Below are 40,498 nucleotides of genomic sequence, written 5' to 3' on the forward strand. Positions count from 1 at the left end.
AGCACGGCCGCACTTCGGGTGCACGCACCTCAGACTACGGCAACCAGCTGCGCGAAAAGCAGACGGTCAAGCGCATGTACGGCGTCCTCGAGCGCCAGTTCCGCCGCTACTTCGCTGAAGCCGACCGCCGCAAGGGCAACACCGGTGAAAACCTGCTGAAGCTGCTGGAATCGCGCCTGGACAACGTCGTCTACCGCATGGGCTTCGGCTCGACCCGCGCTGAAGCGCGTCAGCTGGTGTCCCACAAGGCCCTGACCGTGAACGGTCAAGTCGTGAACATCGCTTCCTACTCGGTCAAGGCTGGTGACGTGGTCGCCATCCGTGAAAAGGCCAAGAAGCAAGTGCGTATCGCCGAAGCGCTGTCGCTGGCCGAATCGAGCGGCTTCCCGTCGTGGGTTGCCGTGGATGCGAAGAAGCTGGAAGCTACCTTCAAGTCGGCTCCGGACCGTAGCGAAATCGCCAACGACGTCAACGAATCGCTGATCGTCGAACTGTATTCGCGTTAATCCGTCGTACAGCTTTACCCCTGTGCCCACCTCATGGTGGGCATTTTTCCGAACTGCCATCAGCCTTATCGGTGTAACGAGCCGAGGGTATTGAAAAGGACAATTCATGCAAAACAGTTTGTTGAAGCCCCGTATCATCGAAGTGGAAGCCCTGGCTCCCGGTCACGCCAAAGTCGTGATGGAGCCGTTCGAGCGCGGCTATGGTCACACCCTGGGCAACGCCCTGCGTCGCGTTCTGCTCTCGACGATGACCGGCTATGCGCCCACCGAAGTCACCATCGCTGGCGTCGTTCACGAGTACTCCTCGCTGGATGGCGTGCAGGAAGACGTCGTGGACATTCTGCTGAACCTGAAGGGTGTGGTCTTCAAGCTGCACAACCGTGACGAAGTCACCCTGACCCTGAAGAAGGAAGGCGAAGGCGCCGTCCTGGCTTCCGACATCGACCTGCCCCACGACGTGGAACTGATCAACCCGGATCACGTCATCGCCAACCTGACCGGTGGCGGCAAGCTGGACATGCAGATCAAGGTCGAAAAGGGCCGTGGCTACGTGCCGGGTAACGTGCGTCGTCTGTCCGAAGACACCAACAAGACCATCGGTCGCATCATCCTGGACGCTTCCTTCTCGCCGGTGCGTCGCGTTTCCTACGCCGTGGAATCGGCGCGTGTGGAACAGCGTACCGACCTGGACAAACTGGTCATGAACATCGAGACCAACGGCGTCATCACTCCGGAAGAAGCGATCCGTCAATCGGCCCGCGTGCTGGTCGATCAACTGAACGTGTTCGCTGCCCTGGAAGGCACCGAAGCGACTGCAGAAGCACCGTCGCGCGCACCGCAGGTCGATCCTATCCTGCTGCGTCCGGTCGACGACCTGGAGCTGACCGTGCGTTCGGCAAACTGCCTGAAGGCCGAGAACATCTACTACATCGGCGACCTGATCCAGCGCAGCGAAAACGAACTGCTGAAGACCCCGAACCTGGGTCGCAAGTCGCTCAACGAAATCAAGGAAGTCCTGGCTTCGCGTGGCCTGACCCTGGGCATGAAGCTGGAAAACTGGCCGCCTGCTGGCCTGGAGAAGTAATTCCTGTCGCCTGGCGGGCGTGGATGAAAATCCCGCCGGCCAGGCCGGCAAGACACCGTATCTGTAGTACCTGTAGCAACACTTTTATCCGACATTTACCGGTCCGCGGTCCGGACAGCCAAGCTGGCCTGCCGATAGAAGAACTGGATCAAAACTGTAACCTGAAAGGAAATTACCATGCGTCACCGTCACGGTCTCCGCAAACTGAATCGTACTTCGTCCCACCGTCTGGCCATGCTGCGCAACATGACTGTTTCGCTGCTGCGTCATGAAGCCATCAAGACCACCCTGCCGAAGGCCAAGGAACTGCGCCGCGTTGTCGAGCCCATCCTGACCCTGGGCAAGGTCGACACCCTGGCCAACAAGCGTCTGGCCTTCAACCGCCTGCGCGATCGCGAAATCGTCGGCAAGCTGTTCTCCGAACTGGGCCCGCGTTACGCTGCCCGTAACGGCGGCTACCTGCGCATCCTGAAGATGGGCTTCCGCCAAGGCGACAACGCCCCGATGGCCTTCGTCGAGCTGGTTGACCGTCCGGAAGTCACCGACGCTGCCGACGCACCGACCGCCGAGTAATCGAACGGTTGTGGGCAATATCAGAAAAGCCAGGCTTAGCCTGGCTTTTTTGTTTTCTGGCGCGACGCACGATGTGGACATGGTGGCCAGGCAGCATTGTCTTGCGATTGTCCGGCGGCGCGTTGGGCCAGGATGTGATTGAATACGGCATGCGCAAGGAGCCCGTCTGATGACCTCTTCACTGTTGAACCAGCCGCTGCTGGTGTTGACCAATGTACCGCAGCAGGCGCTGGCTGATGCCATGGCCAGGCAGCTCGTGGAACAAGGGCTGGCGGCTTGCGTCAATATCCTGCCGCCGGTCGCGTCCATCTATCGCTGGCAGGGCCAGGTGGAACAGGCCAGCGAGATCCCGCTGCTGATCAAGACCACGCAGGCGCGTTACCAGGAGCTGGAGCAGGCCATCCTGCAGGCCCATCCCTACGAGGTGCCGGAGATCGTCGCGCTGCCATTGGCAGCGGGCTTGCCAGCCTACCTCGCCTGGATGCAGCACGAGACCGCCAGGCCCTTGCAGGCATGACGGTGTTACCGCACGCATACCGGCCCACCGAGCAACCAGGAAGAACATCGTAGAACCGCATGAAGAAGAGCCTTGACCGTTTCCCCCGCCTGTTTGCGCTGCTGCTGCAGCTACTGACCCTGCTGCTGGTGTCCGGCGTGACGCCGGCGCGCGCAGCCGATGATTACCTGCCGCCCGAACAGGCCTTCCAGCTCAGCGCCCGCATGATCGATGCCGGCACGCTGGAATTGAGCTATCGCATCGCCGATGGCTACTATATGTACCGTGATCGCTTCCACTTCAGCGCCCAGGGCGCGACGCTGGGCGAGCCGCAATTCCCGGCCGGCAAGCGCAAGTACGACGATAACTTCCAGAAGGAAGTCGAGACCTACCACCAGGCGATGACGGCACGCCTGAGCGTCACCGGGGCCACCGGCACCTTCACGGTCAGTGCCGTCTCGCAGGGGTGCGCGGACAAGGGGCTATGTTATCCACCGATGACGCTGACCGTGACGATGTCACCGCAGGCCATCGGCCAGACGGTCGCAGCCGGTGACGGCAAGCAAGCCGTCCAGGGCGGCGCCGGCAGCGATGTCGATGGCATTGCCGCCGTGCTCAAGAGCGGCCGCCTGTGGAGCATCCTGTCGTTGTTCTTCGTGCTGGGCATCGGGCTGTCGTTCACGCCTTGCGTGCTGCCGATGCTGCCCATCCTCTCCTCCATCATCGTCGGCCAGCAGGCCGCTGCAGGTGGTGCCGGGGGCCGGGGCCGCAGCTTCCTGCTGTCGGTCGATTACGCGCTGGGCATGGCACTGGTCTATACCGCGTTGGGCGTGGCGGCCGGGATGCTGGGCGAGGGTCTGTCGGCCTATCTGCAGAATCCCTGGGTGCTGGGCGGCTTCGCGCTGCTGATGGCGGGACTGGCCTTGTCCATGTTCGATCTCTATACGCTGCAGGTACCGGCGGCGCTGCAGTCGCGCCTTTCCAGCGCTTCCGGTGGCGGTAGCGGCAAGTGGCTGGGCGTGTTCCTGATGGGCGCCATCTCGGCCCTGATCGTCGGTCCTTGCGTGGCCGCGCCGCTGGCGGGTGCCCTGCTCTACATCAGCCAGACCGGCAACGTCGTGCTGGGTGGCTCCGCCCTGTTCGCCATGGCCGCCGGCATGAGCGTACCGCTGTTGCTCATTGGCGCTTCTGCCGGAGCCTTGCTGCCGCGTGCCGGTGCCTGGATGGATGCGGTCAAGCGCTTCTTTGGCGTGTTGATGCTGGGCACGGCGCTGTGGATGGTGTCACCGGTGATCCCGGCCTGGCTGCAGGTGGCCGGCTGGGCCGTGCTGGGCATCGCTTACGGCGCCTATCTGCTGTGGGCGCGTCCGGCCGGCTGGGTGGCGCGTGCGCTGGGTCTGGCGGTGGTCACGCTGGGCCTGCTGCAGCTGGTCAGTGTGGTCACCGGCGGACGTGATCCGCTCACGCCGCTGTCCCATCTGCGTGGGCAGGCCAGCGCCGCGGCGGCCACAGACTTCGTGCGCGTGCGCTCCAGCGCCGAGCTCGATGCCGCCCTGAAGCAGAACGCCGCCGGCGAGCGCCGGCCGGTGATGCTGGACTTCTATGCCGACTGGTGCGTCTCCTGCAAGGAGATGGAACGCTTTACCTTCACCGATGCGCGCGTCAGGGAACGCTTCGGGCAGATGCTGTTGTTGCAGATCGATGTGACCGCCAACAACGCCGATGACCGCGCCATGCTCAAGCGCTTCGATCTCTTCGGCCCGCCAGGCATCATGTTCTTCGATGCCGACGGGCAAGAGCTGCCGCAGCGCCGCGTCATCGGCTATCAGGATGCCGACCATTTCATGACCACGCTGCAGAGCCTGTGATTGGCCTCGCCACATTGCGCTGCGTTATTTGAAAAACACTTTATAGTCGTTGGCCTGGGGCTGGCCTCGCGTTATAGTCAGCCTTTCCGTTTTCCCCCCTTCAACCAAGGAGACCACCATGACGTTGCGCCTGGGCGATACCGCACCGGATTTCGAACAAGAATCCTCCATCGGCAAGATCAAATTCCACGACTGGGCAGGTGACTCCTGGGTCGTGCTGTTCTCGCACCCGGCCGACTTCACACCGGTCTGCACCACCGAGCTGGGCCTGACCGCCAAGCTCAAGCCCGAGTTCGACAAGCGCAACGTCAAGGCCATCGCCCTGTCGGTGGATGGCGCCGAAGCCCACAACCAGTGGATCAAGGACATCGAGGAAACCCAGCAGACCGTGGTCGGTTTCCCCATCGTGGCCGACGTCGACAAGAAGGTCGCCGGCCTCTACGACATGATCCACCCGAACCAGTCCGAGACGGCCACGGTGCGTTCGCTGTTCATCATCGACCCGAAGAAGAAGGTGCGCCTCATCATCACCTACCCGATGAGCACCGGTCGCAACTTCGATGAAGTCCTGCGCGTGCTGGACGCCCTGCAGCTGACCGATGGCTACACCGTGGCCACCCCGGGCAACTGGAAGGATGGCGACGACGTCATCATCCCGCTGTCGGTCAAGGACGAGGAAGTCATCAAGCAGAAGTATCCCAAGGGCTACAAGTCGCCGCGCCCCTACCTGCGCATCACGCCGCAGCCGAACAAGTAAGTGGCTGGCAGCACTTGCTGATCCGAAAAGCGCTCCTCCGGGGGCGCTTTTTCTTTGTCTGCCTCCGGCTCAGAGCTGGGGCGCCACGCTCTTCGCAAAGCCGTCGATGAACAAGCGCGCCACCGGCGAGAGCTGGGTGCCATGGCGCGTGACCAGCTGGTAGGGTTCGCTGCGGGTATGCAGTTGCAGCGGCAGGATGCAGGTCATGCCGAAGCGCGTGCAGAACTGCGCCACATCCACCGACAGCAGTGCCACGAAGTGCGGATTCTTTTGCAGCAGCGACAGCGTGGTGAAGGCCGAGGTGGTTTCCATCAACTGCAGCGGGAAGCGCAGGTCGGCATCGTGGAATTCGCGCTCCAGCGTCAGGCGCATGGGCATGTTGGCTGAATAGACCACCCAGCGCGAATCGGCCAGGTCGGCCAGCTGCAGCGTCTGCGCCTGCGCCAGCGGATGCTGGACGCTGGCCACCACGGCGAGCTGCTCGTCGTGGATGCTGAAAGCATCGTAGAGGTCCGGACGCTGGCTGATGCTGGTACGGCAGATGGCCAGGTCCAGCCGGCCCTGATCGAGCAGGCGCAACAGGCGCGCGCTGGTGTCCTCGACGATGTCTACCGACAGCGAGGGATGGTCTTCCAGCAGGCGCGTGAGTGCGTCGGTGAGCAGGGGGACAGCCCCCATGATGGTCCCCACCGCCAGCCGGCCGCCATGGCCTTGCATGATGGCCAGCATTTCTTCGCGCAGATGGGTCAGGTCGGTCTGGATCAGGCGTGCATAGCGGATCACGCAATGCCCCAGCTCGGTGGCCTCCAGGCCACGGTTGGTGCGGGTGAACAGCTGCGCACCCAGGGTGCTTTCGATTTCCTGCAGGGCCTTGCTGGCGCCGGGCTGGGTCAGGGCGACCTGCTCGGCCGCCTTGAGTAGCGAGCCGTGGTCCGACAGGGCAATCAGGAGCCGCAACTGCCGCAGGTGCAGGCGCGAGGTGATGGAGGCAAGAGACGGCAGCGTGGTGTTCATGGGCTCGATCCTGGAAAGGTCTCTAGTATGAGCGTTGGTTATACCCATATCAACAGCTCTCATTAGCCAAGGGCCTTGCGATGCCTTAGAGTCTGGCTTTCAAAAGCAGGACACCAGAGGCAAGAGCGCGCCTCGGCGGGATCCGGGCAGGGTCCCGTCGACAGCCGCCACTCTGGCGACATCTATAAACCCAGGCTATGTAATGGCCGCAATGGCCCCAATGGCCGGCTAAGCAGCTTATGGCACTCATCAACTACATCACCCAGGTCCAGTTCGACTACGGCGCATTGGCGCTCTTGCAGCAGGAATGCGACCGCATCGGCATCACGAAGCCGCTGGTGGTCACCGACATGGGCATCCGCAATGCCGGCCTGCTGGACAAGGTGCTGGCGCAACTGAAAGACGGCGCGACCGCGGTCGTGTACGACCAGACCCCGCCCAACCCCAACGAAGGCGCGGTGCGCGCTGCCGCTGCGCTGTTCCGCGAGCACGGCTGCGACGGTATCGTGGCCGTGGGTGGCGGTTCTTCCATCGACCTGGCCAAGGGAGTGGCCGTCTGCGGCACCCACGAGGGTCCGCTGAAGTCCTTCGCACTGATCGAGGGCGGCCTCACCAACATTACCGCGAAGACCGCGCCGGTGATCGCCATCCCGACCACCGCCGGAACCGGCAGCGAAGTCGGCCGTGGTGCCATCCTGATCCTGGACGATGGCCGCAAGGTCGGTGTGCTCTCGCCCTACCTGGTCCCCCGCCTGGCCATCTGCGACCCCGAGCTGACCCTGGGCCTGCCGCCGCTGATGACCGCCGCCACCGGCATGGACGCCATCGCCCACTGCCTGGAAACCTTCATGGCGCCCTCCTTCAACCCACCCGCCGACGGCATTGCGCTCGACGGCCTGTGGCGCGCCTGGGGCCATATCGAACGCGCTACCCGCGAGCCCGGTGACCGCGACGCCCGCCTGAACATGATGAGCGCCTCCATGCAGGGCGCGATGGCTTTCCAGAAGGGCCTGGGCTGTGTGCACAGCCTCTCGCACTCGCTGGGCGGCATCAATCCCAGGCTGCATCACGGCACCCTGAACGCCATCTTCCTGCCGGCCATCATCGCCTTCAACGAAAGCGCCGAGACCATGGTCAAGGACAACAAGATGGCCCGCATGGCCCACGCCATGGGCCTGGGTAGCGGCGCCGAGATCGGTCCGGCCATCAAGGCGATGAGTGCGCGCCTGGGCTTGCCGGCGGGCCTGGCTGAGCTGGGTGTGAGCGAGGCGATGTTCCCGCAGATCATCAAGGGCGCATTGGCCGACCACAGCCACAAGACCAATCCGCGCGTGGCCTCGGAACAGGACTACCGGGACATGCTGCAGCAATCGATGTGATGTCCGACAATGACAGCGCAGGGCGCATGCAGCACAGTGCTGCGTGGTCCTGAAGCAATCACCAGCGGCCGTTCCCGCCATTGCGGGCGCGGCCTTTGCGCCTGACCCGTCGCGGGCGGCGCCAACGAAACCAGCAGGAGCATAACGTGAGCTTCACCATCCTTGGACACAACTACATCGGCGGCCAGCGCAGCGGTCAGGGCGACGTCGCCCTGCATAGCGTGGACGCCACCTCCGGCGCCCTGTTCGAGACGCCTTTCCTGACCGCCACCGACAAGGAAGTGGCGGCTGCCGTGCATGCGGCCGAGCAAGCCTATCCGCGTTTCCGCACCACCACCTCGGAAGAACGCGCGCGCTTCCTGGACGCCATCGCCGACGAGATCGACGCCCTCGGCGATGACTTCCTCGCCGCCGTGGCCCGTGAAACCGCTCTGCCGGCCACCCCGCGCCTGGCTGGCGAACGCGCCCGTACCAGCGGCCAGATGCGCCTGTTCGCCAAGGTCCTGCGCCGTGGCGATTTCTACGGCGCCCGTATCGACACCGCGCTGCCGCAACGCCAGCCGCTGCCGCGCCCGGATATCCGTCAGTACAAGATCGGCGTGGGCCCGGTGGCCGTCTTCGGCGCCAGCAACTTCCCGCTGGCCTTCTCGGTGGCCGGTGGCGATACTGCCGCCGCGCTGGCCGCAGGCTGCCCGGTGGTGTTCAAGGCCCATAGCGGTCACCTGGTGACCTCCGAACTGGTGGCCGACGCCATCGAGCGCGCCGTCAAGAAGACCGGCATGCCGGCTGGCACCTTCAACATGATCTACGGCGACCGCGTGGGCGCCCAGCTGGTCAAGAGCGCCGGCATCCAGGCAGTCGGCTTCACCGGTTCGCTGCGCGGTGGCCGTGCCCTGTGCGACATGGCGGCAGCCCGTCCGCAACCGATCCCGGTGTTTGCCGAGATGTCCAGCATCAACCCCATCATCCTCATGCCGGAAGCCCTGAAGCTGCGTGGCGATGCCATCGCCAAGGACCTGGCCGGCTCGGTCACCGTCGGCGTGGGCCAGCTGTGCACCAGCCCGGGTCTGCTGCTGGGCGTGCGCTCGCCGGAACTGACGGCCTTCATCGAGAAGCTGTCGGCGGCCTTCGGCGGTACCAACCCGGCCACCATGCTCAACAGCGGTGGCCTGACCCACTACAACGGCGGCGTCGCACGTCTGAGCCAGTTGCCCGGCGTGCAGGTGATCGCCACCGGCGGCAGCAGCTACACCCAGGCCGTGCCGCACCTGTTCAAGGCCGACGCGGCCCAGCTGTTCTCCAAGGAAGCCCCGCTGGAAGAAGAAGTCTTCGGTCCGGCCACCGTCATCGTCGAACTGGAAAGCCGCGAGCAGCTGCTGGACTTCGCCGCCAACATGCACGGCCAGCTGACCGCCACCCTGCAGGCCGAAATCGGCGATCTGCAAGGCAACCAGGACCTGATCGCGCTGCTGGAACAGAAGGCCGGTCGCCTGCTGTTGAACGGTTATCCCACCGGCGTGGAAGTGTGCGATGCGATGGTGCATGGCGGCCCGTATCCGGCCACTTCGGATGCCCGTGGCACCTCGGTCGGTACGCTGGCCATCGAGCGCTTCCTGCGCCCGGTGTGCTACCAGAACTACCCGGACGCGATGCTGCCGGTGGCGCTGCAGAACGCCAATCCGCTGGGCCTGATGCGCCTGGTCGATGGCGAACAGACCCGCGCCATCATCGCCTGAGCCTGAGCTGTAGACCTTCGGACCGGTGCCTGGCGCCGGTCCTGCACTGCCTTCCCCGCACTCGATTGCGGGGTCGTAACAAGACGATCCAACGACAATAAAGACACCCCGAGGAGGAGACCTTGAGACCATTCATCCGGCGCGCCGCGCTGTCGGCCGCCGTCTGCGCGCTGTGGGGCGCGGCCACCCTTCCCGCTGCACACGCTGCCGGCGACACCATCAAGATCGGTTTCATCACCGACATGTCCGGCACCTATGCCGACTTCGACGGCCAGGGCGGCGTCGAGGCGATCCGCATGGCCATTGCCGATGCCGGTGGCACCATCAATGGCAAGAAGGTGGAGCTGGTCTTCGCCGACCACCAGAACAAGGCCGACATCGCCGCCAACAAGGCCCGCGAATGGTTCGACCGCGATGGCGTGGACATGCTGGTCGGTGGCGTGAACTCGGCCGCCAGCCTGGCCATGGGCAAGGTCGCCGGCGAGAAGAAGAAGGTCTTCATCTCGGTCGGCGCCGGCACTACCCGCCAGACCAACGAAGAGTGCAACGCCTACACCATCCAGTACGCCTACGACACCACGGCCCTGGCACGCGGCACGGGTGCGGCCATCACGCGCCAGGGCGGCAAGTCCTGGTACTTCCTGACGGCCGACTATGCCTTCGGCACCTCGCTGGAGAAGGACACCAGCGACGTCGTCAAGAGCGCCGGCGGCACCGTCGTGGGCACCACCCGGGTGCCGCTGTCGACCTCGGATTTCTCGTCCTTCCTGCTGCAGGCGCAATCCTCCAAGGCCCAGATCCTCGGCCTGGCCGTGGCCGGTGGCGACGTCATCAATGCCATCAAGGCAGCCAACGAATTCGGCGTGAACAAGACGATGAAGCTGGCGGGCCTGCTGATCTTCATCAACGATACCCACTCGCTGGGTCTGCAGCTGACCCAGGGCATGTATCTCACCGATGGCTGGTACTGGGATCTCAACGAGCAGTCGCGTACCTGGGCCAATCGCTACTTCCTGAAGATGAAGAAGATGCCTTCGATGTTCCAGGCCGGCGATGCCTCGGCGGTGGGGCAGTATCTGAAGGCGGTGAAGGCGGTCGGCAGCACCGATGCCGATCAGGTCATGGCCTACCTGCGCAAGAACCGCATCAACGACTTCTTTACCGCCAATGGCGTGGTGCGTCCTGACGGTCGCATGGTGCACGACATGTACCTGATGGAAGTGAAGAAGCCCGCCGAATCCAAGCGTCCCTGGGACTACTACAAGCTGGTGCAGACCATCCCCGGCGAGCAAGCCTATATGACCAAGGCCGAATCCAAGTGCGCATTGTGGAAGTGAGCGGCTAGAAACAGGACAAGCCGGACGGCACCAGGAGGGGCCGCCGGACCGTTTTTTGAGCAGCAAGTCTGATGTGGATCGGACCATGTTCAACGCATCCCGGGTGACCGGGGTGCGTTTTTTTTGTTTCCGCGGCGCCACCGGCGGTGGCGAGCGGATCAGGCGCGGCGTGCTACCTGCGGGCGCATGGCCACGCCCAGGCGGTTCCAGGCATTGATGATGGCGACCGCAAACGTCAGGTTGGCAATTTCGGCCTCGCTGAAATGCTGCTGCAGCAGGGCGAAGGCGGCGTCGTCCTTGTCGCCATCGGGTTGGTGCAGGTGGGTGAAGCGTTCGGCCCAGTTCAGCGCCGCGCGCTCCTGTTCGGTGAAGAAGGGGATCTCGCGCCAGGCCGCCAGGGTATTGAGGCGTTGCTGGTCTTCGCCATTCTTGAGCAGGTCGTGCGAATGCATGTCGGCGCAATAGGCGCAGCCATTGAGTTGCGAGACCCGCAGGAACACCAGCTCCAGCAGCTTGGGATCGACACCGCTCTGGTGGACGGCTTCGCTGGCCTTGAGCAGGGCATTGAAGGCGGGAGCGGCAAGTTTGGTATGGGACAGGCGTTGCTTGAAGTCGGACATGAGGATTCTCCATGGAAAGGTGAGGGTGACAGCGACACGCATGGCCGCTGTTCCTACACTAGACGCAGGGGGATGTCCGCTTGTGACAGATTTCTTGAAAAGAATGGAGCAGAGCCTGAAAAAACTCAGGCGCCATCCCCCATCGACTGCGCGATGGCCTTGAGCTTGTCGGGGTTGCGCACGACGTAGATCTCGCGGATGCGCCCATCCTCGGTCTCCAGTACCTGGGCCGATTCCAGCATGTCATCGATGTAGCGCAGCAGTCCCGGGCTGCCATTGATCCAGGCCGCGCGATAGCGGATGCGTTCGCCGAAACGGCGGCGGTTGGCATAGTACAGCCAGGAGATGCGCTCGCCGCCGGCCAGCGGATGCGGGAAGGACGACACCTTGCCACCGCCGTCGCCGATCAGGCGGGCATCTTCGGCCAACAGGCCCACCATGGCCTCGCGCTGGCCACTCTGGACGGCCTGCATGAATTTCTCCAGCAGCAGGGCATGGGTCTCACGTGTGACCGTACTGGAGGCTGCGCGCAGAGGCTTGCGCGGTGCTGCACTGGCGGGGGTGGCCGGGGTGGCGGCATCGTGGCTGGCCAGCCGTTCGCGGGCGCGATGCACCAGCTGGCGGCAACCGGCTTCGGATTTCTGCAGGATGGCCGCGATGTCGGGATAGTCGTTGTCGAAGACTTCGCGCAGCAGGAAGGCGGCGCGCTCTTCGGGCTTGAGGCGTTCCAGCAGCAACAGGTAGGCGAAGGAGACATCGCTGTGCTGCTCCAGCAATGCCTCGGGCGATGGCGCCAGGCGGGCCTGGCCGAACAGGTCGATCTCGGGGCTGCTGTCGGAGAGATCCACCAGCGGCTCCGGCAGCCAGTGGCCGACGTAGTGCTGGCGCTCCTGCTGCAGCTGGCGCAGGCGGTCAATGCACAGGCGGGTGACCACCGTCACCAGCCAGGCTTCGGCCGAGGCCAGCGCCTGCTGGTCCTGGGCATGCCAGCGCAGCCAGGCGTCCTGCAGCACATCCTCGGCATCGCTGCGCGTGCCGAGCATGCGATAGGCCACACCGAAGAGCCGCGCGCGGTGGCGGGCAAAGAGATCGCTGTCGGCGGCCATCGGTGCAGGGGCTGATCAGCCCTGCTTGAGCTTGCGCGCGATATCCAGCGCGAAGTAGGTCAGCACGCCATCGGCGCCGGCGCGCTTGAAGGCCATCATGGCTTCCATCATGGTCTTGTCGTGGTCCAGCCAGCCGTTCTGGGCGGCGGCCTTGATCATCGCGTACTCGCCGCTGACCTGGTAGGCGAAGGTCGGTACCCGGAACTCGTCCTTGACGCGGCGCACGATGTCCAGATAGGGCATGCCGGGCTTGACCATGACCATGTCGGCGCCTTCCTGCAGGTCCAGTGCCACTTCGCGCAGGGCTTCGTCGCTGTTGGCCGGATCCATCTGGTAGCTGAACTTGTTGCCCTTGCCCAGGTTGGCGGCCGAGCCGACCGCATCACGGAAGGGGCCGTAGAAGGCCGAGGCGTACTTGGCCGAGTAAGCCATGATGCGGGTGTAGATGTGGCCCTGGGCTTCCAGCATGGTACGGATGGCGGCGATGCGGCCATCCATCATGTCCGAGGGCGCCACGACATCCACGCCGGCATCGGCCTGGGTCTTGGCTTGCGCCACCAGCAGGGCCACGGTCTGGTCGTTGAGGATGTAGCCGGACTCATCCATCACGCCATCCTGGCCGTGGCTGGTGTAGGGGTCCAGGGCGACGTCGCACAGGATGCCCAGCTCGGGGAAGCGGTCCTTCAACGCGCGCACCACGCGCGGGATCAGGCCGTCGGGGTTGGTGGCTTCGATGCCGTCGGGGGTCTTCAGGGCCGGGTCGATCACCGGGAACAGCGCCAGCACCGGTACGCCCAGCTTCACGCATTCCTCGGCCACCGGCAGCAGCGTATCGAGCGAGAGGCGATCCACGCCCGGCAGCGAAGGCACCGGGGTGCGCAGGTTCTGGCCTTCCTGGACGAATACCGGATAGATCAGGTCGGCGCTGGTGATGACGTTCTCGGCCATCAGGGCGCGCGAGAAGGCGTCGCGGCGCATGCGGCGCATGCGCAGGGCAGGGTAGGCGGCGGTGCTGCTGAAATCGGTCAAAGACATGTGTCGGCTTTCAAAAAAATTGATGTTGTTTGACGTTATCTTGGAATATTTTCTAGGCAAATATCGCTATCTTCGGAAAATTGCTTTCTTTCTATTGAGGCTTCAACAACTTTCCATCGGGATACTTTACCTTAGATGCGGGTGATTCATTTGCCCCCCGCTTCCCCTTCCCTCCCTGAGCGGGGCCGATCGTGCAAGCGAAAGGCGTTTAGCCCCGGAGAATTTTTCTGTTCTCCGGGGCTTTTTTTGGTTCGTCCGTTTTACTCCTGTTTGAAGGATCTCGCCTTGTCGGCGATCATGCCTGCGGCTGCTCGCCCGGTTGGGCGTCGTCATTGCCCTGGTCAGCATTACCGCTATCGGCCGCGGGTGCGCCTGGGGCGTCGCCGGTCAGGCCGGCCAGTTCCAGGATCTTGTCATTGGCCTCGTCCAGGCCGGTGCGCTTGAGCGCCGAAAACAGCTGGACCGTGAACGGGAAGGGCTGGCCGCTTTCGTCCACATAGCTTTCCAGGTAGGTGCGGGCCTGGCGCAGGGCATTGGTGGATTCGTTGCGGTTGAGCTTGTCGGCCTTGCTCAGGATGCAATGGATGGGTTTGCCGGTAGGGGCGAACCACTCGATCATCTGGATATCGAGGTCGGTGAAGGGACGGCGCGAATCGACGATCATCACCAGCGCCGCCAGCTGTTCACGCTGGCGCACGTAGTCACCCAGCAGGGCTTGCCAGTGGTACTTGGCCGAGCCCGATACCTCGGCATAACCGTAGCCGGGCAAGTCCACCAGCATGGCGCGGATCTGATCGGGACGCGCCTCGTCGTTGCGGTGCTGGCCCACGTGGGCGCCGCCGATGGAGAAGTAGTTGATGTGCTGGGTGCGTCCCGGTGTCTTGGAGGCAAAGGCCAGGCGTTTCTGGTTGCACAGCACGTTGATGGCGCTGGACTTGCCGGCGTTGGAACGTCCGGCGAAAGCGATCTCCGGCACACTGGTCTTGGGCAGGTCCCGCAGGTGATTGACGGTGGTGAAGAAACGGGCTTGCCAAAGTTGCGACATGGTGGGGGGAAATCCGAAAGAGGAGGGAAAAACGCGGAGAAGCTATTGTACAATGGCCCGATACCCAGTGCCGTGTTGATGCCAGGCAACTCAAAAATATGGCGACCATTGGAGACAGGTCAAACAACAGGCATTTGGTATGGGGGCAGCCAGCCACCGAACGGGCAAAATCTCGAAATTCCACAATAAGTATTAGGGTGACGAATGAACCGTGCCAACCGTGCCTTTTCCCCTTTGTTGTATTCCGTTTTTGCTGCCGTGCTGGCAGTGTCTTCCGCGGCCCATGCGGCCGATGAGAAGCAAGCCCCGATCAAGGCCGATCCGGCCAAGGGCGAAGCCCTCTTCACCAATGGCGACAATGCCCGCAACATCGTGGCCTGCGTATCCTGCCACGGCGCTGCCGGCAATTCGACCATCACCCAGAATCCCAAGCTGGCTGGCCAGCACGAGGCCTACATTGCCAAGCAGCTGCTGAACTTCCGTACGCCCGAGCGCAACAATCCGGTCATGACCCCGATGGCCAAGGCGCTCACCGACGAGGACGTGCACAATATCGCGGCCTACCTGGCGGCCCAGGCGCCCAAGCCGGGCGCGGCCAAGAACAAGGAAACTATCGACCTGGGCAAGCACATCTGGCGCGCCGGTATCGCCGCCAAGAACGTGCCGGCCTGTGCTGGTTGCCACAGCCCCAACGGCGCTGGCATCCCGGCCCAGTATCCGCGCCTGGCCGGCCAGCATCAGGACTACACGGTGGCCCAGCTGACCAATTTCCGTGGTGGTGCCCGCACCAACAGCCCGCAGATGACGGCCATCGCCGATCGTCTCTCGGACAAGGAAATCAAGGCCGTGGCCGATTACATGGCCGGCCTGAAGTAAAGGTCTGCGCTAGCGCGCAAACGAAGCAAGGCGGCCGCTGTGCCGCCTTTTTTTCGTCATGATTGACGCAAGTCGTGGCGCGTCGCGCCGCTCGGCCTCAAGATCGCCGCTCAGGCCCGTTGCGCCCTGATATGCGCACCGGCATACCCGGGTTGCGCAGGCGCGTATCACGGACTTTTCCCGGGAGCGGTAGAATTCCGGGTTCGCATCGCTTTGCCGCCCGGCAAGGCGACCCCCCAGGTAAGCGGATCCGGCAGTCCGGATCCGGTAAGGCAGGAATATGACGACGGGCAGCAGTACCCAAGGAATCCAGATCAGGACCCGGCAACGCTGGCTAGGCGATGCCGTCGAGCTGGTCTCATCGATGCGCTTCGCCATCAGCCTCTTGACGCTGATCGCCATCGCCTCGGTGATCGGCACGGTGATGAAGCAGAACGAACCGATGCCCAACTACGTGAACCAGTTCGGTCCGTTCTGGTTCGAGATCTTCGGCAAGGCCGGCCTGTATGCGGTCTATTCGGCCTGGTGGTTCCTGCTGATCATGGGCTTCCTGGTGCTGTCGACCTCGCTGTGCATCGCCCGCAACGCGCCCAAGATGCTGCGCGACGTCAAGAGCTGGCGCGACAATGTGCGCGAGCAGTCGCTGCGCAACTTCCATCACAAGCATGACTGGCAGACCGGCGAGGCGCCGGCCGAGGCCGTCGCCCGGCTGGCCCGCCAGGTCGGGCAACGCGGCTACAAGGTCAAGCTGGTCGAGAAGGAGGGGGGCACGCTGCTGGCGGCCAAGCAGGGGGCGGCCAACAAGTGGGGTTACATCTTCGCGCACGCGGCCATCGTCATCATCTGCCTGGGCGGCCTGCTCGACTCCGACCTGCCGATCCGCTTCCAGCAATGGTTCTATGGCAAGCAGGCATTCTCCGGCAACGGCATCATCGCCGACATCCCCGAGCGCTATCGCCTGGGCCTGAACAATCCGACCTTCCGCGGCAATACCCTCATTCCCGAAGGCGCCAGCAGCAGCACGGCCATCATCCCGCAGAAGGATGGCGTGATGATCCAGGACCTGCCCTTCACGATCCAGCTGAAGCGCTTCATCATCGAGTTCTACTCCACCGGCATGCCCAAGCTCTTCGCCAGCGAAGTGGTGCTGCGCGACCATGAAACGGGCAAGGAGACCGCCGCCACCATCAAGGTCAACGAACCGCTGATCTACAAGGGCGTGGCGATCTACCAGTCCAGCTTCGAGGATGGCGGCAGCAAGCTCAAGCTGGTCGGCTACCCGATGCGTGGCGGCAGCAACAACCGCTTCGAGCTGGCTGGCGAAGTCAACGGCACCACGCCGATGCCGGCGGGCATGGGCGACTACACCATCGAATGGACGGGTTTCCGCCCCTTCAACGTGGAGAACATGCAGGCCGGCAAGTCGGGCTCGACCTCGGGTGATCCGCGCGCGGTCAACGTGGGCAAGGACGTCAACCGCGGCATCATCGATGGCCTGGACAAGCACCTGGGCTCCAGCGCCAAGAATGCCAACAGCAAGGACTTCAAGAACGTCGGCCCGACCGTGCAGTACAAGCTGCGCGACAAGACCGGCCAGGCGCGCGAGTATTTCAACTACATGCAGTCGCTGCAGATCGATGGCGCCTACGTGTTCCTGGCCGGGATGCGCGAGCAGCCCGACCAGCCCTTCCGTTACCTGCGCATTCCCGCCGATGACAAGGACAGCGTGGCCGAGTGGATGCGCCTGCGCGCGGCGCTGGCCAATCCGGCGCTGCGGGAGGAAGCCGCGCACCGCTATGCCAGCCAGGCCATCAGCAATGGTCGCGACACCTCGCCGGTGTTGCGCCAGCAGCTGGAGCAATCGGCCCTGCGCGGCCTGAGCATCTTCGCCGGCGACGGCAAGGTCTCCGGCTATATCGCCGTGACCCGCTTCCTGGAACAGTTGCCGGCTGCCGAGCAGGAGAAGGCCGCCGACATCTTCATGAAGATCCTCAACGGCAGCATGTGGGAACTGTGGCAAGCTGCCCGCGCCAAGGACGGCCTGGCGCCGGTGGCCAGCGACGAGGCCCATGGCCGCTACCTGCAGCTGGCCATCAATGCGCTGGCCGATGCCGGCTTCTATCCGGCACCGGTGTTCCTGCAACTGGCCGGCTTCGAGGAGATCAAGGCGTCGGTGCTGCAGGTGACGCGTTCGCCGGGCAAGAAGGTGGTCTACCTGGGCTGCCTGTTCCTGGTGCTGGGCGTGTTCTCGATGCTCTACATCCGCGACCGGCGTCTGTGGATCTGGATCAAGCCGGGCGCAGATGGCCAGGGCAGCCAGGCACTGCTGGCAATGAGCACGCAGCGACGTACACTGGACTTTGACAAGGAATTCGAGCAGATGAAGGGCCGGCTGGCGGGCAACGCCGCCGTCCCACCATCGGCTTAGGCTTTAATGTGCCGCCGGCTTATGGCGGTTATCATCTGCAGCATATAAAGGCTGGCACCGGGTTGGCTAGCATCGCTGCAGACAGTAGTGGAGAACACAATGGAACTGACTCAAGCAAACCAGGCCTATGCCGACGAGCAAGGCTTCTTCCGCCGCCTCAGCGTGGTGGACTGGATCTATGCAGCGGCCCTGGTGGCAGGCTCCCTGTACGCCTTCGGGCGTTTCGGCAGCTACATGGATTATTACGAAAAGGCGGTGCTGCTGCTGGCCGCGCCCACCTTCGCCTGGCTGGGCTGGCACTGGAAACCGGTGCGCCCGCTGATGCTGGCCATCGCCGTGCTGTCGCTGGGCGCCATCGCCATGTATGGCGGTGTGCTGGAGATGGCCGACAAGAAATTCTTCCTCAAGTACATGCTCTCCAGCCAGTCCGCCATCCTCTGGATGAGCGCGCTGTTCTGCCTGTCGACGCTGTTCTACTGGGGCGGACTGGCCACCACCGCCGGCACCGGCAACGCGATCGGCTCGCGCCTGTGCTGGGCGGCCGTGCTGCTGGGCTTCACCGGCATGATGGTGCGCTGGTACGAGTCCTACCTGATCGGCGCCGATGTGGGCCACATCCCCATCTCCAACCTGTATGAAGTCTTCGTCCTGTTCTGCCTGATCACGGCGCTGTTCTACCTCTACTACGAGGAGCGCTACGCCACCCGCCAGCTGGGTGCTTTCGTGCTGACGGTCATCACCGCTGCAGTCGGATTCCTGATGTGGTATACCGTTTCGCGGGATGCAGCCGAGATCCAGCCGCTGGTACCGGCCCTGCAGAGCTGGTGGATGAAGATCCACGTACCGGCCAACTTCATCGGCTATGGCACCTTCGCCCTGGCAGCCATGGTGGCAGTGGCCTACCTGTTGCGCCAGAAGGGTTACCTGGCGGACCGCCTGCCCTCGCTGGAGGTGCTGGACGATGTGATGTACAAGGCCATCGCCGTGGGCTTTGCCTTCTTCACCATCGCCACCATCCTGGGCGCGCTGTGGGCGGCCGAGGCCTGGGGTGGTTACTGGTCCTGGGACCCCAAGGAAACCTGGGCGCTGATTGTCTGGCTCAACTATGCGGCCTGGCTGCACATGCGCCTGATGAAGGGTTTGCGTGGACAGGCGGCGGCCTGGTGGGCGCTGGTCGGCCTGCTGGTGACGACCTTCGCCTTCCTGGGCGTGAACATGTTCCTCTCCGGCCTGCATTCCTACGGCGAACTTTGATGGCGGTGGCAGCTCCTTGATCAGGGCGGCCCCGCCCCCTGACGAAAAGGAGTGGCAATGAACGATTCGACTCACCCGCCGGCGCTGGTCATCTTCGACTGCGACGGCACGCTGGTCGATAGCGAAGTGGTGGCCGCGCAGGCCTGGTCCGAGCATGTGGCCGGCTATGGCGTGCAGCTCAGCGCCGAAGAGGCGCTGGCGCGCTTTCGCGGCGTCAGCATGACATGGTGCCTGGCGCATATCGAGGAGTTGCGCGGCAGCAGCCTGCCGCAGGATTTCGAGCAGGACCTGCGCGCCCTGATGGCGCGCCTGCTGGAGCAGCAGCTGCAACCCATCAATGGCGCCCTGGAGATGGTGGAGCAACTGCACCTGCCCTTTGCACTGGCCTCCAACGCCCCCCATCACAAGATCGAGCTATGCCTGCGGGTGACGAGGCTGCTGCCGCATTTCGCCGGCCGCATCTTCAGCGCCTACGATGTGCAGCGCTGGAAGCCCGATCCCGCCCTGTTCCTGTTTGCCGCCGAGCGCATGGGCGTGGATCCGGGGCGTTGCGTGGTGGTGGAGGACAGCTTGCCAGGCGTACAGGCAGGACTGGCGGCCGGCATGAAAGTGGTCGCCCTGCAGGAGCATGGCGTGCACCAGGACATGCCGGACAGTGTGCAGGTCATCACCCATCTGTCGCAACTGCATGCCCACCTGGTCTGAGGCGCTTTCTCAGACCCGGGCAATTTAGGTAAGATGGTCCAACCCCTCCACGATTGACCAGCATGCCCCATCCCATCGACCGCTCCCGGCAAATCATCTACTGCGATCGCGATATCGAAGTGCGTCCGCTAGACCTGCGCGAAGTGCTGGCGCTCTATGATGCGGTGGACCATTCACGCCAGGCCATCGGCCAGTGGGAAGCCTGGTGTACGCCGCAATATGGATTGCTCGATGCACAACTGTTCCTGCAGCGGGCCATCGAACACTGGCACGGGCATACCGCCTATGATTTCAGCATCATCGACCGCTCCATGGGCCTGGTGATCGGGGCGGTGGCCATCAATCAGGTCAGCCAGCTGAACCAGATGGCCAACCTCGGCTACTGGATACGCGATGGCTATACCGGGCGCGGTATCGCCGCCGTGGCAGCCCGGGCTGCTGCTGCCTTCGCCTTCGGCAAGACCGGACTGACCCGGCTTGAGGTCGTGGCCCAGGCAGGCAACCTGCGCAGCCATCGGGTCGCGGAGAAGATCGGGGCGACGCTGGAATGCCTGGCGCGCAACCGGCTGGTGTTCCATGGCCAACCGCGCGATGCCAAGGTGTTCTCGCTGGTGCCGGCTGATCTCGGCCAACCGGTCCCGGTGCACGCCTAGTGCCTGTCGCATCGGCTGATAAACATTCTGTGCGGTAATTCATCCGCTCAGGATCTGTCGTTTTTTTGTAGCGATGACAGCGTGCGGATACGTTTGGCTACAAATTTTTCGCGCTGGTTTTGTTGATTAAAACTGCACAATCCCGACTATTCTGACAGCGCTGTCAGCCTTGATGGCAGCGGGTTTGCGCCATTTTTGCGCAGCCGCATGAAAAATCTGCACCAAAATAAATTCAAACTGGCTGACAAAATACTGACTTTTCACGTATTCCAAATCGCGACTCGGGCGTTACATAGTTAAAGCGCCCGTTAATAAGGGTGTTTCTGTGTCAGGAGCAGTTTCCCGGAAGCAATGAGCCAATCCGGGGCATTGCCGGTTCTCCTCAAAAAACTCAGGATGGGAGAACTTTGAGCGTCAGCGACGTTTAGAGGAAATACGATGCAAGCTATTCAACGCAACAAGACCGCCAATAATAACCACGCCGGCCGCGCCGCCCAACAGTACGTCATGGGCGGTGAGGCACGGTCCTCCCGCCTGTCCAAGCGCATCAAGAGCGCCGACGCTGCACCTCAGGACGATTGCAGTGCACGCTACGACAAGATTTCCAAGCAGATGGATGACTTGATCGAAGGCGGTTCTCCCCAGCACTTCCGTCGTCCCAAGATGGAAAGCGACATCATCGCGCGCTGATCGGCGCGCAAAAAAACAGCCGGGAAGTGCATCGCACCGTCCCGGCTGAGTTTTTCCAGCTTGATTGGCCGGCACCAGGCTTGATGTTCCCGGGCCGGTGGCAACAGGCAGCGCCTTAAAGGCTTTCTTCGCGCGGATCCCGCGCCAGCAGCCTGGCGACCATTTCCTGTACCGACACGCCATCGAACAAGGCCGCCGCCACCGCATCGGTGATCGGCATCTCGATGCCTTTTTCGCGCGCCAGCGCACGCACGGCCTGTGCGCAACGCACACCCTCGGCCACATGGCCGAGTTCGGCCACGATATCGTCCAGCTTCTTGTTCTGTGCCAGGCCCAGACCGACGCGGCGGTTGCGCGACAGGTCACCGGTACAGGTGAGGATGAGGTCGCCGACCCCCGAGAGGCCCATGAAGGTCTCGGGACGTCCCCCCAGTGCCACGCCCAGCCGGGTGATCTCGGCCAGACCGCGGGTGATCAGCGCGGCGCGGGCGTTCAGGCCCAGCTGCAGGCCGTCGGCCACGCCCGTGGCAATGGCCAGGATGTTCTTGACCGCGCCGCCGATTTCCACGCCGACCAGGTCGTCACTCGAATAGATCCGGATATTGTTGCCATGTACGGCGGCCACGACGCGCTCGCACAGGGCCGCGTCGGCACCGGCGATGGTCAGCGCGCAGGGCAGGCCGCGCGCCACTTCCTGGGCAAATGACGGCCCCGAGAGGGCGCCGGCAGGCAGGTCGGCACCCAGCACCTGCTGCACCACCTGGTGCGGCAGCAGGCGTGTTCCTTCTTCCAGGCCCTTGCACAGCCAGACCAGGTTGGGCAGCGCATAGGCGCGCAGATGACCGGCCAGCTCGCGCAAGCCCGATACCGACGATGCCGCGATCAGCAGGGAGTCGTCGGGCGCGTCGCAGACGTGGCGTACCGCTGCTTCGAAGTCCGCGCTCACCGCCAGTTCGGCGGGCAAGGGGAAGCCCGGCAGGTAGAGGCGGTTCTCGCGCAACTGGTCGGCTTCCTGCATGGCCGCAACGTTACGCCCCCACAGCACGACATCGTGCCTGCGTGCCAGCGGGATGGCCAGCGCAGTACCCCACGCGCCGGCGCCTAGAATGGTGATCTTCATGGTGGTCCGTTCAGTCGCCCCAGACGTCGCCGGCCTTGACGAAGCCGGTCTGGCCGTCGCGATGGCGCACCTTCACCCAGCCGTTGCTGGGGCCTTCCAGCCATTCCAGCAGGACGTACTTGTCGGCGGTGAACACCACCGGACTGCCTTCATCGGCGGCATTGAAGATGCGCGCGTTGGCCACCGACACCACCAGCATGCGCTTGGATGCGAGTGCCTTGGAGGAGATCCAGGAGAGCGTGCCGGCGGCATCCCTGACCTTGCTCCATTCGCCGTAGGTCAGGACCACCTCCACCGGCATGCCGCGCGGCGCGACATAGACGCGGCGGCCTTTCTCGGAAGGGGCGTCGTACATGATGGCGGGGGCGGCACCGACCGACTTGAAGTCCAGGGCCAGGGCATCCTTGGCCAGGAAGGCGCCGAGCAGGGTGGCGCAAAGAATCAGGGGCAGGTGTTTCATGGGGAAGTCTCCACGGGAGGGGAAAGCACCGCCGCAGGGGTTGCGGCGGCCTGGCGTCGTGGCGCCCGACCGGAAGCATGGCCGCAGGGGCGGCAGTCCGGACGGGTCAGGCGCACTCAGGGGTGGATCAGTTGACGGCGGTCGAACCGTTGTTGACCAGGGTGGCGCCTTGTTGCTCGGCCAGTGCCTGCAGGCGTTGCTGGTAGAACACCTCGAAGTTGATCTCGGCCAGGTGCACCGGCGGGAAACCGGCGCGGGTGATGGCGTCGGCGATGTTGGCGCGCAGGTACGGGTAGATGATGTTGGGGCAGCCGATGCCCAGCAGCGGGTCCAGCTGTTCGGCCGGCACGTTGCGGATCTCGAAGATGCCGGCTTGCTTGCCCTCGACCAGGAAGGCGACCTTGTCCTTGACCTTGGCGGTCACGGTGATGGTCACGGTCGATTCGAACACGCCTTCAGCCAGCGCCTCGGCGCCCACATCCACCGCCACTTCGATGGACGGTGCTTCCTGTTCCAGGAAGATGGCCGGGGAGTTCGGCTGTTCCAGCGAGAGGTCCTTCAGGTAGACGCGCTGGATCTGGAAAACGGGTTGCTGTTGAGCTTCTTGGTTCTGTTCCGACATGGATTTCTTTCAGGTTCGGTGAATCGGTTGGGAAGTGCTGCCCTGGCGTCAGGCTTGCAGCAGCGGGTCCAGCTTGCCGGCACGGTCCAGTGCGCTCAGGTCATCGAAGCCACCGACATGGGTGTCGCCGACATAGATCTGTGGCACGGTACGGCGACCGGTCTGTTGCATCATCAGCTCGCGCTGCTGAGGGTCGAGATCGACGCGGATCTTCTCGATCTGCGTGATCCCCTTGCTGGCGAGCAGGCGCTCGGCCATCATGCAATACGGGCACACGGCGGTGCAATACATCTTCACCGGAGCGCTCATTTGGCGTCCTTGGTGGTCAGCGGCAGGCCCTGACCCTGCCAGGCGGCGATACCGCCGGTCAAGCCATAGACCTCGGCGAAGCCGGCCTTCTTCAGCGTGGATTCTGCGCGGTTGGCCTGGGTGCCGTTCTGGCAGACCACGATGACCGGACGGTTCTTGAGCTTGTCGAGCTCGGCGATGCGCTGCGGCAATTCCTTCAGGGGGATGTTGCGGGCATCGCGCAGGTGGCCGGCGGCGTATTGTTCGGTGTCACGCACGTCCAGCACCAGCACCTTGCCCTGGTTGAGCATCTGGGTGGCTTGCAGCAGGCTGAGCTTGTTGCCGCGTTGTTGCAGGTAGGGAACCAGCAGGGCACCGCCGGAGACCAAGGCCAGGGCGATCAGGAAAATATTGTCGATGATGAATTTCACGGCAGTCCAATGAGTTTACTGAATCCCGGCATTATAAAATAGAAGCATTCGCGGTTTGCATGAGATCAGTCTCGGCTTTGCAGCCTGGTCAAGCGCATGCGCCTTTGCCGCAGCCGCATCGGTTTCCCATCATCAAAAAGTCCTGCTATGTACAAAATCGTATTCATGCGCCACGGCGAATCGACCTGGAACCTGGCCAACCGCTTTACCGGCTGGGTGGACGTCGACCTGACCGAAAAGGGCGTGGCCGAGGCCCGCCAGGCCGGAAAGCTGCTCAAGGAAGCCGGTTTCTCCTTCGACCTGGCCTATACCTCGGTGTTGAAGCGCGCCATCCGCACCCTGTGGACCACCCTGGATGAAATGGACCAGATGTACGTGCCGGTCAAGAATGACTGGCGCCTGAACGAACGCCACTACGGCGCCCTGCAAGGCTTGAACAAGGCCGAGACCGCCGCCCAGTACGGCGACGAGCAGGTGCTGGTCTGGCGCCGCAGCTACGACACCCCGCCCAACCCGCTGACCCCGGGCGAGGAGCGCGATGCCTTCGGCGATGCCCGCTACGCTGGCCTCTCGCGCGAGCAGGTGCCCCTGACCGAATGCCTCAAGGACACCGTGGCGCGCGTGCTGCCGGCCTGGAATGACTCCATCGCCCCGGCCATCCGCGCCGGCAAGCAGATCATCATCTCGGCCCACGGCAACAGCCTGCGCGCCCTGATCAAGTACCTGGACGGCATCAGCGACAACGACATCGTCGGCCTGAACATCCCCAACGGCCAGCCGCTGGTCTATGAACTGGATGCCGACCTCAAGCCCATCAAGAGCTACTACCTGGGCGACCAGTCCGCCATCGAAGCGGCGCTCAAGGCCGTGGCCAACCAAGGGAAGTCGAAATAAAACTGCGTTTCTCCCGCAAGGCGCCGGCTACACCGGCGGCGCCTCTGCCTGTGCCCGGCAAGCGCAATGCGCTGGCGCGACCGGCGGCCGATCCTGGCCGCCCCGCGCTGCGGGGATGGTTGCGCCCGATGGGCGCGACGCTGGCCTGCCTGCTGGCGGCCGCTTCCCTGCAGGCCCAGCCCATCACCGAGCGCACCCGCCAGAAACAGGCCGCCGAGAAGGAGCGGGACGACCTGCAGCAACGCCTCTCCAGCCTCAAGCGCGACATCGACCAGACCGAGACCGCCAAGGACAATGCCGCCGATTCGCTGGCCTCGTCCGAGCAGGCCATCTCCAAGGCCAATCGTTCCCTGCGCGACCTGGCCCAGGAGCAGCAGGACACCGAAAGCCGCCTGGCACAACTGGTCAAGAAGCTCAATGAACTGACGGCCCTGGTCAACGCCCAGCAGGCGCAGCTGTCCAGGCTGCTGCGCGAGCAGTACGTGGCCGGCAACGAAGACCGCATCAAGCTCCTGCTCTCGGGCGACAATCCCAATCGCATCAACCGCGAATTGCAGTACATGGGCTATGTCTCGCAAGCCCAGGCCAGGCTGATCGAGACCCTGCGCGCCAACCAGCAGGCCATCCGCGCCAACCAGGCCGATACCGAGAACGCCAAGTCGGAACTGCAGGAAATCGCCCAGGAAGAACTGGAACAGAAGAAAGTCCTGGAGCGCGAAAAGTCGCGCCGGGTGACCCTGCTGTCCCAGCTTTCCAGCAAGCTCAATGCCCAGCGCCAGGAGGTGGGGCGCATCGAGCAGGACCAGCAGCGTCTCTCCAGCCTGGTGGACAAGCTGGCCCAGATCATCGAACAGCAGAAGAAGGCCGAAGCCGAGGCCCGCGAAAAGCGGCGCCAGGAACAATTGGCCAAGGCCAAGGCCGAACGCGAGAAGCGCCAGGCAGAACAGCGTGCCCGCGCCGAAAAGCGCGCCGCCGAAGCGGCCCGGGCTGCCAAGGAAGGCAAGCCGGCACCGAAGATGCCCGACCCGGCCGATGCCATCGACGACGACGAAGCACCGCAGAGCGCGTCGCTGGGACGCAACGATACCCTGCCCGAGCCGCAGTCGGACAATTTCGGCAAGCCCTTCGCCAGCCTGCGCGGCCAGCTGCACCTGCCGGTCAAGGGGGACCTGACGTCGAAATTCGGCAGTCGCCGCGGCGACGGACCGACCAGCCGGGGCCTGTTCATCCGCGCCCATGAAGGCGCGGAAGTGCGCGCCGTGGCCGCCGGGCGGGTGGTGTTTGCGGATTGGCTGCGTGGCTTCGGCAACCTGGTCATCGTCGACCACGGCAACCAGTACATGACGATCTACGGCAACAACCAGTCGGTGCTCAAACGCGCCGGCGACCTGGTCAAGACCGGGGAAACCATTGCCACTGCAGGCAACAGCGGCGGCAATGAGCAATCGGGTTTATACTTTGAAATGCGGTATCAAGGCCGCGCATTCGACCCACAGGGGTGGGTAACTACTAGGTGACACATGGGCAGCAAACTCAAGAATATCAGTCTGATCGGTTTGGGCATGGTGGCTGGGGCCACCGCGATGATTCAGTTCGACGCCATCGCGCAAAAGAATGCAACGGCGTCGCTGCCCCTGGAGGAGTTGCGCCAGATGGCCGACGTGTTCGGCCTCATCAAGTCGGATTACGTCGAGCAGGTCGATGACAAGAAGCTGCTCACCGAAGCCATCTCCGGCATGGTCGCTTCGCTGGACCCGCACTCGGCCTATCTGGACAAGAAGGCCTACAAGGAGCTGCGCGAAGGCACCATGGGCAAGTTTGTCGGCCTGGGTATCGAGGTCGGCATGGAAGACGGCTACGTCAAGGTGATCTCGCCGATCGAGGATTCACCGGCTTTCCGCGCCGGGATCAAGGCCGGTGACCTGATCACCCGCCTGGACAGCACCCCGGTCAAGGGCCTGTCCCTGGATGAAGCCGTCAAGAAGATGCGCGGCGAACCCAATACCAAGATCACCCTGACGATCGCCCGCAAGGAAGAAGACAAGCCCAACATCCAGACCATCACCCGTCAGGAGATCCGCGTCCAGAGCGTCAAGTCCAAGGTGATCGAACCCGGCTACGCCTGGCTGCGCGTGACCCAGTTCCAGGAACCGACGGTGGACGACATGTCCAAGAAGCTGGCCGCCATCTACGCCCAGGAACCCAACCTGAAGGGCATCGTGCTGGATCTGCGCAATGACCCGGGCGGCGTGCTGCCGGGCGCCATCGGCGTGGCCGCGACCTTCCTGGCCAAGGACGCAGTGGTGGTCTCGACCAACGGCCAGCTGCCCAGCTCCAAGCAGACCTTCTACGCCAAGCGTGAGTTCTACGCGTCCAACCCGCTGTCGGATCCGCTGTCGCGCCTGCCGGATGCCATCAAGAAGGTACCGATGGTGGTCCTGATCAACAGCGGCTCGGCCTCGGCCTCCGAAATCGTGGCCGGCGCCCTGCAGGATTACAAGCGCGCCACCATCATGGGTACGCAATCCTTCGGCAAGGGTTCGGTGCAATCCGTGATCGCCCTGCCGCCGGAAAAGAACACCGCCGTCAAGCTGACCACGGCCCGCTACTACACGCCCAATGGTCGTTCCATCCAGGCGCGCGGCATCGTGCCGGACATCATGGTGGACGAGTTCCCGGATGGCGACGGCCTCAACGGCCTGCGTCTGCGTGAAGCCGACCTGTCCAAGCACCTGACCAACGACACCGACAAGTCGGCCGAGGTCAAGGCGCAGACCCTGGACGAGCAGGCCGAGGAACGCCTGATCGCCGCCGAGAAGAAGCGCAAGCCGCTGGACTTCGGCAGCAAGGACGACTTCCAGCTCGCGCAAGCCCTGAACCACCTGAAGGGTTTGCCGGTCAAGGTCTCCAACGCCAAGCCGGAAGTGCGCAACGAGGAAGGCAAGAACGATACGCCGGCCAAGGACGAGCGCAAGGACAACAAGGCGCCGGCCGAGAAGACCGACACCAAGTAATCCACGCTGCCGCCGCTGCATCGGGCAGGCATATCGGGCCGCTTCCAAGCGGCCCTTTTTCATGGGGCAAGGCCAGCCAGGCCCCACCAGGGATGACCGACATGGACGACCAACAGCTGCTGCGCTATTCGCGCCACATCCTGCTCGACGAGATCGATATCGAAGGCCAGAGCCGTTTGCTGCAGGCCCATGCCCTGGTCATCGGGGCCGGTGGCCTGGGTTCGCCGGCGGCCATGTACCTGGCCTCGGCCGGCGTCGGGCGCATCACGCTGGTGGACCATGACAGCGTGGACCTGACCAACCTGCAGCGCCAGATCATGCACACCACCGCCCGGGTGGGCCAGCCCAAGGTGGAGTCGGGCCGCCAAGCCTTGCTGCAGATCAATCCCGGCGTGCAGGTGCAGGCCCTGGCCGAGCGCGTGGAGGGTGAGCGCCTGCTTGCGCTGGTGGCCGACGCCGACGTGGTACTCGACTGCAGCGACAACTTCGCCACCCGCCATGCCGTCAATGCCGCCTGCGTGGCGGCCGGTGTGCCATTGGTATCGGGGGCGGCGATCCGCTTCGATGGCCAGGTCAGCGTCTTCGACAGCCGTCAGGATGCGGCTCCCTGCTATGCCTGCCTGTTCCCGCCCGAGCGCGAGTTCGAGGAAGTGCAATGCTCCACCATGGGCGTGTTCTCGCCCCTGGTGGGCATCATCGGCACCGTGCAGGCGGCCGAGGCCATCAAGCTCCTGGCCGGGATCGGCCGCTCGCTGGCCGGACGCCTGCTGATCCTGGATGCCCGCGAGATGGAATGGACTTCCATCACCGTCGGTCGAGACCGCCAATGCAAGGTCTGCGGCCAGCGACATCCTGACCAGGCCTGACCGGCCGGGCCGGGCGCTTCCATCGGTCCCCTTTCTTCTGGTATAAACTAGCCTGGATGCTGCAATGCAAATGCGCTGCGGCATTGCGCCAGGCTGAACTCCGGAACGACCACAATTCATAAGCGCGATCAGCCCGCCCGTCTTGCCGGCAACAGGGGAAGTCATGAACCGCTCCATGAACGCTGTTCCAGCGTGCCGCCGGCCCTATCAGGCCGGCTTGCGGCCGGGGCTTGGCATCCAGAATCGTTGGTGTACAATCCTTGACCGCGAAAAGGCGTATGCCATCCGCAGTGCGGCCCGGCCCGGAAGCAGGTAGCCGGCCCGGCGAGCGGGTCAACGTCAATCGAAGAGGTGCCAACGCGGCTAGGGAAGTGGATTCAAAAGCGACCTGTTCCGGCAGCCCAGTATCAGCCGGGATAATGGATATAGTTGAAAAACCCGTAGTATTGAAAGTAAGCGAAGTGGCAACCAAGACTCCCAAAACTACCCCTGCAGCGCAGTTGCTGACCGAGGCCGAGATCCTCAAGATGAGCGAGGACGACTACATGAATGAAGCGCAGCTTGCTTTCTTCAAGGCCCGCCTCCAGCAGCTGGAAAAGGATCTGCTCAAGAACGCCGATGAAACCACCGAACACCTGCGCGAAACCGTGCTGGTGCCGGACCCGGCCGACCGTGCCACCATCGAGGAAGAACACGCGCTGGAACTGCGTACCCGTGACCGCGAACGCAAGCTGCTCAAGAAGGTGCAGCAATCCATCGTCTCCATCGATAACGGCGAGTACGGCTGGTGCGAAGAAACCGGTGAGCCCATCGGCATTCCGCGTCTGCTGGCGCGTCCCACCGCGACCCTGTCGCTGGAAGCGCAGCAACGTCGCGAGCTCAAGCAAAAGCTCTACGGCGACTGATCCGCGCCTGGCAGGATGACGCCTGCGCCTCCGGGTGCGCAGGCGCAGTGTCGCTGTCGCTGTTGATTTCCCTATCCCGCTCCCGTTCCATGAACCGTCTGCGTTCCCTGCGTAGTGCCAACGTCATCGCCTTGCTGGTGATGTCGCTGCTGTTCGCGCAGATGCTGGGTTTCGTGCACGGTATCGCGCACGCAGGATGGGCGCCGGGGACGGTGCATTCGCTCATCAGCGATGCCCTCTTCGACGAGGATGACGATCATGATGCGCCGGCCGCCACTGCCGGTACCAGCGTGGATGCCACCGCCACCGGCGGCGTCCATGCGCATGATCTGCATCACTCCTGCGTGGCCTATGACGCCGCGGCCCTCTCGGCCGGCGTGCATTTCGACTTCCCCCCGCTCCCACTGCTGCCGCCGGTGCGCCTGCTGGCCTTGTGGCTGGCCTTTGCCTCCTGGGATGCGCCGCTCAACTGTCATTTCCACTCACGCGCGCCACCGCGCTGAATTCCTTCCTCTCGCAAGATCCTGAACACTGGTTGCCGGTTGTCCCGCGCGTATCCGGTCGTGCCGCTGCATCGCCTGGCGCTAGCCTGGCGACGATGCCATGGCGCGCCCTGATCGCGTGTGGACGGCCGGTGTATCCGCGCCGCCCATCCACCCCCTCAACGAGCGGGCGGCGCATCGCGCATATCAAGGAATTCACATGGCTTTCCAACGCCAACTCATCGCCACCGCGGTTCTCTCCGCGCTGGCCACCTGGTCCATTGCTGCGTCGGCACAGACTGCCGCCAACGACGCCACCACGACGGCAGCGCCCTCCACACCCGCCGCCATACCCGCCACATCCACCGCACCCGCGCAGCAGGCGCTGCAACCCATCGTCGTCACTGCCACGCCCTTCGCCTCGCAGGAGGACGTGCAGGTACTCACGCCGGCCAAGGTGATCGCCGGTGACGAACTGCGCAACAAGCTCGGCAATTCCCTGGGCGATACGCTCTCCTCCGAACTGGGCGTCACCGCCTCGGCCTTCGGTGCCGGCGCATCACGTCCCATCATCCGTGGCATGGAAGGTCCGCGTGTGATGATCCTGCAGAACGGCATGGGCGTCTCCGACGTCTCCACCGTCTCCAACGACCACGCCGTGTCCACCGAAGCGGCCACGGCCCGCCAGATCGAGATCCTGCGGGGGCCGGCCGCACTGCTGTATGGCTCGGGCGCCATTGGCGGCCTGATCAACGTGGTCAACGATCGCATCCCCACCGAACTGGTGGGCAAGCCCACCGGTACCGTGGAAGGTCGTTACGGCACGGTCGATGGCGAGAAGAACGGTTCCTTCTCGCTGGACACCTCGGCCGGCCAGATCGGCCTGCACCTGGACGGCAACTATCGCGACACCGACAACTACAAGATCCCCGGCAACGCTCGCCAGGGTGACAGCAGCAGTGCCTCCGGCCGCCTGCCCAATTCCTTCACGCATGAGACCAGCTTGGGCCTGGGCGCGTCCTATGTCGCCAACTGGGGTTATGTGGGCGTGTCGGCCTCGACACTGGACGATCACTATGGCATCCCCACCAGCGAGATGTCCTTCATCGACCTGCACCAGAACCGCTACGACATCGACACGGTGGTCAACAACCCCTTCGCCGGCATCGAGAAGTTCCGCTTCCGCTTCGGCTATACCGACTACACCCACATCGAGAAGCAGCAGGATGGCACGCCCAATACCGTGTTCTCCAACCGCGTCCTGCAGACCCGCTGGGAATTGACGCATGCACCGCTGGCCGGCTGGCACGGTACCTTCGGCGTACAGACCGAACAGGGCAACTACTCGGCGCTGTCGGCGACCAGCGGTACGTCGGAGCTGACACCGCCGACCCGCTCGACCTCGTTCGCCGGTTTCCTGGTGGAAGAGCGCCAGTTCGGCCAGGTGCTGGCCAGCGCCGGCCTGCGTGCCGAGAGCGTGAATCGCCGTCCGGATGGCGGCAGCGGCTTGCCGGGGCGCGACTTCAGCCTGTTGTCCTGGTCCACCGGTGCTTTGTGGAGCTTCCAGCCCGGCTATGGCTTGGGCCTGACCTACTCGCTGGCGCAGCGTGCGCCCACGGTGGAGGAGCTGTATTCCAACGGCCCGCATGAATCGACCTCGACCTTCGACATCGGCGACAACCAGTTGAAGAAGGAGACCTCGCACAACATCGAACTGAGCCTGCAGAAGACCGAAGGCCTGGTGCGCTGGAAGGGCAACCTGTATCGCAACAAGGTCAGCAACTACATCTATGGCCGTACCAACGGCCAGGTCGACGATGCCGGCAATGCCGATCCGGATGGCGAATTCACCCAGCGCTTCTGGTCGCAGGGCGACGCCACCATTCGTGGCGCCGAAGCCGAGCTCAGCTACAACTGGAACGGTGAGGGCATGTCGGGGCGCGTCTTTGCCGATACCTCGCGCGGCACCCTGGACAACCTGGGCAACCTGCCGCTGCAACCGGCTACCCGCTATGGTATCGAGCTGGGCTACAAGACTGGTCCCTGGGCCAGTGGCATGAAGGTATTGCGTGCGCAGAAGCAGGATCGCCTGGCCTCCTTCGAGACCTATGAGACGCCGTCCTATACGCAGGTCGATGCCAACCTGTCCTATACCCAGAGGCTCAATGGCGTGAAGCTGACCTGGTTCGCGCTGGCGCGCAACCTGCTCAACCAGGATATCCGCCTGTCCAGCTCGGTGCTGCGCGAGACCGTGCCGCTGGGTGGTCGCAACTTCATCGTGGGGGTGCGCACGAGTTTCTGATCGCGCTCGCATCCGATGAAGATGGACGGGGCCATCATCGCCCCGTCCACAAGGCTTGCCCGGCCGTCTCCGTGAGGAGGCCGCCGGGTTTTTTTTCGCCCCGTGCGGCAAGGCCGCATCACGGGGCCGGCGGGAAGTCCAGCACGGTGTCGTTGACGCGGTTGAAGAGGTTGGTGAAGGTGATCGCGGTCACGGCCAGCAGGGTGTCGACGATCTGGGCATCGCTGTACAGTGCCTGGACGCGCGCCACCACAGCGGCATCGACCGTGCCACGGGTGCCTGCCAGCAGACGGGCGAAATCGGCCAGCACGTCCAGTCTGTCGTCGCCGGAGGCCTGGCCGTGACGCACACCCTGTATCGCCTCGGCCGACAGTCCGACCTTCTTGGCCATCAGCGAGTGGGCCGCCAGGCAGTAGTCGCAGCCGGCCTGTTCGCTCACGGCCAGCTTGATGGCCTCGATTTCCCTGGCCGACAGGCTGCTCTTGCGCAGCGCGCCGTCGAGGTGCAGCACCGATTCCAGCGCAAGCGGGCTCAGGCTGCCGATGCCGGCATAGGCATTGGGCACCATGCCCACGGCCGACTTGATGGCGGCAAACAGTTGGGCGGCCTGGCCGGTGGCTTCAGCAACGGGGGTAGTGGCAAGACGGGGCATGACAGTTCTCCTGAAAGAGGTGGGGCGCGGGCAGGGGCAGGATTGCCGGGGTGCCGTGTTGCGCATGGATCTACTGTAGGCCACCAGCGTGAAATGATGAATGCCTTAAAATGACTTTAAATTGCTCAAAAAGCTCATTCAAGGAAAGCCATGGATGCCCTCAGCCGCCTTCTCTCCCTGCACCCGGTGCGCGCCGGCCTGGACATACGCTGCCGTTTCGGCCAGCCCTGGAACTTGCCACATCCGGCCCTGCCTGAGGGCGTGGCGCCCTATCACTTCATCCTCGAAGGGACGGCGCAATTGCAGCTGCCCCAGGGCGAGCCCATGAGCTTGCACGCCGGCGATCTGGTGGTGCTCCTGCGCGGTGCCGCCCACGCGCTCTTCATCGCCCCCGCCGCCGATGCCGTCGAGGTGCGCCAGGGCGTCAGCGCAGCCCCCGTGCGATTGCACGTCAATGATGACCAGGCTGGCGGCGCCAGGCCGCTGTCCGATTTCCTGTGTGGACAATTCCATTTCGACGCCCCGCATGCCGGTGCCCTGCTGCAGGCGCTGCCCGAGGTACTGCTGGTGCGTGGTGCCGCGCTGCCTGATGCCGATGGTTTGCGCATGCTGGCGACCTTGCTGCGCAACGAATGCGGTGGCGTCGATGGTCGGGAAGAACCGCGCGCTGGCGCCCAGGCCGTGGTGAGCGGTCTGGCAGCGGCCTTGTTTGGCCTGGCCTTGCGCGCTTGGCTGGCCCAGGGTGGGCCGCAGCCGGGCTTGCTGGCCCTGCTGGCGCATCCGGTCTTGCAGGGCGCGTTGCAGGCCATGCTGGAGGCCCTGCACGAAGACTGGTCGCTGCCGCGCCTGGCGGCGCTCTGCCACATGTCGCGCGCCACCTTCGTGCGGCGCTTCCAGGAGGTGGGCGGCGCCACGCCGGCCGAGGTCTTGCAGCAACTGCGCATGGCCCAGGCCGCGCGGCTTTTGAGCTACAGCAAGATGGCCACGGCGCAGATCGGGGAAGCTGTGGGTTACCAGTCCGAAGCCGCCTTCAACCGCGTGTTCAAGAAATTCAGCGGGACGGGGCCGGGGGCTTATCGACGCAAGATGCGGGCAGCCCAGGAAGGGGAGGATCAGCGAATAGGCAGGCGGATGGTGTTCTTCACCTCTTCCATCACGGCATAGGTATGGGTCTCGCGCACGCCCTTGAGCTGCAGCAGCGACTTGCCCAGGAATTCGCGATAGGCGTTCATGTCCTTGACCCGCGACTTGACCAGGTAGTCGAAGCCGCCGGCGACCATGTGGCACTCCATGATCTCGGGGATGCTCTGCACGCTCTTCTTGAATTCGGCGAAGACGTCCGGCGTGGTGCGGTCCAGCACCACCTCGATGAAGACCAGCAGGGACACATCCAGCAACTCGGGATTCAACTGCGCCGCATAGCCCAGGATATAGCCCGCCTCCTGCAGCTTGCGGACCCGTTCCAGGCAAGCCGCCGGAGAGAGGTTCACGCGGGCCGCCAGGTCGACGTTGCTAATGCGACCATCATTTTGCAGTTCGGTCAGAATTTTCTTGCTGATCTTGTCGAGCACGGCCATGGTTTCTGAACTTTATTCAGTTAAAAAAATTTACAGTGAATTTAATTCTGATTATAAAGGCAATAAACGCGCCTAATATCAGGAAAGAGTCAATAGAATCCTCCCTCATAAAAACATAACGTAATGCGGGCATGATGCGCCAACCATGGTGCATCTGCGCGGATGACAGCAGCATCTCCGGCAACTTTTGTGAGTTTTTGTTTTGCCAGGCATGAGCGGCCACCGACGAGGTGGCGGCAAGTACGGCATCGACGGACCGTGTCGCCGTTTTCCACAAGGAAACGGTTGGCGCAAATCCTGCTTTTCCAGCGTTTTCAATGCAATTACCCAACCGCAGTCTGACTTTCTAGAAGAGAGGAAACACCCCATGTTCAAGCGCGTCTCCGGACTCAACATCATCGCCGCCTCGCTGGCGCTGATCCCCGCCTTCGCCATGGCGCAGGAAACCCAGGTCGTCAAGATCGGTTTCTCCAGCCCGCTGACTGGCCCGCAGGCGTCGGCCGGCAAGGACAACCAGGGCGGCCTGATGATGGCCGTCGAGCGTCTGAATGCGCAACCCATCACCGTGGGCGGCAAGAAGATCAAGTTCGAAGTCATCGCCGAAGATGACCAGGCCGACCCGAAGTCGGGCGTGGCCGCGGCACAGAAGCTGGCTGACCAGGGCATCAAGGCCATCGTCGGTCCCTACAACTCGGGCGTGACCATCCCCGCTTCGCGCGTCTACAACGATGCCGGCATCGTGGTGGCCACCGTGGCGTCCAACCCCAAGATCACCCAGCAAGGTTTCGCCACCCTGTTCCGCGTCGCAGCCAGCGACAGCCAGCTGGGCGGCAAGATGGCCCTGTACGCTGCCAAGGAACTGAAGTTCAAGCGCGTGGCCGTGATCGATGACCGCACCGCCTACGGCCAGGGTCTGGCCGAGGAATTCGCCAAGCTCGCCAAGGCCAACGGCATCGAAGTGGTCAGCAAGGACTTCACCAACGACAAGGCCACCGACTTCACCGCCATCCTGACCTCGATCAAGGGCAAGAAGCCCGACGCCGTGTTCCTGGGTGGTTACGCTCCGCAAGGCGGCCCGATCAAGCGCCAGATGAAGCAGCTGGGCATCGACGTGCCCCTGATGGGCGGCGACGGTATCTGCTCGCCGGAAATGGGCCGCCTGGGTGGCGACGCCATCGGTGAATCGGTCTACTGTACCCAAGGCGGCACCATGCTGGACAAGGCCAAGGAAGGCAAGGTCTTCTCCGACGACTACCAGAAGAAGTACGGCCGTCCTGCCGAAACCTACGCGGTCTCCTTCTATGACGGCATGATGCTGATCGCCCAGGCCATGAAGCAGGCCAACTCGGTCGAGCCCAAGGCCTTCGGTCCGGCCCTGGCCAAGATCAGCTACAAGGGCGTGGCCGGTCAGTATGACTTCGACGCCAACCACGACCTGAAGCAGTCGCCCGTGACGGTCTATCGCTTCAAGGATGGCCTGCCGGTCCCGCTGACCAGCTACTGATCGCGGATCGCCGATCGCTGATCGGCCACCCGCATCGGCCTGGGGTTGCGCGCACTGCCTGCCAGTGCGCGCCCCCGGCCTCCTGCTCCCGTTCTATCCTGTCGTACATCGCTTCCCGCCGGCCCTGGCCGACCGGGGAGCATTCGTCGCATGCGTGCTGCTGGCAGCCGCATAGCGGTGGTACCCTGTGCCCTTGGCGGCACCTGCAGCAACCCGAGGAAGGAAGTCCATGCTCAGCTACACCCGTACCGTCCAGACCATCGATGCCCACACGGGCGGCGAGCCCCTGCGCATCGTCGTCTCGGGCCTGCCCAAGATCCCCGCCGGCACCATCCTGGAACAGCGCGCCTGGCTGCGCGAGCATCGCGACGACCTGCGCCAGTTCCTCATGAACGAGCCGCGCGGCCATGCCGACATGTATGGCGCCTACCTGCTGCCGCCGGTGACGGCTGGCGCTGACTTCGGTGTCATCTTCATCCACAACGAAGGCTATAGCGACATGTGCGGCCACGGCATCATCGCCCTGGGCAAGGTGCTGGTCGAGATGGGCTACGTCGAGCGCACGCAGCCGCAGACCCGCATCTGCTTCGATGCCCCGGCCGGCTTCATCGAAGCCTTCGTCGAATGGGATGGCGTGCGTGCCGGCAAGGTCAGCTTCAACAACGTGCCCGCCTTCATCTACCAGCGCGACGTCGAAGTGGAGACACCCGGGTTTGGCAAGATCGTCGGCGACATCGTCTTCGGTGGCGCCTTCTACTACTACATCAATGCCGCCCAGGCCGGTCTCACGGTCAAGCCGGAACTGGTGCGCCAGCTGATCCAGCTGGGCGCCGAGACCAAGGCCGCGGTCATCGCCAAGGTGGCCATCGCCCATCCGCTGGAGCCCGGCCTCAATACGCTCTACGGCACCATCATCGACAGCGAACCCAATTTCCCCGGCGCCGACCAGTCCAACGTCTGCATCTTCGCCGACCGCGAAGTGGATCGTTCGCCGACCGGTACCGGTACCTCCGGCCGTGCCGCCCAGCTGTTCCTGCGCGGCCGCCTGGCGCAGGGCCAGCACTACGTCAACGGCAGCATCGTGGGCAGCAACTTCGGTGTGCGCGTGACGGCACCGACCAAGGTGGGCGAGTTCGATGGCGCGCTCACCGAGGTCAGCGGCCATGCCCATATCATGAGCACCAACCAGTGGGTGCTGGAAGACAGCGATCCCTTCCCGACCGGTTTCTTCCTGCGCTGAACGCAGCTTCGCCACCAGGATCTCCATGCACATCCTCGACCCACGACAAACCGCCCAGGCGCTGCCCTACGCCGCACTGGTGAGCGCGCTCGAACGCGCCACCCAGGAGCTGGCCAGCGGCGCCATCCGTGCGCCCGAGCGCCAGGTCGTTCCCATCGATGCGGCCAGCGTGCTGCTGGGCATGCCCGCCATCGCCGATGATCTCTCGGTGACCAAGCTCATCACCGTGCACGCCGACAACGCCCGCCACCAGTTGCCCGTGATCCAGGGCGAGGTGGTCGCCTTCGAGACCCATACCGGTCGCCGCATCGCCCTGATGGATGGCCCCACCGTCACCGGACGACGGACTGCCGCCATGAGCATGCTGGGCATTCGCACGCTGCTGCCGCGCACGCCACGCTCGGCCCTGCTGATCGGTACCGGTGCGCAGGCCGCCGCCCACGCCGATGCCCTGGTCGAGGTCTTCGGCGTGCAGCAGTTCTGGATCGCCGCACGCGATCTGGAGCGCACGCAGGCATTCTGTCGCGCACTGAGCGAACGTCATCCGCAAGCCGTGGCCAGTCCCTTGCCGGCACGAATGTTGCAAGAGGATCTGCCACATACCGATGTGGTGATTGCCATGACGACCTCGCGCACTGCCGTCATCCCGGAACACATCGCCGCCGATACGCTGGCCATCGGCGTGGGGGCCTTCAAGCCGGACATGGTGGAATTCCCGCCCGCGTTGCTGCATGCGCGTCGCATCGTGGTCGATGACCTGGACGGTGCTCATCACGAAGCCGGTGACCTGATCCAGGCCAAGGTCGACTGGTCGCGCGTGGTCGCCATCAGCGATGTGGTGGGCGGCAAGCTGGCCGCGGGCGACCTGGCCAGCGCCGGCGCGCTGCCGGTCTTCAAGACCGTGGGCCAGGCCTCCTGGGACCTGGCCGCCGCCCGCGTGATGCGAGCGACGCTGGGACTCTGACATCGACGCACCGGGCGCGAGAAGCTTCGCGCTTTTTTTGTACCTGTCTTATCTGCTGTATCTGCCTTACTTGTTTTTCATCCACATAGTCACGCTTTAAATTACGCTTCACGGGAGACACCGCTTCATGGACATTTTCATCCAGCAGATCATCAACGGATTGGTGCTAGGCAGCATGTACGCACTGATCGCCCTGGGTTACACGATGGTGTACGGGGTGCTGAACCTGATCAACTTCGCGCACGGCGACATCCTGATGGTGGGTGCGATGGTGGGCCTGTCACTGCTCAAAGTGGTGCAGCACGTGGCGCCGGGTCTGCCGGGCATCGTGCAACTGGTCATCGCCATCGTCGGCGCCATTCCGGTCTGTATCGTGGTGAGCCTCCTGATCGAGCGCATCGCCTATCGTCCGCTGCGCAATGCGCCGCGCCTGGCGCCGTTGATCACGGCCATCGGCGTGTCCATCCTGCTGCAGACCTTCGCCATGATGATCTGGGGCCGCAGCCCGCTGCCCTTCCCGCAGGTGATGCCGTCTGATCCGGTGCATATCGCCGGCGCCCTGATCTCGCCCACGCAGATCATGCTGCTGCTGCTGGCCGTGGCCGCCATGGTGGGCCTGGTGCTGATCGTGGAGAAGACCAAGATGGGCCGCGCCATGCGCGCCACCGCCGAGAACCCGCGCATTGCCGGCCTGATGGGCGTGGACTCCAACAAGGTCATCGTGGTGACCTTCGCCATCGGTGCCGCACTGGCGGCGATTGCCGGCGTGATGTGGGCCGCCAACTACTCCACCGCGCAATTCGCCATGGGCTTCGTGCCGGGCCTGAAGGCCTTCTCGGCCGCGGTGCTGGGTGGCATCGGCAACATCTACGGCGCCATGCTGGGTGGCATCCTGCTGGGCCTGATCGAGAGTCTGGGCGCAGGTTACATCGGTGACCTGACCGGCGACTTCCTGGGCAGCAACTACCAGGACATCTTCGCCTTCATCGTGCTCATCATCGTGCTGACCCTGCGCCCCTCCGGCATCATGGGCGAGCGCGTGGCCGATCGCGCCTGAGTCCTCCTTCCATCCCTACAGAACTACAGAGAAGACCTATGGCTCTCCTATCTTTCGACATGAAGCGCAATCCGCAGCAGGCGCGCATCAGCCTGCTGGTGCTGCTGGCGCTGACGATCGTCTTCCCCTTCATCGCCCAGCAGTTCGGCAATTCCTGGGTGCGCATCATGGATGTGGCGCTGCTCTACATCATGCTGGCCCTGGGCCTGAACGTGGTGGTGGGTTTCGCCGGCCTCCTGGACCTGGGCTACATCGCCTTCTACGCCATCGGTGCCTATACCGCGGGCCTCCTGGCTTCGCCGCAGTTCGCGGCGGTGATCGAGTCCTTCGTCAACACCTATCCGGTGGTGGGCAACTTCCTGGTGTGGCTGTGCGGCCCCGAGATCGTGCAGAACGGCATCCACTTGTCGCTGTGGCTGATCGTGCCGGTGTCGGGCCTGTTCGCGGCCATCTTCGGTGCCTTGCTGGGCGCGCCCACCCTGAAGCTGCGCGGTGACTACCTGGCCATCGTGACGCTGGGCTTCGGCGAGATCATTCGCATCTTCATGAACAACCTCAACGCCCCGGTGAACATCACCAACGGTCCGCAGGGCATCAACCTGATCGACCCGATCAAGGTGTTCGGCGTGTCGCTGGCCGGTGAACCCGGTTCGGGCTCGATGGTGAAGGTGTTCGGCCTGAGCACGCCCTCGGTCAATGCCTATTACTTCCTGTTCCTGCTGCTGTGCATCGGCGTGATCTTCTTCTCGGTGCGCCTGCAGGACTCGCGCCTGGGCCGCGCCTGGGTCGCCATCCGCGAGGATGAGATCGCCGCCAAGGCGATGGGCATCAATACCCGCAACATCAAGCTGCTGGCCTTCGCCATGGGCGCGTCCTTCGGTGGCGTGTCCGGTGCCATGTTCGGTGCCTTCCAGGGCTTCGTCTCGCCGGAGTCGTTCTCGCTGACCGAATCCATCGC

The 40,498-nt window shown here is 63.9% G+C and carries 40 protein-coding genes; 28 read left to right on the forward strand and 12 right to left on the reverse strand.

What is annotated here, in order from left to right:
- The 6 genes from rpsD to ACIPHN_RS23925 form a co-directional block, all read left to right on the forward strand.
- Window positions 1-506: 30S ribosomal protein S4 (rpsD, locus tag ACIPHN_RS23900; RefSeq protein WP_400441144.1), on the forward strand; the 506-nt coding region annotated here is incomplete at its 5' end.
- A gap of 106 nt (window positions 507-612) precedes the next feature.
- Window positions 613-1,590 carry a DNA-directed RNA polymerase subunit alpha gene (locus tag ACIPHN_RS23905; protein WP_198983325.1) on the forward strand — a complete coding sequence of 326 codons (978 nt, stop codon included), beginning with the start codon at window positions 613-615 and terminating at the stop codon, window positions 1,588-1,590.
- Between the two features lie 177 nt (window positions 1,591-1,767).
- The gene (gene rplQ, locus ACIPHN_RS23910) at window positions 1,768-2,163 is read left to right on the forward strand and encodes a 50S ribosomal protein L17 (protein ID WP_139969374.1); all 396 of its coding nucleotides are present in this window, start codon (window positions 1,768-1,770) and stop codon (window positions 2,161-2,163) included.
- 169 nt (window positions 2,164-2,332) lie between these two features.
- The gene (gene cutA, locus ACIPHN_RS23915) at window positions 2,333-2,680 is read left to right on the forward strand and encodes a divalent-cation tolerance protein CutA (RefSeq protein ID WP_400441148.1); all 348 of its coding nucleotides are present in this window, start codon (window positions 2,333-2,335) and stop codon (window positions 2,678-2,680) included.
- 59 nt (window positions 2,681-2,739) lie between these two features.
- Complete coding sequence (gene dsbD, locus ACIPHN_RS23920) at window positions 2,740-4,527, forward strand: protein-disulfide reductase DsbD (protein ID WP_400441151.1); 1,788 nt, start codon at window positions 2,740-2,742, stop codon at window positions 4,525-4,527.
- A 118-nt stretch (window positions 4,528-4,645) separates the two neighbouring features.
- A complete protein-coding gene (locus ACIPHN_RS23925; RefSeq protein ID WP_400441154.1) occupies window positions 4,646-5,284 on the forward strand; it encodes a peroxiredoxin in 639 nt (212 codons plus the stop codon).
- A 69-nt stretch (window positions 5,285-5,353) separates the two neighbouring features.
- Here ACIPHN_RS23925 and ACIPHN_RS23930 read toward each other — a convergent pair whose 3' ends face one another.
- Complete coding sequence (locus ACIPHN_RS23930) at window positions 5,354-6,298, reverse strand: LysR substrate-binding domain-containing protein (RefSeq protein WP_400441156.1); 945 nt, start codon at window positions 6,296-6,298, stop codon at window positions 5,354-5,356.
- Window positions 6,299-6,537: 239 nt separating this feature from the next.
- Here ACIPHN_RS23930 and ACIPHN_RS23935 point away from each other — a divergent pair, with 239 nt between their 5' ends.
- The 3 genes from ACIPHN_RS23935 to ACIPHN_RS23945 all read left to right on the forward strand — a co-directional run bounded on the left by ACIPHN_RS23935 (window position 6,538) and on the right by ACIPHN_RS23945 (window position 10,750).
- Window positions 6,538-7,677 carry an iron-containing alcohol dehydrogenase gene (locus tag ACIPHN_RS23935; RefSeq protein WP_400441158.1) on the forward strand — a complete coding sequence of 380 codons (1,140 nt, stop codon included), beginning with the start codon at window positions 6,538-6,540 and terminating at the stop codon, window positions 7,675-7,677.
- 146 nt (window positions 7,678-7,823) lie between these two features.
- Window positions 7,824-9,413: an aldehyde dehydrogenase (NADP(+)) gene (locus ACIPHN_RS23940; protein WP_400441160.1), complete on the forward strand. Its 1,590-nt coding sequence runs from the start codon at window positions 7,824-7,826 to the stop codon at window positions 9,411-9,413.
- A 122-nt stretch (window positions 9,414-9,535) separates the two neighbouring features.
- The gene (locus tag ACIPHN_RS23945; RefSeq protein ID WP_400441163.1) at window positions 9,536-10,750 is read left to right on the forward strand and encodes an ABC transporter substrate-binding protein; all 1,215 of its coding nucleotides are present in this window, start codon (window positions 9,536-9,538) and stop codon (window positions 10,748-10,750) included.
- 158 nt (window positions 10,751-10,908) lie between these two features.
- On the opposite strand, the gene ACIPHN_RS23950 is transcribed toward ACIPHN_RS23945, so the two are convergent.
- The 4 genes from ACIPHN_RS23950 to yihA form a co-directional block, all read right to left on the reverse strand.
- Window positions 10,909-11,370 (reverse strand): carboxymuconolactone decarboxylase family protein, encoded by a 462-nt coding sequence (locus tag ACIPHN_RS23950; protein WP_400441165.1) that lies wholly within the window; start codon window positions 11,368-11,370, stop codon window positions 10,909-10,911.
- A gap of 125 nt (window positions 11,371-11,495) precedes the next feature.
- Window positions 11,496-12,476, reverse strand: a complete 981-nt coding sequence (gene sigJ, locus ACIPHN_RS23955; RefSeq protein WP_400441168.1) for an RNA polymerase sigma factor SigJ — start codon at window positions 12,474-12,476, stop codon at window positions 11,496-11,498.
- A 15-nt stretch (window positions 12,477-12,491) separates the two neighbouring features.
- A complete protein-coding gene (hemB, locus tag ACIPHN_RS23960) occupies window positions 12,492-13,511 on the reverse strand; it encodes a porphobilinogen synthase (RefSeq protein WP_400441169.1) in 1,020 nt (339 codons plus the stop codon).
- Window positions 13,512-13,806: 295 nt separating this feature from the next.
- Window positions 13,807-14,556: a ribosome biogenesis GTP-binding protein YihA/YsxC gene (gene yihA, locus ACIPHN_RS23965; protein ID WP_400441171.1), complete on the reverse strand. Its 750-nt coding sequence runs from the start codon at window positions 14,554-14,556 to the stop codon at window positions 13,807-13,809.
- Window positions 14,557-14,760: 204 nt separating this feature from the next.
- On the opposite strand from yihA, the gene ACIPHN_RS23970 reads away from it, so the two are divergent.
- The 6 genes from ACIPHN_RS23970 to ACIPHN_RS23995 all read left to right on the forward strand — a co-directional run bounded on the left by ACIPHN_RS23970 (window position 14,761) and on the right by ACIPHN_RS23995 (window position 21,162).
- Entirely contained in the window at window positions 14,761-15,432 is a 672-nt protein-coding gene (locus tag ACIPHN_RS23970) for a c-type cytochrome (RefSeq protein ID WP_400441174.1), read from the forward strand.
- Window positions 15,433-15,712: 280 nt separating this feature from the next.
- The gene (locus ACIPHN_RS23975) at window positions 15,713-17,860 is read left to right on the forward strand and encodes a cytochrome c biogenesis protein ResB (RefSeq protein ID WP_400441177.1); all 2,148 of its coding nucleotides are present in this window, start codon (window positions 15,713-15,715) and stop codon (window positions 17,858-17,860) included.
- A gap of 99 nt (window positions 17,861-17,959) precedes the next feature.
- A complete protein-coding gene (ccsB, locus tag ACIPHN_RS23980) occupies window positions 17,960-19,114 on the forward strand; it encodes a c-type cytochrome biogenesis protein CcsB (protein WP_400441180.1) in 1,155 nt (384 codons plus the stop codon).
- Between the two features lie 57 nt (window positions 19,115-19,171).
- The gene (locus ACIPHN_RS23985; protein ID WP_400441182.1) at window positions 19,172-19,819 is read left to right on the forward strand and encodes an HAD family hydrolase; all 648 of its coding nucleotides are present in this window, start codon (window positions 19,172-19,174) and stop codon (window positions 19,817-19,819) included.
- A 62-nt stretch (window positions 19,820-19,881) separates the two neighbouring features.
- Window positions 19,882-20,472 (forward strand): GNAT family N-acetyltransferase, encoded by a 591-nt coding sequence (locus ACIPHN_RS23990; RefSeq protein ID WP_400441185.1) that lies wholly within the window; start codon window positions 19,882-19,884, stop codon window positions 20,470-20,472.
- 438 nt (window positions 20,473-20,910) lie between these two features.
- On the forward strand, window positions 20,911-21,162 hold the full coding sequence (locus tag ACIPHN_RS23995) for a hypothetical protein (protein ID WP_400441187.1): 252 nt from the start codon (window positions 20,911-20,913) through the stop codon (window positions 21,160-21,162).
- 115 nt (window positions 21,163-21,277) lie between these two features.
- Here the strand turns inward: ACIPHN_RS23995 and ACIPHN_RS24000 are convergent, their stop codons facing one another.
- The 5 genes from ACIPHN_RS24000 to ACIPHN_RS24020 all read right to left on the reverse strand — a co-directional run bounded on the left by ACIPHN_RS24000 (window position 21,278) and on the right by ACIPHN_RS24020 (window position 24,083).
- The gene (locus ACIPHN_RS24000; RefSeq protein ID WP_400441189.1) at window positions 21,278-22,282 is read right to left on the reverse strand and encodes an NAD(P)H-dependent glycerol-3-phosphate dehydrogenase; all 1,005 of its coding nucleotides are present in this window, start codon (window positions 22,280-22,282) and stop codon (window positions 21,278-21,280) included.
- A 10-nt stretch (window positions 22,283-22,292) separates the two neighbouring features.
- On the reverse strand, window positions 22,293-22,742 hold the full coding sequence (locus ACIPHN_RS24005) for an SH3 domain-containing protein (RefSeq protein WP_400441192.1): 450 nt from the start codon (window positions 22,740-22,742) through the stop codon (window positions 22,293-22,295).
- 127 nt (window positions 22,743-22,869) lie between these two features.
- On the reverse strand, window positions 22,870-23,364 hold the full coding sequence (secB, locus tag ACIPHN_RS24010; RefSeq protein WP_400441194.1) for a protein-export chaperone SecB: 495 nt from the start codon (window positions 23,362-23,364) through the stop codon (window positions 22,870-22,872).
- 48 nt (window positions 23,365-23,412) lie between these two features.
- A complete protein-coding gene (gene grxC, locus ACIPHN_RS24015) occupies window positions 23,413-23,673 on the reverse strand; it encodes a glutaredoxin 3 (protein ID WP_013232210.1) in 261 nt (86 codons plus the stop codon).
- The gene (locus ACIPHN_RS24020; protein ID WP_400441196.1) at window positions 23,670-24,083 is read right to left on the reverse strand and encodes a rhodanese-like domain-containing protein; all 414 of its coding nucleotides are present in this window, start codon (window positions 24,081-24,083) and stop codon (window positions 23,670-23,672) included. Before ACIPHN_RS24020 ends, grxC begins: the two co-directional genes overlap by 4 nt.
- A gap of 147 nt (window positions 24,084-24,230) precedes the next feature.
- Here ACIPHN_RS24020 and gpmA point away from each other — a divergent pair, with 147 nt between their 5' ends.
- The 7 genes from gpmA (at window position 24,231) to ACIPHN_RS24055 (ending at window position 32,546) form a co-directional block, all read left to right on the forward strand.
- Window positions 24,231-24,977, forward strand: a complete 747-nt coding sequence (gpmA, locus tag ACIPHN_RS24025; protein ID WP_400441198.1) for a 2,3-diphosphoglycerate-dependent phosphoglycerate mutase — start codon at window positions 24,231-24,233, stop codon at window positions 24,975-24,977.
- A 128-nt stretch (window positions 24,978-25,105) separates the two neighbouring features.
- Window positions 25,106-26,494: a murein hydrolase activator EnvC family protein gene (locus ACIPHN_RS24030; RefSeq protein WP_400441233.1), complete on the forward strand. Its 1,389-nt coding sequence runs from the start codon at window positions 25,106-25,108 to the stop codon at window positions 26,492-26,494.
- 3 nt (window positions 26,495-26,497) lie between these two features.
- Window positions 26,498-27,991: a S41 family peptidase gene (locus ACIPHN_RS24035; protein ID WP_400441201.1), complete on the forward strand. Its 1,494-nt coding sequence runs from the start codon at window positions 26,498-26,500 to the stop codon at window positions 27,989-27,991.
- Window positions 27,992-28,092: 101 nt separating this feature from the next.
- Window positions 28,093-28,857 (forward strand): HesA/MoeB/ThiF family protein, encoded by a 765-nt coding sequence (locus ACIPHN_RS24040; RefSeq protein WP_400441203.1) that lies wholly within the window; start codon window positions 28,093-28,095, stop codon window positions 28,855-28,857.
- A 419-nt stretch (window positions 28,858-29,276) separates the two neighbouring features.
- Window positions 29,277-29,762, forward strand: coding sequence for an RNA polymerase-binding protein DksA (gene dksA / locus ACIPHN_RS24045; RefSeq protein ID WP_198984993.1), 486 nt, complete (start codon window positions 29,277-29,279; stop codon window positions 29,760-29,762).
- Window positions 29,763-29,851: 89 nt separating this feature from the next.
- Window positions 29,852-30,265, forward strand: coding sequence for a hypothetical protein (locus ACIPHN_RS24050; RefSeq protein WP_400441206.1), 414 nt, complete (start codon window positions 29,852-29,854; stop codon window positions 30,263-30,265).
- A 199-nt stretch (window positions 30,266-30,464) separates the two neighbouring features.
- Window positions 30,465-32,546: a TonB-dependent receptor gene (locus ACIPHN_RS24055; RefSeq protein ID WP_400441209.1), complete on the forward strand. Its 2,082-nt coding sequence runs from the start codon at window positions 30,465-30,467 to the stop codon at window positions 32,544-32,546.
- Between the two features lie 118 nt (window positions 32,547-32,664).
- On the opposite strand, the gene ACIPHN_RS24060 is transcribed toward ACIPHN_RS24055, so the two are convergent.
- Window positions 32,665-33,198, reverse strand: coding sequence for a carboxymuconolactone decarboxylase family protein (locus ACIPHN_RS24060; protein ID WP_400441212.1), 534 nt, complete (start codon window positions 33,196-33,198; stop codon window positions 32,665-32,667).
- Window positions 33,199-33,348: 150 nt separating this feature from the next.
- Here ACIPHN_RS24060 and ACIPHN_RS24065 point away from each other — a divergent pair, with 150 nt between their 5' ends.
- The gene (locus ACIPHN_RS24065) at window positions 33,349-34,362 is read left to right on the forward strand and encodes a cupin domain-containing protein (protein ID WP_400441215.1); all 1,014 of its coding nucleotides are present in this window, start codon (window positions 33,349-33,351) and stop codon (window positions 34,360-34,362) included.
- Here ACIPHN_RS24065 and ACIPHN_RS24070 read toward each other — a convergent pair.
- Window positions 34,311-34,775, reverse strand: coding sequence for an Lrp/AsnC ligand binding domain-containing protein (locus tag ACIPHN_RS24070; RefSeq protein WP_198985247.1), 465 nt, complete (start codon window positions 34,773-34,775; stop codon window positions 34,311-34,313). The genes ACIPHN_RS24065 and ACIPHN_RS24070 overlap by 52 nt on opposite strands.
- 367 nt (window positions 34,776-35,142) lie before the next feature.
- On the opposite strand from ACIPHN_RS24070, the gene ACIPHN_RS24075 reads away from it, so the two are divergent.
- The 5 genes from ACIPHN_RS24075 to ACIPHN_RS24095 form a co-directional block, all read left to right on the forward strand.
- A complete protein-coding gene (locus ACIPHN_RS24075; RefSeq protein WP_400441218.1) occupies window positions 35,143-36,279 on the forward strand; it encodes a branched-chain amino acid ABC transporter substrate-binding protein in 1,137 nt (378 codons plus the stop codon).
- 229 nt (window positions 36,280-36,508) lie between these two features.
- A complete protein-coding gene (gene lhpH / locus ACIPHN_RS24080; RefSeq protein ID WP_400441221.1) occupies window positions 36,509-37,519 on the forward strand; it encodes a trans-3-hydroxy-L-proline dehydratase in 1,011 nt (336 codons plus the stop codon).
- A 25-nt stretch (window positions 37,520-37,544) separates the two neighbouring features.
- Window positions 37,545-38,483 (forward strand): delta(1)-pyrroline-2-carboxylate reductase family protein, encoded by a 939-nt coding sequence (locus ACIPHN_RS24085; RefSeq protein WP_400441224.1) that lies wholly within the window; start codon window positions 37,545-37,547, stop codon window positions 38,481-38,483.
- Between the two features lie 127 nt (window positions 38,484-38,610).
- Window positions 38,611-39,540 carry a branched-chain amino acid ABC transporter permease gene (locus ACIPHN_RS24090; RefSeq protein WP_400441227.1) on the forward strand — a complete coding sequence of 310 codons (930 nt, stop codon included), beginning with the start codon at window positions 38,611-38,613 and terminating at the stop codon, window positions 39,538-39,540.
- A gap of 38 nt (window positions 39,541-39,578) precedes the next feature.
- The coding region (locus tag ACIPHN_RS24095; protein ID WP_400441230.1) for an ABC transporter ATP-binding protein at window positions 39,579-40,498 on the forward strand (920 nt) is incomplete at its 3' end.

Origin of the sequence: Herbaspirillum sp. NPDC087042 (assembly GCF_044745245.1) — a bacterium.
Taxonomy (GTDB): domain Bacteria; phylum Pseudomonadota; class Gammaproteobacteria; order Burkholderiales; family Burkholderiaceae_D; genus Herbaspirillum.

Bases quoted from the DNA above. Each gene is read 5' to 3' on its own strand.
- ACIPHN_RS24090 (WP_400441227.1), top strand. From the start codon at position 38,611: ATGGACATTTTCATCCAGCAGATCATCAACGGATTGGTGCTAGGCAGC.
- cutA (WP_400441148.1), top strand. From the start codon at position 2,333: ATGACCTCTTCACTGTTGAACCAGCCGCTGCTGGTGTTGACCAATGTA.
- rplQ (WP_139969374.1), top strand. From the start codon at position 1,768: ATGCGTCACCGTCACGGTCTCCGCAAACTGAATCGTACTTCGTCCCAC.
- ACIPHN_RS24005 (WP_400441192.1), bottom strand. From the start codon at position 22,742: ATGAAACACCTGCCCCTGATTCTTTGCGCCACCCTGCTCGGCGCCTTC.
- secB (WP_400441194.1), bottom strand. From the start codon at position 23,364: ATGTCGGAACAGAACCAAGAAGCTCAACAGCAACCCGTTTTCCAGATC.
- gpmA (WP_400441198.1), top strand. From the start codon at position 24,231: ATGTACAAAATCGTATTCATGCGCCACGGCGAATCGACCTGGAACCTG.
- ACIPHN_RS23985 (WP_400441182.1), top strand. From the start codon at position 19,172: ATGAACGATTCGACTCACCCGCCGGCGCTGGTCATCTTCGACTGCGAC.
- sigJ (WP_400441168.1), bottom strand. From the start codon at position 12,476: ATGGCCGCCGACAGCGATCTCTTTGCCCGCCACCGCGCGCGGCTCTTC.
- hemB (WP_400441169.1), bottom strand. From the start codon at position 13,511: ATGTCTTTGACCGATTTCAGCAGCACCGCCGCCTACCCTGCCCTGCGC.
- ACIPHN_RS23925 (WP_400441154.1), top strand. From the start codon at position 4,646: ATGACGTTGCGCCTGGGCGATACCGCACCGGATTTCGAACAAGAATCC.
- ACIPHN_RS23935 (WP_400441158.1), top strand. From the start codon at position 6,538: ATGGCACTCATCAACTACATCACCCAGGTCCAGTTCGACTACGGCGCA.
- ACIPHN_RS24050 (WP_400441206.1), top strand. From the start codon at position 29,852: ATGAACCGTCTGCGTTCCCTGCGTAGTGCCAACGTCATCGCCTTGCTG.
- ACIPHN_RS24040 (WP_400441203.1), top strand. From the start codon at position 28,093: ATGGACGACCAACAGCTGCTGCGCTATTCGCGCCACATCCTGCTCGAC.
- ACIPHN_RS24055 (WP_400441209.1), top strand. From the start codon at position 30,465: ATGGCTTTCCAACGCCAACTCATCGCCACCGCGGTTCTCTCCGCGCTG.
- dksA (WP_198984993.1), top strand. From the start codon at position 29,277: ATGGATATAGTTGAAAAACCCGTAGTATTGAAAGTAAGCGAAGTGGCA.
- ACIPHN_RS24070 (WP_198985247.1), bottom strand. From the start codon at position 34,775: ATGGCCGTGCTCGACAAGATCAGCAAGAAAATTCTGACCGAACTGCAA.
- ACIPHN_RS24030 (WP_400441233.1), top strand. From the start codon at position 25,106: ATGGGCGCGACGCTGGCCTGCCTGCTGGCGGCCGCTTCCCTGCAGGCC.
- lhpH (WP_400441221.1), top strand. From the start codon at position 36,509: ATGCTCAGCTACACCCGTACCGTCCAGACCATCGATGCCCACACGGGC.
- ACIPHN_RS23995 (WP_400441187.1), top strand. From the start codon at position 20,911: ATGCAAGCTATTCAACGCAACAAGACCGCCAATAATAACCACGCCGGC.
- dsbD (WP_400441151.1), top strand. From the start codon at position 2,740: ATGAAGAAGAGCCTTGACCGTTTCCCCCGCCTGTTTGCGCTGCTGCTG.
- ACIPHN_RS24035 (WP_400441201.1), top strand. From the start codon at position 26,498: ATGGGCAGCAAACTCAAGAATATCAGTCTGATCGGTTTGGGCATGGTG.
- ACIPHN_RS23905 (WP_198983325.1), top strand. From the start codon at position 613: ATGCAAAACAGTTTGTTGAAGCCCCGTATCATCGAAGTGGAAGCCCTG.
- ACIPHN_RS23950 (WP_400441165.1), bottom strand. From the start codon at position 11,370: ATGTCCGACTTCAAGCAACGCCTGTCCCATACCAAACTTGCCGCTCCC.
- ACIPHN_RS24075 (WP_400441218.1), top strand. From the start codon at position 35,143: ATGTTCAAGCGCGTCTCCGGACTCAACATCATCGCCGCCTCGCTGGCG.
- yihA (WP_400441171.1), bottom strand. From the start codon at position 14,556: ATGTCGCAACTTTGGCAAGCCCGTTTCTTCACCACCGTCAATCACCTG.
- ACIPHN_RS23970 (WP_400441174.1), top strand. From the start codon at position 14,761: ATGAACCGTGCCAACCGTGCCTTTTCCCCTTTGTTGTATTCCGTTTTT.
- ACIPHN_RS23990 (WP_400441185.1), top strand. From the start codon at position 19,882: ATGCCCCATCCCATCGACCGCTCCCGGCAAATCATCTACTGCGATCGC.
- ACIPHN_RS23975 (WP_400441177.1), top strand. From the start codon at position 15,713: ATGACGACGGGCAGCAGTACCCAAGGAATCCAGATCAGGACCCGGCAA.
- grxC (WP_013232210.1), bottom strand. From the start codon at position 23,673: ATGAGCGCTCCGGTGAAGATGTATTGCACCGCCGTGTGCCCGTATTGC.
- ACIPHN_RS24060 (WP_400441212.1), bottom strand. From the start codon at position 33,198: ATGCCCCGTCTTGCCACTACCCCCGTTGCTGAAGCCACCGGCCAGGCC.
- ACIPHN_RS24000 (WP_400441189.1), bottom strand. From the start codon at position 22,282: ATGAAGATCACCATTCTAGGCGCCGGCGCGTGGGGTACTGCGCTGGCC.
- ACIPHN_RS24085 (WP_400441224.1), top strand. From the start codon at position 37,545: ATGCACATCCTCGACCCACGACAAACCGCCCAGGCGCTGCCCTACGCC.
- ccsB (WP_400441180.1), top strand. From the start codon at position 17,960: ATGGAACTGACTCAAGCAAACCAGGCCTATGCCGACGAGCAAGGCTTC.
- ACIPHN_RS23930 (WP_400441156.1), bottom strand. From the start codon at position 6,298: ATGAACACCACGCTGCCGTCTCTTGCCTCCATCACCTCGCGCCTGCAC.
- ACIPHN_RS24065 (WP_400441215.1), top strand. From the start codon at position 33,349: ATGGATGCCCTCAGCCGCCTTCTCTCCCTGCACCCGGTGCGCGCCGGC.